Below are 57671 nucleotides of genomic sequence, written 5' to 3' on the forward strand. Positions count from 1 at the left end.
TGCCAAGCACTCGCAATGATTGGAGCTTCATGGTGTTGACTTTTGCTTTGCTTCCGGACCGTTGCCCCGGGTCAACATGTCTATGGGTCTTTCTGCCAGCCCCGACAAACCCACTTGCCACCGTCTGCCTCTCTTGGTTCCCTTTGCCTTTTTCCGATTTCACACGCCACATTTATTCAGTCCCTCAGTCCCTACGAATCATGTCCGCAGAAAACACCGCCGAGAACACCAGCGCCGCGCCCACCGATTTCATCCGCGATATCGTCGCCGAGGATGTCGCGCAAAAACGCTACCCCAAAATCATCACCCGGTTTCCGCCCGAGCCCAACGGCTACCTCCATCTCGGCCACGCCAAGTCCATCTGCCTGAACTTCGGCATCGCCCTCGAAAACGGCGGCGTTTGCAACCTCCGCATGGACGACACCAACCCCGCCAAGGAGGAGGTCGAATACGTCGAGGCCATCACCGACGACATCAATTGGCTCATCTCCGGCTGGGCCGACAAACAAATCGGCCTCACCACCCCGCACGCCCATCCCGCGTCCGCCACGATCGACGGCAAGCTCGACTACCACCTCCCCGCGGCCAATGCCGCGGAAATTCCAAATTCCAATACTCAAATTCCAACAACTGCCGGTTCCGACCAATCGAAAATCCATTCCCCGTTCTTTGCCTCCGACTACTTTGACGCCCTCTACGCCTACGCCGAGCAACTCATCCTCAAGGGCAAGGCCTACGTTTGCGATCTCACTCCCGAGCAAACCGACGAGTATCGCGGCGCGCCCGACAAACCCGGCAAGCCCAGCCCCTGGCGCGACCGCACCATTGAGGAGTCGCTCGACCTCTTCCGCCGCATGAAGGCGGGCGAGTTTCCCGACGGCGCGCGCACGCTCCGCGCCCGCATCGACATGGCCTCGCCCAACGTCTGGTTGCGCGACCCGCTCCTCTACCGCATCCGCCACACCGCCCATCATCACGCCGGCGACAAATGGTGCGTGTATCCGCTCTACGACTACGCGCATTGCGTTTCCGACTACATCGAGGGCATCACCCACTCCATCTGCACGCTCGAGTTTGTTGTCCACCGCCCGCTCTACGACTGGATCCTTGAGGCGCTCGACCTTCCCCGGCCGCTTCCGCACCAATACGAATTTGCCAAGCTCAACCTCGCCTACACCCTTTTCAGCAAGCGCCGGCTCATGCGCCTCGTTAAGGAAAATGTTGTCAACGGTTGGGACGATCCGCGCATGCCCACCATTGCCGGTATTCGACGCCGGGGCATCCCCGCCGCCGCCATCCGCAATTTCGCCTACAACATCGGCGTCACCAAATACGACTCCCTCACCGAACTTGCCGTTTACGAAAACGCCATCCGCGACGAACTCAACGCCACCGCGCACCGCCGCATGGCCGTCTTGAAACCGATCAAAATTGTCCTCACCAACATCGCCCCCGGCGAAACCATCGAGTGCCGCGCCACCAACCACCCCGGCAACCCCGATCTCGGCACGCGCCCCGTCGCGCTCACCCGCGAAGTGTTTATCGAGGCCGATGATTTTGCCGAGGTGCCGCCGCCGAAATACTTCCGACTGAAACCCGGCGGCGAAGTCCGCCTCAAATACGCCTGCATCATCAAGCTCGACGAAATCATCAAGGACGCCGACGGACGCCTCGTCGAGCTCCGCTGCACCGCCGACCTCACCACCCGCGCCGGCCAGCCCAACGTGAACCGCAAGGTCAAGGGCACGATTCACTGGGTCAGCGCGGCCAGCGCCATCGACGCCGAAGTGCGCCTCTACGACCGACTCTTCACCGTCCCCGAACCCGGCGCGGACGACAACTACCTCGACCATCTCAACCCGAACTCCGTCGAAACCGTCACCGCCAAACTCGAGCCCTCCCTTGCCGACGCCGCGCCCGATGCGCGCTACCAATTCGAACGCCTCGGCTATTTCACCATTGATGGCAAGGACAGCAAGCCCGGCGCCCTCGTCTTCAACCGCACCATCACGCTCAAATCAAAGTAGCGGAAATTGGACATTTTTGTCGCGGGAGCGAAATCCCCGCAAAACACGCGCTTTTTCAATAAAGTTGCAATATCAAGGCGTGTAGATACTTACGTATTGACTATTTTTCATGTAATTTCCACTACGTGCATTATTCAGTATATATAAAATACGTCAACGCGTGATGGCTTCGGCGGTTTCAAGGCTCTCTGAAAAACACCTCGGCCATCTGCTTTTTGCACAAAAACAGTGAATACGTTTCAAGTCTCAAACTCCTTTTTCCGAACAATCCTTGTTATTATCGCGAGCCTCGCGTTCATCACAACCACCGCGCTCATCATCATCAATTTTGACCAGGCGCCCGCGTCGGTCATCGTTCGCATCATGATCGCCGGGTTGCTTTTTGTGCCCGGCATCTCTGCGATTTTCGGGTTCGTCTGGCTGCCGGTCTTCATCATTTCCCGCCTTTTTCTGCGCCACAGGTTCGAGCGCCGAAAAGTCCCCCTCTTCCCGCTTCCCGCAATCATCCCGCCCGCGTGTTTTTTTGTGGCCGCCCTGGCGTTATCTTCCCTCCTTCTGGTCCGTTACAACAACAACCACCGCCTTCGCGAAACCGTGGCCCAAGCCCTTCGCGCCCCGGCGCCGAACGCCGCCACATGGACCGCGATACCCGCTGACAACGACAAGGTGCCGGCCCAAGTGGAACGCTGGCTCGGCGAAAGTTTTGGCGTGCACGAACCCAAGCTCATTGAACTTGCGGAAAATTTCCCCGGCAACATTCCCATTGCGCAAAAAATCGTCGACCAAATTAGCGCGTCCACCCGCGTGCTCAACATCCTCTGGACAAACCACCGGTCGGAGGCCTCCGGCTTTCACGATGCGTCGCGAAACGAGCCGCTGCGCCGCTTGCTCGTGAGCATCGCCACCCACCCCGAGGCAAACGAGACCCTGGCCTGCGACATCGTCCGGCACACCAATGATCCCGCCGTGCGCGTCGCGATCGGCCAGCACTATGGAAACTCGGTCGCCTTCCGCCAAAAGTATCTCGACATCCTTCTTGCCGACTCGTCGCCGCAAAGCCGTCGCATCGCCGCCGGCATCGTCAATATTTCCTACCCGCAGATGGCCAGCCTCGCCAGCGATCCCGACCCCGCGGTTCGCGCGCGCCTCGCGAGCAACCCCTACCTGCCCGACAACCTGCTCCGGCAACTCGACACAGATAACAATATCGAGGTTCGCCGCAATCTCATGCTCAACCCCAACGTCCCCGCCGAGTGGCGCAATGCGTATTACCGCGAAGCCATCATGCACGAGGACCCCGGGTTTCGCGGACGCCTCGTGCGTGAAAACCCCGACTGCCCCGAATTTGTGCTGCGCAACCTCGCCAACGATGAGAGCGCGGAGGTTCGCGCCGAAGTGGTCAACCACTCCAAAACCCCGATGGATGTGATCGGGCGGCTCGTCAATGACAAGGCCGCGCCGGTGCGCACACAGGCAAAAATGCGCATGCGCGACGATCTCGGTCCGGCGACTTACTGACAAAAACCAACCCCGACACGGTCGCAAGCGTCTCCCCGGTCAGCACCAACAATGCCGGTGCGACAAACGCCTTCGTTCCCGGCGAGGGGTGAGGAATATTATTTTTCGTCCTCAATCGGTTTTAGCTGATTGAGCGGCGGGACGGTGCGGATGGCGGGGAGCGAGAGGGCGACGCTGACCACGACCATGATCGTGCAGACGCCGCCGAAGGTCGCCGCGGCCACGGGGCCGAAACGCGCCGCCATCAGGCCGCCGCGGAACTCGGAGATTTCGTTGGAGCAGCCGATGAAGAGCTGGTTGACCGACGTTACGCGTCCGCGCAGGTAATCGGGCGTGAGCATTTGCACGAGCGTATGGCGAATCACGACGCTGACGTTGTCGCAAATGCCTGTGAGGAAAAGCGCGAAGAGCGAGAGGAAGATGTTGCGCGAGAGCGCGAAGATCACGATCGCCGCGCCGAAGCACACGACCGACCAGAGCAGCGTGATGCCGGGGCGCTTGAAGGGCCGCGAGTGCGCCACGAAAACCGCCATCATGATCGCGCCGACCGAGGGCGCGGCGCGCATGCAGCCCGCCCAGAACTCGTAGTTTTCAAAGTGAAAAATGTTTTTCGCGTAGAGCGGATACATCGCCGTGAGCCCGCCGAGGAGCACGGCGAACAAATCGAGCGTGATGGCGGCGAGCACGGGTTTTTGTCTCCAGATAAAAGTCGCGCCGGCGGAGGCCTTGGGCACGGGCAGCGAGGCGTCGCGCGGCTTGCGCGGCTGGAGCGCGATGCCAACGAGCGAGACGGCGAGCACGATGGAGAACACGGCGTCCGCCGCATACACCGCCGTGTAGCTCCACACGGCGACAAACCCGCCGAGCACCGGGCCGAGCACCGCGGAGAGTTCAAACGTGCTGGAGTTCCATGTGAGGGCGTTGGTGAGTTGCGACGGCGGCACGAGGACGGGAATGATCGAGCCGCGCGCCGGCGCGCCGACCACGCGCACCGTGGCGTGCAAGAGTTGCAGCAGGTAAACGATGGGCAGCGCGGGGTTGTCGAAATGGATCGCGCCGAGATTGTCCTTGCTGGTGAAAAAGTGAGCGACTGTTTCAATGAGGCGATTCGCCCCGCGCAGCACGCCGACGTAGGGGATGCTGTCGTGAAAATGCGTGACCATGACGAGCATGATCGAGAGCGCGCACGAAGCGCTCATGGTGAGGGTGATGATTTTGCGGCGGTCGTATTTGTCGGCGAGCACGCCGGAGGGCAGGACGAGAAAGATGAGCGGGATGACGTTGACCAGGCCGATGAAACCGATGGCGGCGGCGGAGTTTGTCCAATGCAGCACCTGGAGCGCGATGGTGATGCTCATCGCCTGGCGCCCGAGGTTGAACGCAAAATTGCTCAGCAGAAAGCGGCGGAATCCCGCGTTGCGGAACGCGACATACGGGTCGGGCTTGGCTTCTTCTGGCTGGCTGGCGTTCATTGCGTGCTAAAATTGGAAAAACGTGAAGTGTTTGAAAATCGCGGCGCGCACGCAAGCATCGCGTGGGCGGCGCCCGTTGTTGTGTATTCGGAAAACGGATACGCCGCCTGGCGCCGGCGCGTCACGGCCCGATCCGTATTATGTAAAGGCCGGGTGCGAGTTCGAGGCGGGAGCCGACGCGCAGGTTTTTATCGAGATAATTGGAGAGATATTGCGCGACCGCGGGTGCGCCGGCGCCTTTTATGAGCGTTGGCGGGGCGGCGAGGCCGGTGACGTCGATTGCGGCCAGAAATTCGAGCGGAGACCAGTCGCCTGTCGCGAGCGCGTCCGGCATGTCGGCGGGCCGGGTCGCGGGCCGGGGGACGGGGAGTTCGAGCACGACCCGCCCGGTTCCGGCGTGAACCACCTCGACGCTGGCCTGGCGCGCGGGGAGCGGCGCGAGTGGAAACTCGGCGCGCCCGAGGGTCGCGTAGGGAGTCAGCGTGTGCCCGTAGCCCAGCGCCTCGACGGGGCGCGCGGGGATTTGAACAGGGTCGGGATACCGGATCGTGAAGGCGTCGTCGGAGTAGGCGTAGCTCGGCGGAAAGGCGCGGAACGCCTGTTCCGGCTCCCTGTGCGTGGTGCTCACGAGGTCGGCCTGCGTGTAATTGTGCGCCGTGGGCAGGAAGAGCGGCGCGGGATCGAGCAGGAGCGCCTCCTCGTCGAGAAGGCGGTTGCGCTGCTTGTCCCCCATGTGCGCGATGCTTAGCGTGGCGGGATCGGCGGAGGTCGCTCGCGGAACGGCGACCGGCAGGCGCACGACCCCCACAAGCACGGAAATGCCCGCCACCAGCGCGACAAGCGCCACGACCATCAAAGCCAACATGCGGCGATTTTCAGCGCGCGAGCTCCATTGAAACAGGCCGGCCTTGATTTTCATGGGCAATCATTCTCCCGCCTGCGGGCCGGAGGGGCGAAACGAGGGGGAGGTTGTTTTCTCGGGGGTGGCGAGTATTGAAACCTTGAAGCCGATTTCGCCGGCAAGGTCGGCGATGCGCGACACCTCCTCGATTGTCACGGCGGAGTCGGCGCGAACAAGAAGCGACGCGTCGGGCGAATTTTTTATTTTTTCAGCAAGCCAGGCCTCAAGTTGCGCATGGCTGACAATGCCCGTGTCGGCGAAGATTTGCCCGTTGGCCTTGATGCTGACGACGGTCGTGCCGGGCACGTATGAAACCCTGCCGGCCGGTCGCGAGGGCAGTTGAAAATCGCTGCTCTCCACGACGATGGCCGGCGAAAGAATGAAGCGTGAGCCGAAAAACAAAAAGAACATCGCGATGAGCGTGAGGTTCGCAAAATGCACCCAGTCGTAGCTGCGCGGAGGCGGGCTCAGCTTGGAATTGAGATCGAGCGGGCGGATAATCATCGAGCTAAAGAATGGTGAATGGCGAAGAGTGAGTGGTGAAGGCCGGGTGTCCTTTTATTTTCACGCCTTGCCCTTTGCTGTCCTGCCCTTCGGCGCCGGCGCGCCGCCGTCAATGCCCTCGCCTTCGTATTCATTAATCAAATACTCCATGATTTCATTGGCGGCCCACTCCATGTCGCGGGTAAGCGCGCGCACGCGGCCCCGGAGAAAATGGTGCCCGAGGTGCACGGGGATCGCGAGCAGGAGGCTGGCGGCGGTGACTGTGAGCGCCTGCCAGAGGCCGTTGGAGAGGGCGGTGGCGGTGGCAAACTCGGCGCCTTGCATGAAGGCGTGAAACGTCATGATCATGCCGAAGAGCGTGCCGAGCAATCCGACGAGCGGCGCGACCTGGCCGATGGCGGCAAACGCGCCGAGGCGGCGTTCGAGCGAGGGGATTTCCACGATGGCCGCCTCCTGCACGGCGTAGCGAAGTTTTTCCGGCGGCTTTCCGGCGTGCATGAGCGCGGCCTTCACAATCGAGGCCACGGGGCCGGGCGTTTCCTCGCAAATGGTAGCGGCCTCGACGAGGCGGCGGTTGTTGAGCGTGTTTTTGATGCCGTCGAGAAACGCCTTGGACTTGATTTGTCCGCGATGAAGATAGAGCGCGCGCTCTATGAACAGCACGATGGCGACCGCCGCCATGAAGACGATGACCAGCATCATCGGGCCGCCTTTTGAGAAGAGACTGAAATCGAATCCGGACATTCCGAGTATTAGCATTTAGTGGATGCGCACAGATTTGCAACGCGACATCCGCGGCGGCGAGGAGAAAAACGCCCCCGCGCGCAAACAGACGCTGAAAGATGCCTCCGGGTTCGCGAAACGATTTTTCTTCCCATTCCGCATTCTCCGCCTCGAAATCCGCGTTCCTTCGCATGGCTCTCGTAAACTTACTCGACATCAACCTCGCCTTTGGCGGTCCGGCGGTTCTGGAAAACGTCAATTTCCAGATCGACCCCGGCGAGCGCGTCTGCCTGGTCGGGCGCAACGGCTCGGGCAAGACCACGCTCATGCGCGTGATCGCGGGCGAGATGCAGGCCGACACCGGCGTCGTCTCGCGCCAGCCCGGGGCGCGGTTTGCGCGGCTCACGCAAGAAATCCCGGCGGATGTGCGCGGCATTGTTCACGATATCGTTTCGTCGGGACTCGCGGAGGTCGCGCACGAGGAATCGTGGGAGCGCGAGCTGCGTCTCGAAAAACTCCTCGAACGCATGGCGATCAACCCGCGGGCTGATTTCGCCGCGCTCTCCGGCGGCTTGAAACGCCGCGTGCTGCTTGCCCGCGCGCTCGCCTCGCAACCCGACCTGCTCCTCCTTGACGAGCCGACCAACCACCTCGACCTCGAGTCAATCCTGTGGCTGGAAAATTTTCTCCTTAACGAAAAAATCTCGCTCTTCTTCGTGACGCACGACCGCGCGTTCCTGCGCCGGCTCGCCACGCGCATTGTCGAGCTCGACCGCGGCATCATCACAAACTGGGACTGCCCCTACGACACCTACCTCGCGCGCCGCCAGGAACGCCTTGAGGCCGAGGAGCGCCAGATGGCCGCCGCCGACAAAAAACTCGCGCAAGAGGAGGAGTGGGCGCGTCGCAAACCCAGCGCGCAGCGCAAGCGCTCCGGCGCCCGCCTCGAAGCGCTCGCCGCCATGCGCGCCGAACGCCTCGCCCGCCGCGAGCGCACCGGCAATGCCAGCATGCGCCTCGCCGAGGCCGACCGCTCCGGCGTGAAGGTTGTGGAGGCGGAGGAGATGTCGTTCGCGTATCCAAACGGCAAATGCATCATCCGCGATCTCACAACCACGATCACTCGCGGTGACAAAATCGGCGTCATCGGTCCGAACGGCTCCGGCAAGACCACGCTCATAAAACTCCTGCTCGGCGAACTCGCGCCAGCCGCCGGCACGATCAAGCACGGCACAAACCTTGAGGTTGTTTATTTTGACCAGTTCCGCGCGCAAATCGACGACGACAAAACCGTGGCCGACAATATCGCCGACGGAAACACAACCGTCACCATCGACGGACGCCAGCGCCACGTGATCACCTACCTCCAGGATTTTCTTTTCTCGTCGCAACGCGCCCGCACACCCGCGCGCGTGCTTTCCGGAGGCGAGCGCAACCGCCTGCTTCTCGCGCGTCTCTTCACAAAACCCGCCAACGTCCTTGTGCTCGACGAGCCCACCAACGACCTCGACGCCGAGACGCTCGACCTCCTCGAAAACCTGCTCGTTGAATACCAGGGCACGCTGCTTCTCGTGAGCCACGACCGCGACTTTCTCGACAACGTCGTCACGGGCACGATGGTCATGGAGGGCGATGGGCGCGTTGCCGAATACGTCGGCGGTTACGCCGATTACATCCGCCAGCGCGCCGCGCTCGACTCAGCGGCGGCATTGCGCGCGCAACAAGCCTCGCCGGCCCTTGGCAAAAAAACACCGTCCACGCCCGCCAAGTCCGCCCGCCCCCGAAAGCTCACCAACAAGGAAAACCGCGAGCTCGACGAACTTCCCGCCAAAATCGAGGCGCTCGAAGCCGAGCAAGCCGGGCTCACGGCCAAGCTTTCCGATCCCGATTTCTACAAAAGTGATTCCGCCGCCGCCCCGGTCGTTCGCGCCCGTCTTGAGGAATTGGAGTCAACTCTCGCCGCCGCCTACGCGCGCTGGGAGGAGTTGGAGACGATTCGGAACGCCACTTGATTAAGCGTTTCCCCGCATGATGCGGTTCTGGGCGAGGGTGGCTCCGGGGAGGTTTTTGGTGATGATGAGCTGGTAGGCCTCGCGGGCTTGGGTGAATTTGGACTGCTGCTCGAGCATTTCGCCAAGGCGGAGCAGGGTGCGCGACATCCAGTAGCGACCCTTGGAGCCGAGCTTGGCGGCTTGGGTGTCGTCGAGGAGGAAGTCGTTTATCATCTGCCACCAGATGGTTTCAAGCCGGGCGGGGGTGTTGCGCGCAATGAGGTTGAGACCGAACTTGTAACCGGCCTCGACGCGAAGATCCACCGGCGCGGCGGGAAGATCGAGGAGGCGTTCATAAATGGCGGCGGCGCTTTCGGCGCGGGAGGCGTCCGAACTGGCGATGGCGGCGTAGCAGTCGGCGAGGGCGAGCTCGGCGATCAGGGCGTCGCGGAACTCGGGGAATTTGTAGCGGTTGATGAGGTCGCGATAGGTTTCGATGGCGTGTCCGTATTCATTGATGGTGCGAAGGAGGTTGCCCTGCCTGAGGCGCGCGTAAAAGACGAGCTCGCCATGCGCGCCGGGGTTGGTGTTTTCCTCGTTCAACACAAGGTCCTCGAGAAGGCGGTAGGCTTCGCGGTAATACTGGTCCTGCGCGCGGCTTTCGGCGTAGATGGCGGCCTGGTAAAGCGCGTAGGAGGCGTAGGGGGTGCCTTTGTAATCGTCGGCGAGTTTGCGGAGAAGTCCCTGCGCCTCGACGATCTGGCCGCGCCTGGCGGCTTGGTCGGCCTCGATAATGTAGGAGCGGATGGCGGCGGCGGTTTTCGGGTATTCGCCGCGGAGCAGGCGGAGGGTCGAGGCGATCTTGTCGGAGGGCGACTGCCCGGGTTGGGCGAGGGCGTAGCCGGCCTCGACTTCGAGGAGGAGCGCCATGCTGATGATGTCGGCGCGCAATTTAGGGGCCACGTCATCGAGGGAGGTTTTGATTTTTTCGGCGTGGGCGATTGCCTGCTCGTAGTTGCCGGAATCGTGGGCAAGGCGCATTTGGAGCCATGCCATGCGGGCGCGAAGTCCGGCGGGCAATGTTCCGTCGCCCGCCGGTTCGGCGAGCAGTCGGCTGACGCGGGCGTAGGCTTGCGCGGTTTCGCCGGCGGTTTGAAGCGCGCGGGATAGATTCCACTCGGCCTGCCAGCGATTGACTGGGTCGAAGCGCTCGTCGCTGGAATAATCGTCGAGAACTTTTTGCGCGGCGGCGAGGGGACCGCCATTGGAGTGGGCGTGGATTTCGGAGAGCACCCGTTGGAACATGAGCATGCCGGGCGCGACTCCCTCGGGGACGTCTGCGAGGGCGTAGCCGTAGGCGCCGGAGGCGTTGCGGAAATCCTTGGCGCGAAAATAAGCCTCGGCAATGAGCACGCCGAGCCGGGCGTGGACGGGGCCGGATTTCAACTCGGCGCGCGCGCGCGCAGCCCAGTCGGCGGCGGCGCGATAGCGGCCTTGTTCCCATGCGATGGCGGTTTGCACGCCGAGCGCGGCGGCGCGAAGCGGCGAGCCGGGAAACTCGGCGAGGAGCCGGCTGGCGTCGGCTTCCGCGGAGTCGAAGTCCTTGCCGGTTTGTCCGGCGAGGGCGAGTTGGGCTCGGAAAAGGAGCAGGTCGTCGAGGATCGGATGGGGCGGGGTGGCCGCGATGAATTGGTTGAGCCAGTTGTGAAACTCGGTGGCGCGCTCCTTGGTTTGGGATGCGTTGGCGAGGAGGCGGAGGGCGGCGCGTTGTTTGTCGTGGTCGCCGGAATCGGCGAGGAGTTTGCGCAAGGCGTCGCGTCCGGAGTTGTCGTCGGCCCCGGCGATGAGCCCCAGGAGGAGCCGCCACTCATCGCGAATCGCGGTTTCCTGCTGGGGGAGAAACTGAAGTTGCGTCTGGAGAAGGGTGACGGCCTCGCTGCGGCGGTTGGCGGCGTTGAGCGCGACGGCGAGCTGGCTGATGGCACCGTAGCTGTCGCGGCGTCCGGGGTTGCGGTCGATTGTCTGGCGGAGGCTGGCGATGGTGTTTTCGCCGGCCTGGCCGAGGAAGAGCTGAACGCGCCTGCGCGAGAGCATGAACCAGGAGCGCTGCGCATCGGTGGCGGTCGAGGTTTCGGCTTGCTGGTATTGCTGGGAGGCCTGCGTGTAGTCGCCCGCTTCCTCCGCGAGCATGCCGCGCATGAAAAAGAGCCACGGGCGGTCCGATTGGGGCAGGTCTTCCGGCTGGAGCGAGGCAATGGCGGCGCGGGCCTCTTCGAAACGGCGCGCGCGCGCGTCGATCAATGCCCGCCGGAGAATAACCGCGGGAGTAGGCGCGCCGGAGAATTGTTGCAGGGCTCCGGCCGCTTCCTCGATGCGATCGTCCTCAATCAGCGCGGTGGCGAAGGCGAGAGTGACGCGGTTGTGTGTTTGCGGGGTGGCGGTGTTTGCGGGGGCGTCAAGAAGCTGTCGGTAGATTTCGGCGGCGATGGAGGGCAGGCCGGTTTCGAGGGCGCGTTGCGCGGCGAGCTCGGTGAGCACGCCGGGGCCGGGTGCGACGGTCGGGGTTTGTTCGGCGGGGAAGGGCACCGGCGGCGCCAGCGATTCCTGCGCGCGCGCTGTGCCGGTCGCGTTTGCGACCATCAGGAATGCGGCGAGGGCGAAGACCAATGTCTTGGGCGGAATCATGAATGCGGGCGAATTTGCGCGGAATGGCGGCTCGTGGCAAGGGCGGGCGCGGCATAAATCGACATAATTCGGCCTGAGTCGATTTGAATCGATTTGAAAAGCGGGAGCGGGCAAGTTTGCGCGAAACACCATGAGCAATTTTCAAGAGCTTACCGAGTTTCGCGATTTTATGATCGAGCTGGCGCGGCGCAGCGGTGAATTCATCACGCCGCGCTTCGGCAATCCGGGGCTGGCGGTCGAAATGAAGGGCGACGCGTCGCCCGTGACGGCGGCGGATCGCGGCGCGGAGGAATTGATGCGCGATATGATCTCGAAAAAATTTCCCGCGCACGGAATCGTCGGCGAGGAATTTGGCAGCGAGCGCGCGGACGCGGAATGGGTCTGGGTGCTCGACCCGATCGACGGCACGAAGTCGTTCATCACGGGTGTGCCGTTGTGGGGGACTTTGATCGCGCTGAAGCATTGCGGCGAGCCGGTGCTGGGTGCGATTCACCAGCCGGTGCTCGGACAATTGATGCTGGGCGACGGCGTCGAGACGACGCTCAACGGCCGCGCGGTGCGTGTGCGCGAGTGCGCGCGCATCGAGGAGGCGACGGTGTTGACGAGCGACCCGTTGAACGTGAGCAAATATCAAAACGGCCCGGCATACGATGCGCTGCTTGCGAAGGCGCGGCTCGCGCGGACATGGGGCGATTGTTACGGCTACCTGTTGCTCGCGGGCGGATGGGCGGACGTGATGCTCGACCCGATCATGAACCCGTGGGACATCCAGGCGTTGATTCCGGTGGTGCGCGGCGCGGGCGGCGTGATCACGGACTGGCGCGGCGGCGACCCGGTGAACGCGGATTCGATCATCGCCGCGGGGCCGGGGCTGCACGCGCGGGTTGTCGCGATGCTCAACGGAGAACCGTGAGTGTGGCGTGGCCCAAAAAAATGGGGCGCGGGCGGTTTTCCGGCTTTCACTTCTTGGGCTTCGCGATTCATCATTGGTTTCGTGCATAATACCATCATTCAGGATCTCGGGATTCTTTTGCTTGCGGCGGGGGTCGCGGGCATTGTGTGCAAGCGGTTTGGTCTGTCGGTGATTGTCGGGTATTTGATAGCGGGTATTATCATCGGGCCGCACACCTCGCCGGTTGTGTTCATTCATGACGAGGCGCGCATCAAGGAACTCTCGGAGCTGGGCCTCGTGTTCGTGATGTTTTCGATCGGGCTTGAGTTGAGTTTGTCGAAGATCGGCAGGATGGGGTTTGCGACGCTTGCGGCGACCGCGCTGGGGGCGTTTTTTATGCTGCAATTCACGCTGCTGCTCGGGTGGTTTTTGAACTGGTCGACGATGATGAGCCTGTTCGTGGCGGCGATGTTGATGGTGTCGAGCTCGGCGGTGATTTCCAAGATCATGCAGGAGCTGAAACTCCACCACGATCGCGCGGCGCAAATGGCGCTGGCCATCACGGTCGTGGAGGACGTGGTCGCGGTGATCATGCTGACGGTGCTCAGTGCGAGTGTGACTTCCGGCGACGGCGGGAGCGGCGGCGGGGTGGGCATGGTGCTCGGGGTGATGGGCGCGTTTGTGGTGCTGCTGATCATGGCGGGGCTGCTGCTCATGCCGCGCGTGCTGCGAAAGCTGGAAAAGAAAAACGATCCCGAGATCCAGACGATCATCGTCGTGGGGCTGCTGCTTTTGTGCGCGTTCCTGACTGTGAAGGCGGGCTACTCGATGGCGATGGGCGCGTTTTTGTTCGGCGCGGTCGTGGCGGAGATCAAGCAGAAGATCGCGATCGAGAAAGATTTCGGGGGAATCAAATATATTTTCAGCAGCGTGTTTTTTGTGTCGATCGGCATGTTGATCGATTTGCGGATGCTCGGCGAGGTGTGGCTGACGGTGGTGCTGTTGGGCGCGTTTTCGCTGTTTGTGCGTCCGATCGCGTGCGGGTTCGCGCTGGTGATCGTGGGCATTCCGCCAAGGCAGGCGCGGCGCGGCGGGCTGCTGCTCACGCCGCTGGGCGAGTTCACGTTTATCATTGCGCAGGCGGGCGTGACGGCGGCGATTTTGCCGGCGTCGTTTTACCCGGTGGCCGTGGGGCTTTCGATTTTGACCGTGCTGGCGACGCCGATTCTCAACCGTTTCGCGGACCCGATTTTAAATTTCGTGGACAAGGTGGAGCCGCGTTTCGTGACGCGCGCCATCGCCGCGTATCACGGCTGGTTGCAGGACATCCAGACGCGCCGTTCGGGCAGGCCGATGTTTCAGTTGATTCGCGGACGCCTGCCCACGCTGGTCATCGAAATTTTGCTGGTGAGCGGGCTGCTGATTTTTTCAGGACGGATATTGACCGAGATCGAGGCGTCGTTTGCCGACACGATAAGCCCCGAGACGCTGGGTTACATTTTCTGGTGCGTGGTGGGCGTGCTGGTGCTGATTCCGCTTGTGGCGGTGTGGCGCAATCTCTCGGCAATCGCCATGATCATCGGCGAGGGGCTCGGGGGCAGTCCCGACACGCCCGCGCGGCTGCAATCGCGCGCGCTCACCGGCGTGCTCAAGGCGACGGCGGCGGTCGGCGTGGCGTATTGGCTGTATGCGCTGCTGCCGCTCAAGACGCTGCCGGGCTGGGGCTGGGCGATCATCGGCGTCGGCGCGGTCGCGGTGATGGTCGTTTTTTCCAACAAGCTCATTTATTGGTATAGCTCTTGGGAAAGCTCCGTGCAGGAGGTGCTCGCGGAGGATTCGCGCGCGCCTTCGCAAGTGCGTGAGGAGGCGCGCGTGGCGCTCGACCGCAGCCTCGGGGAATGGGATGTGGGCCTCGACGATTGCGTGGTGCCGCGTGGCGCCGAATACACCGGCAGGACGCTCGCCGAGCTCGCGATTCCCACGCGTTTCGGCTGCTCGATTCTGGAGGTGGAGCGCAACGGCCATGTGATCACCGCGACGGACTCGGGGCTGCGCCTTTACCCGGGCGACAAGCTCCTTCTTCTCGGCCAGCAGGAGCAAATCGACAATGCGCGCGCGTTTTTCGAGCGTGTCGCCGAGGCGCAAGGCCGGTCCGTCGAGGATTCGCCGGAGGACAGCGCGGAGACCGAAGGTGTGTTTGGAGGCTCGGTGCTGGAGACGTTTGTGATGCCGGAGTGCGAGCGAGCCGGCCGGACGCTGGCGGACTTGCGCATTTCGCAGGCGACGGGCGTGCGCGTGGCGGGCATCCGCCGCGGCGCGGAGCAGATCGTGAACCCGGGCGGCGGCACGCGGTTGCTCGCGGGCGACTGCCTGCTGGTCGTCGGCACGATTGTGGAGCTGCGCGTGTTTCGCAACTGGATCGTCAGCGCCGGCGCATGAGCGGGGGCGCGTTCACACGGGCGCGCTTTTTGTCAAAAAAACTGAAATCACCACCGCCCAAACGCGGCAAATGGCGTGATCGCTTGTCTTGGCACAACACGCACGCCAGCCTGTCTGTCTCCACATCATGAAAACAAAATTACTGATCCCTTTCGTTCTCAGTTTTCTATTTGCCGCCTGCACCACGCCGTCCGAAAAAACGCAAGCCGCCGCCGACGCGAACAAGACCGTGAACGTCGTTTTTAACAACCCCGGAAAGTTTACGGACGTAAAAACCTCGTCCATGGACTCGGAAAAGGACCGGGATTTCCTTCTCGAGCAAATCAAGGAATACATTCAGGGACGCGCCCCCCGGCACATGGCCGACGGGCAGACGTTAAGCATCACTATCAACGACTTCGACATGGCGGGCGACTATGAGCCGTGGCACGGCCCGCGCGTGCAGGACATCCGCATCATCAAGGATATCTACCCGCCCCGCATCGACTTGGAGTTCAAGCTCACAGACGCGGGCGGCAACGTGCTGAGCGAAGGCACTCGTCAGTTGCGCGACCTGAACTTCATGATGATCACGCCCGGAATTTCCCCGAACGACACGTTGAGGCATGAAAAAAACCTGATCAATAACTGGCTCGGCACGGAGTTTTCGGCGATCAACAAAAAGCAATCCCGATAGTAATTTGCTGGAGTTAAGGATATTCCGCGCTTCGCTAAAAAAAGGGCAAAATCTTGGGGCAATTTTTGAGCGCAATCAGGGGCGTCGCGTCTATCTCAGCATAGTCAGCATCGTTCGGACAGGAACGATACTAGTTTGTAGTTCTTACGGTTTGCTTGGTGTTAGGTCATGAAGGCCGCCCTTAAATGGGCGGCCTTTATGCTTTTTATGCGACGCTAAATGCCTGCGCTACCATGAACACATCACGCCCGCGCACCACTGGCGGCGCGCGGCGGGCACGGCGGGCACTTCCTCGAAACCGCAATTCCACACATTGGTCGCCTGCGTGAAAAAACGCAGCCCGCGCCAGCCCGCGATTGACGGCGCGAAAAACACGCCCGCCGAGGTGAGCAACGCGTCGTCGCGCGAGTTGCGGAGCGCGTTTTCGGTTTGCAGCCGCGCCTCGTTGTCGAGGCGAATTTCCCAGCCCCGCCATGGCCGCGCGACCACCGCCACCGTAAGCCGGTGCTTCGCGTAGTTGAGCGCGTAAAAGCTCGCGTCAACCATTCCCGCCGCGTCGCCATAATCCGAATCCTTTGTCAGTGCCGTGTATCCAAAAACCAAGGCGCCCCAGCTTGCCGAGAGGCGCGCGGTCAACTCGAAGCCGAGCGTGTCCACGTCAACGGGACTTGCCGCGCGCGCGTTCGGCAGGCTTGTGCTGTAAACCCAGTCAACCAAGTCCTTGTCGCGCCGGTAAAACACCGCCGTTTCAAACGTCCACGCGCCCAGCGCGGCGCGAGCGCCAATTTCAAAGTTGTCCGCGCGCTCGCGCCCGAGCCCGGCGTTGCCGCGAAACAATCCGGCGGAGGGATTCGAATTGAGCGCGGTGTAGTTCGGCACCTGCGACGACGCGGCCCATGACGCATAAAGCCGCTCGACGAGCCTTCCGATTCCGCGAAACTCGACCGCGACCACCGGCGACCACGCCGCCCCGTCACGGTTGGTGTCGTCAAACGCCGCGCCGGCGCTAACCGTCAGCGCGCGCGAATCACCGAGCTCCCAAGTGCGCTCCGGCGCGAGCGTCAGCTTGTAATAACTGCGCGAGTTGAAACGCCCGAATGTCAGCGAGGTTGAGTCGATCTCGTCCGCGACGAACTCCGCCGCCGCGCGCCAGCGTATCCTGTTTGTGGATACAAGCGCCTCGGCGCCCGCGCTCCATGTTTCCGCCGTGTGCCAGGCGGGGCCGGTGGCGAAGACGGGATTGTGCGCGCCGGCGTCGGCGCGATTAAAAACGTAATGGTCCTCGTTTCGCCGCCACGCGCCGCCGAGCGCGAGATGGTCGCCGCCGTCGCCGATTTTTTCAACGTGGTTGAGCGCGATGAGCGTGGTTCGCAGGTCGTCAGTTTCAAAAACATTCGCGTAGGGCGTGTAGAGGTTGGGCCAGCCGATGAACTTGTCCTGTCGGCCGAAAAACAAATCCGTCTGCCCGCGCTCGCCGGCAAGCTGCGCGCGCGCGTTGTAACGCGTGAAGCGCGACTCGCCCCACGGACGCGATCCGTCCGATTCGGCCCGCGCGGCGGACACGTCGAATGCGAGCCTCCGCGCGCGCGCGCCCGTGGTTTCCGGCGCGACCCAGCCTTGATAGATTTCGCCGCGCACGGTGTCGTAATTGCCGGCGGCGAAACCCGCCATGCCGGAGGTTGTGATGCGCCGCCATTGATACGCCACGGTGCCGGCGTTCGCGTTCCAGCCGCCGAGGGCGTTTTCGGCGCCGGTCAGCACGGCGGGCGCGGTGAGCATCGCGGGCGCGATGGGGATTTCGGCGGAGTAGTGCCCGGTTTGCGGATCATGGAGCGGCGCGGCCCCGGCGCGGTAGCCGGTGTTTTCAAAAATGCCGCCGCGAATCGTCACGTCGGCCTGCGACTCGCCCATGTTGCGCGCATGCGCGTCCACCAGCGGCTCGAACGAAAGCGCCGACACGGGCATGGCAAACGCGCCCGCCGACGGCTCCTGCAACGCCACGCGCTGCGAGTAGACCGCCATGCGCGGAAGCGTGAGCACATCGTCATGCGTTCGCGGTTCTTGCGCGGACAACATCGGCGCGGAAGACGCGACAATCAAAGTGAGGATTATGTGAGATGTTTTTGATTTCACAAAACGAGCTTAACAATCAACGCGCCTGAAAAATCAAATACTAAGTGAAAAAAAGAATGTGTTCGCGCCTGTGATGGCACCGCGCTCAATGCGCGTCCGGCGCGTCACTGGGAGCCGGTTCCTTTGCGGCGGGCGGCGCTGGTAGCAGCAAAATTGACGGCACGGTCATGAACAAGCCCACCAGCAGCACCAGCGACGCCGCGCGCACGGTTGTCGGGTCCTGCACGAGCACGCCCGCGGCCAGCGCGGTGATGGTCAAGTTGGGGCACAGCAGCAGAAACGCGTTCATCCGCTCGCCCCGCTTTCCTCCCACGGGCAGTATCCAGCGTTGAATCGCCCAGCGCATTGCCAGGATGAGCGTCGCCGACCCCAGCGCGATCAACCCGGCCCACGAAACCAAATACTCCGCCGGAATCTGCAATCCCAGCGCGAAGAAAAATATCGGGATCAAAAACCGCTGGCTCACCGGCGCGATGTATGCCTCCAGCGACTGTCCTTCGTGCTCGATCCGGCTCAGGAACAAGCCGAGGAAAAACGCCGTTTTGATCGCCGACAATCCGAGCCGCTCGCCCACCGCGCACACAAGCAGCACGAACAGCACGATCAAATGCACGCGCCAGTGCATCGCCTGCTTGAGCAGATGCTCAAGGATCAACTTGATGCGGCGCGCGAACATGCTGATCAACACCAGCACCAGCACAATCCCGCCCAGTTTCAACGCCACCTCCCAAGTCGGCGCTCGCTCGTAGAAAGTCGTCTCGACCGAGAGCAGCACGATCGCGAAAATTTCCAGCGCGATCATCATCATCAGGATTTTTCGCCGCTCCTGAAAATCCAGCCCCGGATATTGTTTCCATCCCGGATGCCCCATGCCCACCGAGCACCCCGTGAACGCCGCGCAGGCGATCAGGCAGCCGATCCAGTTCAAGCCCGCCAGCCAGCCCAGCGCGAAAATCACCGGATATTGCAGCAGCGCCCACCCGAACGCCTTCGCCAGCGGGCCGCGAAACTCGCGAAACCTCGGCAGTTCGATTTCCATTCCCACTTCAAACAGCAGCAGCAGAAAGCCCACCTGGCCCGCCTGCACGAGCATCGTCTTCACCGGCCCGTCCACCAGCGGCGCGATCAACAATCCGAATACGACAAAAACCGGATACACGAGCGCCGGCCGCTTGAGCCACCGGCACAAGTCCGGCACGCCCATGAACAGCAGCAGCAGGCAAATGATGATTTCTATTTCGTTCATGCAAAAATGAGCCCCACATATTTCGGACACAGTCCGCGCATGCCAGCGGAAAGAGACGCGGCCAAAAAAGAAAAACGCAAACGCGCCCCCATGTTTTCATTGCGCCGCCGCGGCGTTGCGCGAAACACTTGCCGCCAATTCCGAAATCCGCATGCCAAACCTGAAAGACCTCATGCTTCAAAAGCGGCTCACGCTCGCCGTCGCCGAAAGCCTCACCTGCGGACATCTTCAAGCGCGCATCGGCGCGATCCCCGGAGCCTCGCGGTTTTTTCTCGGCGGGCTCACCGCCTACACGCTCGAGGAAAAGGCAAAGCTCCTTGGCGTGCCGCGCGAACTCGCCGGGCCGGTCGATTGTGTCTCAGGGGCCGTTGCTGTCGCGATGGCGCAAGGCGCGCGCTCTCTCTTCGGCGCCGGCATCGCCATCGCGACCACCGGCTATGCCGAACCCGCGCCCGCCGCCCCCGTTCCCTACGCGTGGATCGCAGTCGGGGACGGAGTCAATTTCATCTCCCGCCGCGTGGACTGTCCCGGCCTCGCGCGTGTCGCCGTGCAGGAACACATTGCCAAAATCGCCCGCGATATCTTGGTCGATTTTCTTCAATCATCCCGTTAATCCTGTCCAAAAAGTCATCCCGTCCAAAATGAAAAGTGCCTACGAACTCGCCATGGAACGCCTTGCGCAATCAGAGCCGTCAACGGCTCCGTTGAGCGACGGGCAAAAAAAACGCCTTGCTGAAATCGACAAGGTTTACGCGGGCAAAATCGCCGAGCGTGAAATCTTCCTCAAGCAAAGCCTCGCCTCCGCGCAAGCCGGGCAGAATTACGAGGAAATCGAAAAGATTCAAACGCAACTTGCCGCCGAGCGCGTCCGCCTCGAGGAGGAGCGCGAAGCCGAAAAAGACCGAGTCCGCCGCTCGTAGCGCAACGCGAGGGTTTCGCCCGGCCGGCGCCGCGAAAGCGCGCCCAATAACACGCTGTTTTTTCCAGATAGTTTGTGTATGCTCGCCGACAACTGATTCGACCAATGACCGCCACCAACATTCATCCACAATACTCGCCTGGGGAGGAACTCGCCAACATTATCACCGGCGGGCTCGGCCTGCTGCTCAGCGTGGCGGGGTTCGTCGTGCTCGTCACACTCGCCGCGGTGTATGCGGACGCGTGGGCCGTCACGGCATCGGCCATTTACGGCACGACGCTGGTGCTCGGTTACGCGTCATCGACGATTTACCACGCGGTTAAAAATCCGCGGCGCAAGCATGTGCTGCGCAAGGTCGATCACGCGGCGATTTTCACACTCATAGCGGGCACTTACACGCCGTTCATGCTCGTCAACCTGCGCGGCCCGTGGGGGTGGACGTTTTTTGGCATTGTGTGGGGGCTGGCGCTCGCGGGCATCATAATGAAATTTTGGTTCACCGGGCGGTTTATAAAACTTTCGACGGCGATCTACATTGCGATGGGCTGGCTCATCGTGATCGCCGCCAAGCCGATGATATCCGGGGTGCCGGCGGTTTCGCTCTGGCTGCTTCTGGCGGGCGGACTTTGCTACACCGGTGGCGCGCTTTTTTATATTCAGAAAAAACTGCGGTTTCACCACGCCATCTGGCATGGTTTTATACTGGCGGGCAGCATCACCCACTACCTCGCGATTTTATACGCGATGGTGTGAGCGGGCGCTTGCGCGGGCGACGACCCCGCCCGGCTACCACGCGCGGCGGTAGCCGAGGTGGATGGACCAGGGGCGCTCGTAGAGCGCGGCCTTGGCGTATTCATAATCCAAATACACCTGGCTTTTCGCGTCGATTTCATAGGCCGCGCCAATGCCGAACTCGACGCGCCAGCCGTCGTAGTCCACTTTCATGCGCCTGCCGCCGGCGGTGATTTCGCCGCCGCCGCTCGCCGTGTAAACCGCGCCGGCTTTTGCGTAGGGGTGCAGGCCGGGGGCGCGGGCGATGTCGCCGCCGAAGCGGACTTGCGCGCGGCTTTGCGAGGAGGTGAGGCTGTCAACGGCCACGCGGATCGGCTCCGCGCCGGGCGAGGTGGCGTCGTAGTCGGCGTCGCCGATGTGCACGATGGCAAATTGCGCCGAGGGTTCGACCCACCAGCCGTTGGTCGCGCGGGTGAGGCGGCGGCCAAACTCGACCGACGCGCCTTCGGAGATCGTGGTGTATTTTCCGCGCGTGATGTGGTTGTCGATGGAGCGGGCGTTGAACTCGTTTTGACGGCGGTCGAAGCGCGCGATGATGTCGGCGAACCAGCCGTCTTTGTGGAGCCATGTTGCGTAGGCGCCGCCGCCGATGGCGTTGGTGTCGCCGTCGCCGCCGCTGGAGTCGAACGAGCGGTCAATGTAGTTGATGCTGGCGAAGCCGCCGAGATACCACGCGGAGGCGCCGGTGTTTGCGGCGAGGGCCTTGTCGGCGCCGAAGGCCAGGCCGTGGGCGTATTGGTGGAAGGAGCGTCCGGTGAGTTCGAGCGCGCCGTTGAGGCGGTGAGAGCTGGCGCGGAGCCAGATGTTGCCGGAGCCGGCGGCGTCCGGGGCGGCGCGGAGGTCGCCCATGCGTTTGTGGAGCGAGTCGAGTTCGTAGTGCCAGTCCTGCCCGGCGGCGGCGGCGGTGGCGAGGATGCCGTCAACGGCGCGGCTGGGGCGGTTGCCGCTTCCGAGATACCAGGTGTTGGTCGAGGGCATGATGGCGCCGCCGTCGCCTTGCTGCACGGTGAGGGTGTAAATGCCGGACTCGGTGGTGCCGCTAAAGGTCGCGCCGGCCTGGTTCATGATGACGAGGGGGATCGCGGTGTCGGGCTGGATTTCGGAGCCGTTGGCGTTGTCGATTTCGATGCGGTGCGCGCCGGCGCTTGCTCCGACGATGGTGATTTTGTCACCGGCGGCGGCGGCGAGGTCGGTGCGCATTTCGAAGACGGCGCCGTCTCCGGCGAGGCTGTCGAGGGCGAGGACGCGGTGGTTTGCGCCGGTGGTGTTGAAGGCAATGCGCGCGTCCGGGGCGGCGGCGAGTGTTTTGAGTGTTTGGTCGAGGCCGGCGAGGTCGAGGCGGGTTTCCGATGCGAGCGAGATGGTGGCGCTTTGCGCGAGGGCGTTGGCGACGGCGAGGCGGAGCGTGCCGGCTTGGATGTCGGTGGCGCCGGAGAAGGTGTTGGCGGCGGCGAGGACGAGGTCGCCCGTGCCGGTTTTTGTGATCGCGCCGGTGGAGCCGCTGATGACGGCGGCGTGCGTGTAGTCGCCGGCGTTCTCGAAGTTGAGCGCGCCGTCGGCGGTGATTGCGGCGAGGGTGCCGCCATGGAAGACGAGCGTGCCCGCGGGCGCGATGGTGGCGGCCCCGATGACAGCGCCGCCGTTGTTGGCGAATGTGCCGCCGTTCACGACGAGCGTGGTTGCGAGGGTGCCGTCGGTTTCGTTGATGAGAAGTCCGGCGGATTGCGTGACGGCTCCGGTGACGAGTCCGGCGTTTGCCCCGAGGCCGGCGTTGAGGGTTAGCGCTGCGAGGGTGCCGGTGTTGAGGAGGGTGCCGCTGTCGATGGTGGTCGCGCCGGTGATGGCGCCGGTGTTGGCGAGGATGCCGGCGGCGGCGATGATGTCGTTGGCGATGTCGCCGGAGGTGGTGATGGTTCCCTCGCCGGTTTTGATTGTGGTGCCGGTGCCGGCGATGACTTGCGCGAGGCGGCCGCCTTCGGCGTCGGTGGCGATGTCGAGGATGAGGAACGCGGTGTTGTCGATGTCGCCCGTGCCGAGGGCGCGCGCGTTTTTGGCGACGAGGGTGCCGGCGGTGATGCGTGTGCCGCCGGAGTAGGTGTTGGTGTTGGAGAGCGCGAGGGTGCCGGTGCTTTCCATGAGGAGGCTGGCCGGGGCGTCGGGGTTGGCGTCGGCGATGCCCGCGCCGGCGAAGCTCCAACTGCCGGTGCCGGTGACGCGCATGGCGGGGTTGGCGCCGACGGGGGCGATGTAGATGGTGTCGGCGAGCGTGATGTTGTTCGCGTTGGCGGCGGCGGTGTCGTCGAAGAGGACGGCGTCGCCGTTGAGGAACTGGTCGTAGTCGGTGCCGTTGTAATTGAGATGCCAGTTGCGGTCGGCGTTGTTCCAGCCGGAGCCGCTGGAGCCGGTCCAGGTGACGAGGTGGTTGCCGGTGCTGTGGTAGTGGAAGTCGAGTTTGCCGGTGTCGGTGCTTTGGAGTTGGTGAACGTCGAGGCGGTTGTTGTCCAGGGTTTCGGTGTCGATGCCGTTGATGTGGAGGCTGAAGGTTTTCGGGTCGAATGTGCCGGTGACGCCTGTGACGCCGGCGGCGTCGAGGAGCGTGACGGTTTGGTTGCCGGCGGCGAAGCTGGTGACGGTGAGGTCAATGTTGACGCGGTCGCCGATGGCGAGGGTGCTGCCGGCGAGGGTGAGCGTGGAGGCCGAGGCGGTGTCGTCGGCGGTGACGGGCGTGCCGTCGATCGGGTGCGCGCCGGTGCCTGTGATGCTGGCGGCGTCGGCTCCGCTGAAGAGTTTCAACGTGCAGCCGGCGGCGAGCGTGATGTCGTCGGCCCGGATGGTGGCGCCGGCATAGGAGACGCCGGTGTCGTCGGGGCTCGTGCCGGTGAGGACGGCGAGGGTGGCGCCGGTGGCGAGTGCGAAGGCGTCCACCGCATCGGCGGCGGCGGGGGGCGTGCCTTGGTTGTCGAGCGTGAGCGACGCGCCGGCGTAGAGAGCGAGCGCGCCTTCGTCCACGCGGAAGATGTTGCCGGTGGTGCCGGTGAGGGTGCTTACGCCGCCGAGGCGCATTTCGCCGGCGCCGGTCTTGGTGGCGGAGATTTGCAGGGCGTTGTAGAGGTCGCTGACGGCCATGGGGTCGCGCATGTCGAGGAGCCCGTCGGCGGCGATGTTAAAGTCGATGTTGACGGCGCATGCGTCGATGGCGGCGAAGCTGAGGCCGCTGGCCGCGCCGGCGGCGGTGTTGCCCGCGTAGGTGCTGGTGTTGCCGGCGGAGACGTTGATGTAGAGGTTGGTGGTGTGGCCGGTGATGTTGGCGGCGTTGATGTGCGCGGCTCCGCCGTAGCCGCCCGCGGTGTTGTCGATGAAAGAGACGTCGGTGAGGGTAATGTTGGGAGAATTCCAGATGGTGAGCGCACCGCCGTTGCGCGCGGCGGTGTTGCCGGTGAAGAGTGTGTCGGCGATGGTGACGGAGGAGCCGCTGATACCGCTGTTGTAAACATAAACCGCGCCGCCGTGGTAGGCGCTCGTGTTGCCGGAGAAGGTGCCGGAGGTGATGTTAAGGATGGTGCGGTCGGCGGCAAAGATCGCGCCGCCGCCAGCTCCGGTGCCGGCGCTGGTGGCGGTGTTGCTGGTGAAGAGCGCGTTGGTGATGTTGATGATGTTGTCGTTTGTCGCGGCGATCGCGCCGCCTTGTTGCGCGCTGTTTTCGGAGAAGGCGATCACCGCGCCGCCGGTCGTGGTGGCGGTGAAAGTGGCGCCGGAGCCAGCTTGCATGACGCCGCCGTTGCCCGTCGCGAGCGCGGGCGCGGTGAAGGTGGTGCTGCCGGAGTGGGTTCCGGTGGTGTTGAGGGCGACGAGCGAAAACTCGCCGTCGGCGGGAGCGGCGAAGCGGGCGGAGACAGTGAGGTTTTTTCTGTCGGCAACCTCGAAGGTGCGCGATCCGGTGAGCTCGAGGGGGCCGGATTTTTGGTCGAGGACGAGCCTTGCTGTGGCGTCGGCAGTGACGCGCGCATTGCCGTAGTTGAGCGTGGTGGCCGTGAGCACGAGGCTGCTTCCGATGTTGATGGCGGAGTTGTCGGCGAGCGTGATGGTGTCGGCGCGGATGGTGCCGGTGGCGGTGACCGGGGCCGCCGCGCCGGTCGTGGTGACGCCGAGGGTGGAGAGCGTGGTGTTTGCCGCGAGCGTGAAGGTGTCCTCGACGGCGGCGGAGTCGGACGTGCTGCCCTGATTGTTGAGCGTTATGCTTGCGCCGGCGTAGAGGGCGAGCCCGCCTTCATCGACGGCAAAGTCGTTGCCGACGGTGCCGGTGAGGATGGTCGCGCCGCCGAGCCGCCAGACGCCGGAGCCGGTTTTTGTGACACCCATATAAATGCTGTCATATTTGTTGAAAAGATTGGGGCGTATCCGCATCGGGTCTTGCATGTCGAGCATGCCGCCGGCGCCGACGGTCGCCGTGAGATAAACCTTGTGGTTGCCCCAGCCGCCAAAGGCGATGCTGTTGGCGGTGCTGCCGAAGGCGTTGCCGAAATAGGTGGATGTCCTCCCCGGTGAAACTCCCACGGTGACATTGCTGACGTGGTTGCTGCGATTGGCGGCGTTGATATAGACGGCCCCCGCGGTCACGCCCAATCCGCTGGCTTTGTTGTTGGTGAAATCGACGTCGACGAGGATGGTGGTGGACGAGTTCCAAACGGTGAGCGCGCCGCCGTTGCGACCCGTGGCGCGGTTGCTCTCAAAGAGCGTGTCGCGGATCGAAACGGTGGTGTTTTCCGTGAAAATCGCGCCGCCGTTGCTGGAGGTCGTGTTTTGGAGAAAGGTGCTAGATACAATGGTCAGCGGGGTGCCTAAAGCATAGATGGCTCCGCCGCCTGTGCCGTCGACCGAGCCGCTGGTGTTATTGTTTGTGAAAACGGCGCCGGTGACATCGAGGCGCCCTTCGCTGCGGGCAAAAATGGCTCCGCCACCCTGGTATCTGGATGTGGCCCCGGCGGTGTTGTTGGCAAAGAGGCCGCCGTTGACGCTAACCGTGCCGCCTGTCGAGGCGATGGCGGCGCCGCCGAGCGATGCCTTGTTGTCGGCGAAGACGAGCCTTGCGGAATCGGTGCTGTTGACGGTGAGCGTCGCACCCATGTTCACCAGCACCGCGCCGCCGTTGCCCGTGAACGAGCCGGTGGTGACCGTGACGGTGGAGCCGGCGAGCGCGCGGAGCGTGACGGCCCGGCCGGCGTCGATACTCATGCGCTGGGTGACGGTGCGCGTGTCGAAGGCGAGGTCGGTGTCGCCCGCAAAGCGGATTGAGCCGCCGATGATGCCGGCTCCTGTGAACGCCCATGTGCCGCCGTTAAAAATGACGCCCGCGTTCGTGCCGCTTGCGCCGAGCGTCACGGCGTTTGCGATGGCGATAGTGCCGGTGGTGATCGCCGCGCCGGAGCCCGCGCGTCCGAAGACGGCCGCGTCGCCGTCCGCGAAGGCGGCCGTGGCGGCGTTGCCGGCGTGCCACCAATTAGCGTTCACGCCGGAGCCGAGCCATGTGTTTGAGTTGTCGGTGTTGTTCCAGACAAGCTCGTCCGCGCGGAGCTGCGCTTGAAGCGTGAATGCGGCGCATGCGAGAAACAGCAGTGCCCGAAGCAACCCTGTTGTGTTGAAACGATCGTGATAGTTCATTTGATTTTTCATGGTAGGGTTTTGAACATTTGCCTTGAGGGCTGTGTTTCTGCGTTAGGCGGGGACGGAAAATTGCCCTGGGTGCGTCCGGCGGCGGTCGTGAGAAAAGCCGCTGATGGCGCGTGTCATGAATGTTTAACGCGGTCTATGCATGGCGGCAAACGCGCGGCTTTTGGCGAGTCTTTAAAGAACATCCGGGAAAATACAGAAATCGCGTGTGCTGACCAGTGAATCCCGCGCCATCATCTTTGGGGTGGCCTCCGCGAACAGTATCAAATGTCGTGTTACTAAATATAAAGCAGAATATTATGAATGGATTTAATAAAGCGCCGCCGCGTTTGCATTTTTGTTTTTTATATATTTTTTGAATTTGAGGGAGGCGTCTTGGCGGGATTTTTCGGGGGCGATGCGCGCGAAAAATGAGACGTTGCGGCGCAGGTTTAGGATGCCAGCCCGGGGCGCGCCGTGAGAACGGGCGTGAGCAACCGCAGGGGTGGGCAAATGCGCGGGCTTCAGGAAACCGGACATCCTGTTGTCCCGCTCGCGTTTTGAATCGCATCGCACCCGGCATTTTGGGTTGCCTGCAAATTTCAAGTTCCCTACTGGTTTCACACTCAGTCGTGGCGCTCCCGATTCTTGGGGCGCCTTTAATTATAGAACCCGGTCCATTAAATTATAACAAACCTGCCAGCATGAAAGCAGAAGCATTCCTTGCCCAGATTCTGCGTGGTGTGATCCTCGGAAGGACACAGCGCCCCGCCAGCGTTTCGCTTGTCGTGGGCGGCATTGAGAGCCGGCCCCGCGCAATCGACATCCTGGGGGAGGATGCCGGGACAATCGCCCGCGAGATTAATGAAGCGCTGGCCGGGGAGCCCGTTCCCGTTACGCTGACACTTCGCCACCGCCAGCAGAGCTACACCTACAAAACCACGAGCGAAATTTTTGCCGAAAGCCGCGCGACGGTCGTGAAAAACCGCGTTGCCGTGGTCACGGGCGGCGCGCAGGGTTTTGGCGCGGAGATCGCGCGCGGGCTCGTCGCCGACGGCGCCATTGTTTACATCGCCGACATGAATTACGACGGCGCGTGCAAACGGGCCGAAATATTAAACAAAGAGTATAATAATGGCGGTCCGGTGGCGTTTGCCGTCGGGGTGAATGTGAGCGATGAGGACTCCGTTGCGAAGATGTGCGAGACGATCGCCCTTCAAAGCGGGGGCGTTGACCTCTGCATCAGCAACGCCGGCATCGTCAAGTCCGTGGGCAGTATAATGGAGCAGGATGTCGCCGATTTCAGGCTCGTCGCCGACGTCAATTATATCGCCTTCGCCATTGTTACAAAACACGTGGCAGGCATGATGAAAACCCAGCACGTCGCCTCCCGGGTCGCGCGAAATGATTCTCCCTGGGCGGCGGATATTATACAAATCAACTCGAAGTCCGGGCTTGAGGGCTCGAATAGAAACGCCTCTTACGCGGGGAGTAAATTCGGCGGTATTGGCTTGGTGCAGAGCTTTGCGAAGGAGCTTGTCGAATGGGGAATCAAGGTGAATGCGATTTGCCCCGGCAATTTTTTCGACACGCCGCTTTGGTCCGATCCCGAGAGGGGGCTTTTTGTGCAATATCTGCGCGCCGGCAAGGTGCCCGGCGCCAAGGGGGTCGCCGATGTGAGGGCGTTTTATGAGGCGAAGGTTCCGATGGGGCGCGGCTGCACCGGCCCCGATGTTATCCGCGCGGTCTATTATCTCGTTGAGCAACTTTACGAAACTGGACAGGCCCTGCCCGTCACCGGCGGGCAGGTTATGATAAATTGACGGTGTTTTATATAAAAAATAATAAATTCGATTAATAAAAATGAAAATCACGCGCCAAGACCCGACCGCGCCCGCCCTGGAAATTCTTTTGGACTCGGCAAACATTTCCGAGATCAGAAAATGCAATGATCTGTTTGAACTGGCGGGGGTGACCTCCAATCCCTTGATTATAAAAAACGAGGGGAAGATAAACTTTTACCCGCACTTTTCAAGGATCCGAAAAATCATCGGCAAAAACAAAACCCTGCACATCCAGACACTGGCGTCCACGGCGGACGGGATGATCGCGGAGGCGCGGGCGATCCTGGATAAAATCGACGACCGGGTTTATATAAAAATTCCGGTGACCGAGCAGGGCTTGAAGGCGATGAAACAGTTGGCCCGCGAGGGCGCGCGCATTACGGCAACGTGCATTTACACGCGCATGCAGGCATATTTGGCCATTGCCGCGGGCGCTGATTATCTGGCCCCCTATTGCAACCGGATGGAGCAGATGGGAATCGATTTCAGGGCAATCATTGCCGAGATATCCGATGTGCTGGCGCGCACCGCCTCGCCGGCAAAAATTGTCGCCGCGAGTTTTAAAAACATAACCCAGGCGACCGACGCCCTCGCCGCCGGGGCGAACACAGTCACGGTGACGTCCGACATCCTGCATTCCGCCTGTGCGTTTCCCCCGATTGACCTCGCCGTGAAGGAGTTTCATGAGGCTTGGATTTCCTCCCAAGGAAAAAATTCCAAGCTCACAACCCCGTAACAGAGAAAAAGCGTTCACTGATTGCGCGTTTCCAGCCCGGTTTGGCCAAAAATCCAAGGGGGTTGTTTATTTCCACTCCACCTCGGCGCCGAGGGTTTGGAGGTTTTCGACGAAACGCGGGTGGGCGCGACGGATGGTGTCGGCGTTTTTCACCATGCTGCGCCCCGGAATGCTCGCGGCGACCATGTAGAGCGCGATTGTGGCGCGGATGATGTAGGGGGCGTCAACAATCGCCGGACGCAGGGGTTTGCTGCCGAAGAGTGTGATGCGGTGCGGGTCGCTCACGAGGATGTGCGCGCCGAATTTCGCGAGCTCGGGGATCCACGAGAATCCGTTTTCATAGACCTTGTTCCAAAAGTGAATCGTGCCGCGGGCGCGCGTGGCGAGGGCGACCATGAGGGGGAGCAGGTCGACGGAAAAATACGGCCAGGGCGCGGCTTCGATTTTGGCGAGGAGGTTGGTGGTGTAGGGCTCCTCGATGACGAGCGACTGGTTGCGGCGGACGATGGCGGTCGTGCCTTCGTGCTCAATGGTGACGCCGAGCTTGGCAAAGGCGCGGGTGATGAGGTCGAAGTGTTGCGGCAGGGATTTTTCGACGCGGATTTCGCCGCCGGTGATCGCGCCGAGCGCGAGGAATGTGACGATTTCGTGGTAGTCGCTCGATATGCGGGCGGTGCATCCATTGAGTTTTTTGACGCCGCGCACGCGGAGCATGCTCGTGCCCGCGCCTTCGATTTGCGCGCCCATGAGGGTGAGCGCGGCGCAGAGATCCTGCACGTGGGGTTCGCTGGCGGCGTTGATGAGCGTGGACTCGCCGTCGGCGAGCGCGGCGGCCATGAGAAAGTTTTCCGTGACGGTGACGGACATGTAATCGCCCCAGTGGCGCGCGGCGCGGAAGCCGTCGGGCAGGGCGATGACGAGCGGTTCGCTTTCATCGATCACGGCGCCGAGCTTGGCGAGGATTTCGAGGTGGGGGTCGATTTCGCGGACGCCGAGCGAGCAGCCGGTGGCGTTGGCGGGGATGACGATTTTTTTGACGCGGCGCAGGAGGGCGGGGTAGAGGAGCACGGTGGAGCGCATGTCCTGCGGAAGCTCGTGGTTGACGAGTTCGTTTTTGAACGCGCCGTGGTCGAGGCGCATGGTGCCGGCGGCCTTGTCCCAGTCGATGCGCGAGCCCTGGCGCGTCATGAAGGCGACGATTTTGGCAATGTCGGTGATGTCGGGGACGTTGTGGAGCGTGACGGGTTCGTCGGTCAGCAGCGTGGCGCAGACGAGGGGGAGCGCGGAGTTTTTGTTGCCCGAGGGGATGATGGTGCCGGAGAGCGGTTTGCCGCCGTTGACGATGAGATCCATGGTGAAATTTTGGATTTTCGATTTTGGGTTTTGGATTGGGAGCTGCGGCTCCAAATTCATTTTCGCGCGGAAGCGCGCAATCGAAAATCCAAAATCGAAAATCCAAAATAAAAAAGGCGTCCGAAATGGACGCCTTTGCAAGGTTTTGTTTGCCGTTGTGGAATTATGACGAGGGGCCGGCGTTGTTGTCGCGGTTGCCTCCCCGGTTGCGGTTGCGTCCGCCGCGGCGGCGGTTGCGGTCACCGCGGTCTCCACGATCACCGCGGTCGAAACGGCGCTCGCCGTTGCTGTCGCGGTTTTCGTTGCCGCGATATTCGCCGCGAGGGTTGCGGTTGCGTCCGCCGCGATGACGGCGTCCGCCTTCGCGGTTGCGGCGTCCGTTGCGTTCGCCTTCAGTCTGGGCGGGCTGGCCGGTGGGTTCGTCGGAGGAGCCTCCGAAGAGTCCCTTGATCCATCCGAAGAAGCCGGTGGATTTTTTCTTTTCAGGAGCGGGCGCCGGCGCGGGTTGTGTCGCGGGGCGTTCGCTGACGGAGTCGCGCCGTTCACGGCGGCGTCCGCGTTCGCGATCACCGCGGTCCGCGCGGGGCTGGAAGGTCGGGCGTTCCTTTTGCTCGGGGGCGAAGGAATCGCTCTGCCAGCTTTGGGCGCGCCTTTGTTTTTGCTCGGGAGGGAGGATGTTGAGCTCGGCCTTGGCCTCGGGTTCGCCGGTTTCCGCGGTGGCGGGTTCGGGCGTTGTTTCCGGAGCCGCTACGGCTTGCGTTTCGGCGGGAGCCTCGGCGGTTGGCGTGGTGGTTTCCGCGGGTTGCTCGGGAGCTTGCGCGGCGGTCGGCTCGACGGGTGCCGGGTTGGCGTCCGTCGTTTCCTGTGCGGGTTCTTGCGCCGCTTCGGGGGCGGCGGGTTGTTCCTCCTCGGGGGCGAACGGGTTTTTGTATTCGCGGGCGGTGGTTACGATTTGGATCGCGGTGGGTTTGTATTCACCGGCGGTTTCGCCGGTTGCGGTGGCGGTGTGGGTTGCGCGTTTGCCGCGGGCCAGGCCGGAGCCCCGGCTGCTGCCGAAGGCGGGGGCTTGTGCTGTGGCGGCAGCCTGCTCGGTTGCGGGCTGGGCGGGTGCGGGTGTTGCGCTAACTGTCGCGGCGGTTGCCACCGTGGCGTTGTCGCCGGACGTTGCTGGTTCTGACATGTGGTGTGTGTTTGTTGTGTTGTTAAGGCGCTCTCCATTAGCGGGTGCGCCGGGTTTTGTGTGAGGCGACCGGAGCGCGGTTAATGGGTGCGCTCAACAGTCGAAGCTGAAAAGTGTCATGATGCTGATCGGGTTGCGCAACTGCAAAAACATGGGGTTATTGCGGGCGGGGGTTCGCCGAAAAACAAAAAAGCGACGCGGGCGTCGCTTCGGTTTTTCACAAGTTGTTTGTTTTCCGATTGTTAAAACTTGATCGTCAGGGAGTCGCCAGTGGTGGCGATGCGGCTGATCGAATCGGAAAGGGCCTTGTCGTCGAAGCGGCTTGTGACGCGTTCGCGGAGGCGCGCAACACGCGGATTGTCCGTCGCGGCGTTTGCGACGGGAATGGTGTTGTCGGCATAGGTGAGGAGGCGCGCGCGGCGCGGGTCGGCGGTTTCCTGCGAAACGGATGCTGCGGGCTCGGCGTTTGCGGTTGCGTATTCGACGGTTGCGTGGAGCAGCTCGCCGGTGATCGCGACGGGTGTTGAGAAGAACGCGGCGGAAGAGGCGGTCTTGGTTGTTTGCGACTTTGCGCCGAAGAGCGTGAACCGGGCCGGCGAGTCGTCGTTGGGAAGGGGGGCTGCGTTTGCGGTGAAAACGGTGCGCGCGGTTTCGAGGTGTTCGGGCGCGACGGGTTTTTCGACGGCGGCCTCGGCGGCGGTTTGCCGGGCGGGTTTTTGCGGTTGCGCGGTTACGACGACGGGTTGGTGCGTCACTTTCGCCTGCCGGATCGCGGGCGCTTTTTTGACGGGGGCGAGTGTCGCGATGGCGGGCGCGGCGACTTTTGCCTCGGGAAGGGTTTGCTCGGCGGTGACGGCGGGCGCGGCGGCCGGGGGGGCGTTGCGCCAGACGATGAAGCCGATTGCGATGGCGGCGGTGGCCCCGGCGGGAATCGCGATGGCGATGCGCGGAAGCGCGTGCCACCAAGATTGCTTTTCCTGGATGGCGGCTGCGATCTGGCGTTGTTTTAGCTGATGGCTAAAGTCCGCCCAAAATTCGGGCGATGGTTGTTCGGCGCGTTTTTTGAATTGCAGCAAGTCCTCGACGGTAACCGTGCTTTCCGTGCGCGGTTGGGCGGGCGGGGTGGTGTTGCGTTTGCGTCGAAACATTATGCGCGAGTGTAGGCCTGAAGCTCGGCTTGGAGGAGTTGTTTCGCGTAGTGCAAACGCGAACGCACGGTGCCCACCGAGCATTCCATAATCTCGGCGATCTCCTCGTGACTCAGGTTGTCGATTTCAAATAAAGTTACCACGGTGCGATGCTTGATAGACAATTTTTGCAACGCTTCGTTCAATTTTGTCTGGAGTTCCTTCACGTAGAGCTCGCGATCGGCCCCGTGTTTATCCGTCAGTTTGGAAATGAGTTCCGCGTTTTGGCCCTCGTCGTGAATTTTCTCGAAGCTGAAGAAGGAGCGGAGGCGGTTTTTGCGCAGGTGGGTGAGGGTGGAGTTGACCGCGATGCGGTAAAGCCAGGTGAAGAAGGACGACTGGCCTTGGAAGCGGTTGATGGATTGGAAGGCCTTGATAAAAGTGTCCTGGGCGAGATCCGCGGCGTCCTCGCGGTTTGAGGTCATGTTGTAGATGACGCCGAGCACGCGTTCGCGGTATTTGAGGACGAGGCGATCGAAGGCGGTGACTTCGCCTGATTGGACGCGCTGGACGAGCTGCCAGTCGGAGTCGGCTTCCATCTGGCGGTCGGGCGAGGCTACCAGTGTTTTTCCGATGGTTTGTGCGCCGATGTTCATGGTGTGACGTGGTTGATCTGACAGGTGCAGAGTATGTGCGCACACTGCGGGCATGCAAATGAAATGTCGCTTTATGACATAAATGTAATGTTCGGTTTACGGAGGGGAAAGAGCTTGGCGGGAGGCGGAATGAACAGTGCGACTATTGAGGATTTAAATGTGCATTCAGCCATTCGAGCGCGCCGGCTTCGTCGGTGAACGAGCCTTCGAGTTGCGCCTCGAAGGCGGCGGTGAGGATGGATTTGAATTGTTTGCCGGGAGCCATGCCGGCGGCGATCAGGTGGCGGCCTTGCAAGATGGGGCGCGGGGCGGAGTCGGCGATTTCGAGGCGGTGCGCGGTTTCGCGCAGGAGTTCGATAAGGTCGAGCGTTTCGGGCGAGTGCTTTGGCGGGCGTCCGTCGTGGTCGGCGCGCATCACGAGGCAAAGGTCGTCGATTGTCGCCGGGAGCAGGCGGCGCGCGAGGCGGCGCACGGCGGTGTCGGAGAAAATGGCGCCGTTGCCGCTTTGGCCGTTGTGGTGCGCGAGGTGGTTGAGCACGAGGGGGACGATGCGATCAATCGTCTCGCGGGGCGCGCCGATGCGCTGGAGAAATGTTTCCGCCGGCGGGCCGCCCGCGGCTTCGTGGCCGGGACTGATCCAGCGGAGCTTGCCGCGACGCTCGGCGTATTGCGTGGTGGAGGGCTTGCCAAAATCGTGCGCGAGCACGGCGAGGAGAAGCGCCCGGCGGCGGGGCGGGGCGGCGGCGCGCCAGTCGTCGAGGCGCGTGAGGGCGTCGCAGCAATGCGCGGTGTGCGTGAAGACGTCGCCTTCGGGATGCCAGCTCGGGTCCTGCGGGGTGCCGCGCAGCGCGGCGAGTTCGGGGAAGTGCGCGAGCCAGCCGGTTTGCTCGAGCACTTCGAGGCCACGCGACGGTTTCTCGGATTTTTCGGCCCACTTCTGCCATTCGCCCCAGATGCGCTCGACGGGAAGCTCGGCGAAGGCGGGCGCGATGGCGCGGCAGAGCGCGGCGGTTTCGGGGGCGAGCGTGAAGTCGAAGCGCGCGGCGAGCTGGAAGGCGCGCAGGACGCGCAGCGGGTCCTCGGTGAACGCGGCGCTTGTGTGGCGGAGCACGCGGTCGCGCAGGTCGCGCTCGCCGTGATGCGGGTCGATGAGGCCGGCGCGGGCATCGTTTTTTTCGGCGGCGGCGAAGGGATCGTAGGCGATGGCGTTGACGGTGAAGTCGCGGCGCGCGGCGGCGTCGGCATCGCTGAGGTTGGGTTCGGGGGCGACGGCGAAACCGCGATGTCCCGCGCCGGTTTTTGATTCGCGGCGGGGCAGGGAGAAATCGTATTCGACGCCGTCGATGCGGAGTTTGATCACGCCGAAGCTGCGGCCGACGATGTCGGTCGATCCGAAGGGCGCGAGGATGGCGTGCATTTGCTCGAAGGTTGCGCCGGGCACTTCGATATCGAAATCCTTTGGCTCGATCCCGAGCAGCCAGTCGCGCACGCAGCCGCCGACGAGGCGCGGGCGTCCGACGGCGCGGAGCGCTTGCATGACTGCGAGAAGTTTTTGCGGAATGCGCATCATCGGATTACGGGCGTTTCTGCTTGCGGGTGGATTGATGAAAACTGGCTTGTAAATGGCGCCGGGAAAAAACCGTCGCGCGGGGCGGAACGATTGCGGCGATGCTGTGTCGGATATTTCGCACGCAGAGTCAAACGGGTCGATTAAATAAAGACTTGTGTTGCCATGTGTGCATATCTTTCTATCAACGAAAACCCGCACAGGCGGACTGCTCCACTTAACTACAGACAATCAAGACAATGAAAAAAATTGCCATCCTTATCACCATGCTCGCGGGTATTGCCGGGCTTACGGCTTCCGCGCAACAGTCAGCGACCTCGTATAAAGTTACGACGGATTTTAGCTATACATCCCAGTATGTGTTTCGCGGTTTGAAGGCCGCGAGCGACGCGTTCACACCATCGGTCGAAGTCGCGGTCGATGATTTTTACGCCGGCTTGTGGACGATGCAGCCCGTCTCCGACTGGCGCGGTGAAAGGCCCCAAAACGAGGTCGATATTTACGCCGGTTACAAGCACAACCTGACCGAGACGATTTCCCTCGAGGGAGTCGCGACCTACTACTGGTATCCCGATGCCACCGGAGATGAAACCTCGAAGACGTATGAGCTCGGTGTTGGCGCGACATGGTCAAAGAACCGCCTGTCGGCGAGCGCCTACTATTATTACGACTTCCGCAAGGAGGCCAGCACGCTGGTCGGCTCCGTCGGCTACAGCTTCCCGATCGAGAAGCTGGGCACGTCGGTTGACGTTGCGTTCTATCTCGGCACGGTTGGCGCCCACGACTGGGCTCCCGACTCGATTGGTGCCAGCCAGAAGAATTCCTACAACTACTACGGCTTCGACGTGAGCATTCCCTATCGCATCCGCGACAATGCGACCGTCACGCTCGGTCTGCACTACGCGAACAACGAAAACACGCCTCTTAACACGCCGGACAACCGTTTCTGGGTCACCCTCGGCCTGTCGATTGGCTTCTAATCCGGACCGGAGCGCCGCTAGCGCAAAATCAATCTCAAGCGAACCCGCCCCTTATGAAGGGCGGGTTTTTTTGCGGCCGGTCGCGGCGTGCGGAGCTTTCGCAAATTAGCCTTTGATTAATCGCCGCGGATTCGCGAGCCTGCGCCTTTTCCACAAACGAAACCAATCAATGCCGTTTCCATTTTTCCAGAAATCGAAGAAGCCCATTCTCGCGCGATGTCATGACGACCAGGTCACTAAAATGCGCCTGAAATACGATCCCTATTATCACGCCATGCAGTCGCAGCGTGGCACCGAAATCACCATCGACGGGCGCCCCGCGATCATGCTCGCGAGCAACGACTACCTCGGGCTCTCCTTTCACCCCAAGGTCATCGAGGCCGCCTGCGCCGCGACGCGCAAATGGGGAACCAGTTCCACCGGCGCGCGCATTTCCAACGGCTCGCGCGCATACCACCTGGAGCTCGAGGAAAAACTCGCGGCGTTTCTCGGTCGCGAGGCCTGCCATGTGCACGCCGCCGGTTATCTTTCCTGCGTGAGCGCAGTCGCCTGTTTTGCGCAAAAAGGGGACATCATTCTCGCCGACAAAAACAACCACTCGAGCCTCTGGGACGGAACTCGTCTCTCGCACGCGCAAGTGGAGCGCTTTTCGCACAACAACACCGCCGATCTCGCCGACCTTGCGGAATCGCTTCCGCCCGCGACGCCAAAAATGTTTGTCGCCGAGGGCGTTTATTCGATGGAGGGCCACATCGCGGCGCTCCCCGAGCTTCTCGACGTCGCGGACCGCTATAACACGTTCAACGTGATCGATGATGCGCACGGCTTCGGCGTGCTTGGGCGGCAGGGGCGCGGCACGGTCGATCATTTTGGCCTCAATGACCGCGTCGATGTTCTCTGCGGCAGCCTTTCGAAATCGCTCTCGAGCACGGGCGGTTTTATCGCCGGCAGCCGCGCGGTGATCGAGTATCTCCGCACCCATTCCAAGCAGACTATTTTCAGCGCCGCGCTCAGTCCCGGCCAAGCCGCCGCCGCGCAAGCCGCGCTCGAAGTCCTGCAAATCGAGCCGCAGCATCACGAGCGACTCTGGCAAAATACCAGGCGCTATCGCGACATGCTCCACTCGCTCAAACTCGACACATGGGGCAGCGAGGCGCCCGCCATCCCCGTTGTGCTTGGCTCGAAGGAGCGCGTTTACCGTTTCTGGCAGGCGCTTCTCGAAAAGGGCGTCTTCACTGTTATGTCGATCGCGCCGGCGGTGCCGCCCGGCAAGGACTTGATCCGCACCGCGATTTCGGCCTGGCACACCGACGAGCAGCTCGAGCGCATCGCCGACGCGATGGCTTACGCCGTCAAAAAATTATAGGTTCAGCCGGCGCATCCTGGCGCGACATAAATCGACTCAATTCGATTTGAGTCGGGTCACGACGAGTTAAGTCGAACTGTTCGCAACAGCACCGCGCAACGAATCGCGCAGCAGTTGCGCAATGTGCATCGTTTTCGCCGGACGCCCGCCCTTTGCGGCAAGGCCGCCGAGACTCATCAGGCAGCTTTGGTCGATGGAGACAATCATGTCGGGATTGCCGGCGAGCAGATGGTCGAGCTTGAGTTCGCCCATCGATTTTGAAATGTGCGGAAACGTGACGGAGAACGTGCCGCCAAAACCGCAGCATTGCTCGGACTCGTCGAACTCAAGCACGCGCAAACCCTCAATGGATCGCAGAAGCGTGAGCGCGGCCGCGCCGGTCGCCGTGCCGCGCGAGTGACATGAACGGTGAAAAACAACGGAGGCGGGCGCGTCCACGCGTCCCGGCCACTTGGAGACTCCGAGTCCGTTCACAATGTAATCGACAAGCTCCCATGTGCGCCCGGCGAGTTTCCGCGCGGCGGGAAGCGTTTGCGGCTCCTTCTCGAAGGCGAGCAGCGCGCCGTGGCGAATCATCGCGGCGCACGAGGCCGAGGGGATGATCAACGGGGCGTCGCCGGTGAACGTGTCGAGCACATGGCGGAGCACTTTGCGCGAGGCGTTCCAGTCGCCGCTGTTGAACGCCGGCTGGCCGCAGCAGGTTTGCGCCTCGGGAAAATCAATCGAGCAGCCGAGGTGCTCGAGTATCTCGACAGTGGCCGCGCCCACATCGTCGAAAAGCGCGTCGCACAGGCAGGTGGCCATGAGCTGGATGTGTTTGCCGGTCGGCCGGTCGGGACATTCGTGGTCGCTGGTCATGAGAAAAACAAAATCGTGGGCGAAAATGTGCGCATCTTTATGAGCGAAGTCGAGCAAATGGAACAACAACCCAACCCCCCCCCCCCCCCCCGGGGGGCCGCCCCCCCCCCCCCCCCCCCCCCCCCCCCCCCCCCCACCCCACCCCCCCCCGCCGGCCCCCCCCCCCCCCGCTCCCGGGACGCAATCGCGTTTTTTGAAATTTTGGGATTTGGAAATTTTTCGCGCACTTGTTTGCATTCAGAAACTTTCCCGATGAAAACCCGACACGTTGCGACCGCCGCCCTGTTCTGCCTTTCCCTTCTCCTTTGCCGAGCCTTGTCCGGCGCGCCGGCAATCGACTGGACCAAGGCGGAGGACATCCGACCCGGAATCAAATTGCTCAAGCTGGATACCGACCAGCCCCGGCTTTTGAAAATCAACCTGATGCGCATCGACCTGCGGACGCCGGGGCTCAAGTTCACCGGCACGCCCCGCGACGCCGACTGGGGAAAGCCCATGCCCGACTACGAAAAAATGGTGATTCGCACCAAGCGCGTTCGCACCCGCGATTTCCTCCTCAACGCCCGCACGCCAAAAAGCGAGGGCGGACTCGGGCTCGACATGGTCGCCGCCGCCAACGCCGCCCCGTGGAAACCCTGGGTCAAGCCATACACCCACAAATACGGGCATCCCCACGGGCTCTGCATCACCGACGGCGAGATCATTTGCGACACCAAGCCCCACCGCGCGCAATTCGTCGTCTATGCGGACGGCCGCGCGGACATTGTCACATCCGTTTCCGAGGCGGACTACAAAAAGATCGGCATGACCGTGGCCGGTTTCGCCATCATCCTCCGCAAAGGAGAACTCCAAGGGCAGGAAGGCCCCGTCGGAACCTCGCTGCACCCGCGCATCGCCTACGGCCTTTCGCAGGATCGCAATTATTTCTACATTATAACCATCGACGGACGCCAGAAAGGCTGGAGCCTCGGTGCGAACACACACGAAACCGCCCGCTTCCTCAAGGCCGCCGGCAGCTCCGACGCGATCAACATGGACGGCGGCGGCTCAACCACCCTCTGCTACTGGGACGCAAATCAGCAAAAAGCCCTCCTCGCCAACCGCCCCACCGCCAAATCCCACGAACGCTCCGTCGGCTCCAACATCGGCATTTACCTGACCGCGCAAACCAAGACGCGCTAACGCATTTAGTGAGACAGGGCGCGACTTTGACGCGACCGGTGACCTGATGATCACCGTCCTGTCGTTGGGCCAGGGCGACGCGGGAACTCCGGTCACGCCGGATTTGAATAACGCTAAGGAAACGGCTTGTTTGATACAAAAAAAGACGACCGGGCGGGTCGTCTTTCGCTGAAAAGAGAATGTGAAAATAATAGGGTCAGTTCGAACCGTTGGTTTTGACGCTGTCGTCGGCTTTTTTCTTTACCGTTTTCTTGGCCTCGGGTTCGTCGTCCTCATCCTCGTCCTTATCGTTTTCAGCGGAGGCCTTTTTGAACTCGCGGATGGACTGGCCAAGACCCTTGGCGAGGGAGGGGAGCTTCGCGCCGCCGAAGAGGAGGAGTAATACGGCGAAGATAATTACCAGCTCGGTGGCGCCGAGGCCGAAGACGGCGAGGATCAAACTTGGGTCGCTATTCATGGTGGTTTTCGGGGAAGGTGTTGTTTATTGGATGATGAGTAAAGGGCGAAAAAGGGTTTCGCCCTTTGTTTTTGTGTTTGTCAGGAAGGGCTTACCTTTTTCCAAAGGGGTTGAAGGCGCTTTGGATTCCGGAGGGCGGGATGATCGACTCGCCGGCTTTTTTCTCGCGGGCAACTTGCTGGAGAAGGTTTTGCGCGTTGTCGATTTGCTCGGCGTCGAAGAAGCCGTGGAGCTGGCGGATGCGCGTGGGATGGCGCATTTTGCGCAGTGCCTTGGCCTCGATCTGGCGGATGCGCTCGCGGGTGACGCGGAATTGCTTGCCGACTTCCTCAAGTGTGCGGCTGTAGCCGTCGATGAGGCCGAAGCGCAGCGAAAGCACGCGGCGTTCGCGCTCGGTGAGCGAATCCAGAACGTCGATGATTTTTTCGCGGAGGAGCGAGAAGGCCGTCATGTCGTAGGGATTTTCGGCGGACTTGTCCTCGATGAAATCACCGAAGCTGGTGTCGTCGCCGTCGCCGACGGGCGACTGGAGCGAGATGGGTTGCTGGGCCATCTTCATGATTTGCTGCACGCGCTCGACGGGGAGGTTCATTTCGTCGGCAACTTCATCCGGGGTCGGTTCGTGTCCGAACTCCTGAAGGAGTTGTTTCTGGACCTGCATGACCTTGTTGAGCGTCTCGATCATGTGGACCGGGATGCGGATGGTGCGGGCCTGGTCGGCGATGGAGCGGGTGATGGCCTGGCGGATCCACCAGGTGGCGTAGGTTGAGAACTTGTAGCCGCGGCGGTATTCGAATTTCTCGACGGCCTTCATGAGCCCCATGTTGCCCTCCTGGATGAGGTCGAGGAAGGAGAGGCCGCGGTTGGTGTATTTTTTCGCGATGGAGATGACGAGGCGCAAGTTGGCCTCGACCATTTCGGTTTTTGCCTTGTGGGCCTCGCGAACGTGGACGTTGGTTTGCTTGATGACCTCGAGGAAGCGCGCGGGGTTGATGCGCCATTCCTGCTCGATTTGTTTCAGGCGGGCGTTGATGGGCTTGGTGTCGATGCCGGCGTCTTTTTTGGTCTTGGGTTTTTTGGCGCGGTCGAGTTTGGCGTAGAGCTCCTCGATTTCGGCGAAGACGGCCTTCCTGCTCTCAAGGTATTCCTCGTAAACTTTGAGTTTGAAGAAGTATTTGCTGAAATTGGCGCGGAGGGTGTTTTCGCGTTTTTTGTATTTGGTGCCGACGCGTTTTTTGTCGGCCTCGGTTTTGGCCTTCCTGAGCTCCTCCCAGCCTTGGGCGACGGACTCCTCGTTTTTCTGCGTGGTCTCGACGAGCTTGGGGAGGTGCTTGAAGTAGGATTCGCGGCTCTCGATTTTTTTATCGATGACGATGCGGTCGAAGCGCTCCTCGCGTGTGATGAGCTTGGCGCCGAGTTCGGCGATGTGGCGGCCGATGATGGCGACCTCGAAGAGGACGTTTTGCGCCTTGAGCTCGGCGGTTTCGATGCGCTTGGAAATTTCGACCTCCTGCTCGCGGGTGAGCAGGGGAACCTGGCCCATCTGCTTTAGATACATGCGGACGGGATCGTCGAGGATGTCGTTGTTCGAGGTGCGCGATTCCTCCTCCTCGGCGTCTTCCTTTTGCTGTTTGTATTCCTCGACCTGGTCGGGGTCGATGACCTCGATCTCAAGGTTGCCGAGGATGTTGAGGACGTTTTCATATTCCTCCTGGCCCTCGTGGGTGTCGGGAAGCGCTTCGCCGATGTCCTCCGTGGTGAGATAGCCCTGTTCCTTGGCCTGGCGGATGAGCGCGCGAATTTTCTCATTGGCGCCGGGGTTTGAGGAATGCTCGGCGGCGGCGGCCTCGGCGCGCTCAATGGCGGATTCGACTGCGTCGGAGTGGACGGATGAGGTGGCGGTTTTTTTCTTGGCTTTGCGCGGCATGGTGTGTGATGCGAGTAAAATAAACTAGTCAACGGCAGGCAGCCCGAATGGCTGGCGCAGTTGACGTTGGATGTCGGTGCGTTGTTTGATCAGAGAAATTGCGTCAACTTCACTGTTCGCCTGAAGGGTTGAGAGCGCAAGTTCTATTTGACGAAGTTGCGGCTCCAGCGCGCGGTTACGGATGGCGGTGAGGGCTTGGTTGGCAATGCGGCGCGGGTCGTCGTGTTCGCAGGTTTCGGCGAGGATGGCGGCGGCAAGGGCGCGTTGTTCGTCGTTTTCGGCGATTTCGTCGAGGTGGTCGCGCCCGGGCCAGTCGTTTTGCTCGAAGTGGCTGAGGGCGGTGTTGAGGAGCTGGCCGACGGGGTGGGTTTGGTCGATCCAGCCGATGCGCTCGTCGGTGAGCAGGTGCGCGATGGGCACACCGAGGGATTCGTGGTTAAGGCAGAGGAGGAGGAGGTGATACTCGGGCGTTGTGTTTTGGGCGGGAAGGGTTTGCGCGACGGCGGGCGTTTCGGGCTGCGTCGTGTAAGAGGCTCGGGTTTGAGCCTGGGCGCGATAGGCCTCGAAATCGCGGGATAGGGCGTTGATGGGGATGCGAAGGCGGGAGGCGATTTCGTTGAGATACTCGGCGCGCGTGATCTCGGAATCGGTTGCGAGGATGATATCAAAAAGGGCTCGGGCGGTGGCGTGTTTTTGCTCGGCGGAGGCCGCGGCGGGGTCGGGGAGGTGACTGCGACAGGCGAAGGTCATCGCGCTCTGGGCGTGTCGCTTGAGCTCGGCGTAGGCGGCGATGCCGCGTTCGCGAAAAAGGTCGTCGGGGTCGATTTTTTCGTCGCCCGCGAGGGCGAGGAAGCGCGTCTCGAGGCCGGCTTTGAGCGCGAGGGGCAGATACCGGAGCGCGGCGTTTTGGCCCGCGGAATCGCCGTCGAAGAGACATTCGACTTGCGGGTGATAGCGGCGGAGGAGCGTGAGCTGGCTTTCGGTGATCGCGGTGCCCTGCGGGGCGATGGCGGTTTTGAGGCCGACGGACCAGCAGCGGAGCGCGTCGAGCTGGCCCTCGACGAGGACGAAGGGCGCGTCGGGGCCGACGGCGGTGCGGGCGCGGTCGAGATTAAAGAGGAGGTGGCCTTTGGTGAAGATGGGGGTCTCGGGCGAGTTGACGTATTTGGCCTCGCGCGCGGGATCGTCCTGCGGAGTGAGATCGGTCTGGCGCGCGGTGAACGCGACCACGCGGCCCTGATGGTCGCGAATGGGAATCATGAGGCGGCCGCGGAAGCGGGACTTGACCGAGTGGAGGTTGACCGGGGCGTTTTCGTTGATAAAAAAAAGTCCGCAGCGGCGAAACGCCTCCTCGGAGAAACGCTCCTTGTGCAGGCGCGAGAAAAGCGCGCTGCCGTCGGGCGCGACGGCGCCGATCTTGAACTCCTCGGCAAGATCGGGCGTGAAGCGGCGTTTGTTTTTCCAATACTCGCGCATCCACTCGCCGGTGGTGTTTTTCGTGTCGGCGATTTTGAAAACCTGGTGGAAATGGTCGGCGGCGATTTCGTGGATGGCGAAGAGTTCCTGGCGCAGCGAGCGCTCCTCGCGCGTGGGGCCGGAGCCTTCCTCGTATTCGATGGCGACGTTGTAGCGGCGGCCGAGCGTCTCAATGGCCTCGGTGAAATCGAGCCCCTCGGTCTCGCGCACGAATTGGATGATGTCGCCAGCCTTGTCGCAGCCGAAGCACTTGTAGAAACCCTTGTCGGGATCGACGGTGAATGAGGGCGTTTTTTCGTTGTGGAAAGGACACAGCCCCTTGAAACGCGAACCAGCGCGCTTGAGCGTCGCCACGCGACCCACCACATCCACGATGTTCACGCGAAATTTCAGGTCGCGCAGGCATGTGGGTTTGACGATGGGCATGGTGGAAGAAAAAGGCTGAAGGACTGAAGAGCTGAAGGCTGAAGCGGAACGCGGATTCCGGGACGCGGAACGGATAAGAGCGAGCGGAAAATAATCGGCGGGCGGCAGTTGACGCGTGTTAGAACGGAATGGTTACAAGAAGTTGCGGGGATGCAAAAAATTTCCGACGGGGCCGCGTTGCACGGTGCGTGTGCGCGCCGGCGAACATGTCGGGATGTGCAAATGCGAGGGCTTGGCGGCGATTCATCGCCGCGCTTGGAAACGAACCGCCGGCGCGAATCGGCACTCCTTCTTACGAGGTTTTTGTTTGCGGCCTCGGAAACAGGATCGCCGACTCGGCGACTTTGTTGCCGGTCAGGCGGGCGCCCCAGACGAGTTCGTCGCGCCAGTTGGGCTCGGTTTTGGCGCCGATCACATCGCGGATTTTTGCCGTGGCGCCGGGGATCACCGCGTAGAGGAGCGCGTTGGCGAGGCGCAGGGACTCGGCCATTGTGGCAAGCGAGGTTTTTAACGCGGCCCGGTCGGCGGGCTCCGCCGATTTGCCGAGTTTCCACGGGGCGCGTTTTTCAATGTAGGCGTTGGTCGCGGTGACGAAGGAGAAGGTGCGCTCGAGCGCGATGTGGAACTGGAAGCCTTCGTTGAGCGTGATGACTTCGTCGCGCGTTTTTTCCCAGAGGGTTTTCAACTCGGTTTCGAGTTCGCCGCTCGCGCCCGCGTCGGCCTCGGGGATGACGCCGCCGGCGAAGCGGTTGGTCATGTTGAGCGTGCGGTTGACGAGGTTGCCGAGGTTGTTGGCGAGGTCGGCGTTGTAGCGGGCGAGGAATTGCGTTTGCGAAAAATCGCTGTCCTGGCCGACGCTCATTTCGCGGATCACGAAGTAGCGCAGCGCGTCGGCGCCGTATTGGTCGGCGAAGGCGACGGGGTCGACGAAGTTGCCGGTGCTCTTGGACATTTTGCTGCCGTTGATCGACCACCAGCCGTGCACGAGCAGCGAGCGCGGGGGCTCGATGCCGGCGGCCTTGAGCATGATGGGCCAGTAGACGGCGTGCGGCGGCACGAGGATGTCTTTGCCGATGACGTGAAAGTTGGCGGGCCAGAAACCGGGCTTTTCGGTGACGGCGGTGTAGTAGTTGGTGAGCGCGTCGAACCAGACGTAGGTGACGAAGTTTTCGTCGAAGGGCAGGGGGATGCCCCACTCGAGGCGTTCCTTGGGGCGCGAGATGCAGAGGTCGTTGAGCGGTTCCTTGAGGAATTCGATGACTTGTTTCTGGCGGTAGCGGGGGAAGACAAAATCCTCGTGCGTCTTGAGGTGCTCGATGAGCCAGTCCTGATACTGGCGGAGTTTGAAGAAGTAATTGCTTTCGGTGATTTCGGTGACTTCGCCGAAGATTTCCGGCCAGGTGCCGTCGGGGTTGCGGTCCTTGTCCTGGAGAAATTGCTCCTGGCGCGTGGAGTAGAAGCCCTTGTATTCGGCTTTGTAGATTTCGCCCTTGTCGTAGAGTTTCTGGAGGATTTCGCAGACGACTTTTTTGTGGCGGGGCTCGGTGGTGCGGATGAAGTCGTCGTTGGAGATTTCGAGCTTGGCGCAGAGGTCGCGGAATTCCTGCGAAACTTCGTCGCAGAATTGTTGCGGGGCGATGCCCTTGGCGCGGGCGGATTGCTGGACTTTCTGGCCGTGCTCGTCCACGCCGGTGAGGAAGAACACCTTGTCGCCCATCTGGCGGCGGAAGCGGGCGATGACGTCGGTCAGCACTTTTTCGTAAGCGTGGCCGAGGTGCGGGGAGCCGTTCACGTAGTCGATGGCGGTGGTGATGTAGAAGTTGCGGGTGCTCATTATTTGTAAGGAGCGGAGGAAAAGGGTGAGCGGGGTGATTGTCGAAGAGGAAAATGCGGGGCGATTACAACAAATGTTTCAGCGCGGTTTCGAGGTCGGGGTGGCGGAAGTCGTAGCCGCTGTCGCGCAGCTTGGCGGGGATGGCGCGGGTGCTGGCGAGCATGGTTTCGTTGGCAAAATCGATTCCGTGGCGCAGGCGCAACAGCCAGCGGGGTGTGCGCGAGCGGCGTTTTTTGCCGAGCGCGGCGGCAAGCGTGTCAACCAATTCGGCGTTGGGCACGGGGTTGGGCGCGGTGATGTTGACGGGGCCGGCGCAGGCGTGCGTAAGGATGGAATGGTAGATGGCGGCGATGGCGTCGTCGATGCTGATCCAGCTGATCCACTGGCGTCCGTGGCCGAGCATGGCGCCGAGTTTTTTTTCAAAGTAGGGGAGCCGGGTTGCGAATGCGTCGCCATCGGGCGTGAGCACCGTGCCGAAGCGCAGGCAGGCGACGCGCATGCCGAACTCGGCGGCGGCGTTCGCCTCGTATTCCCACCCGTGGCAGACGTCCGCGAGAAATCCGTCGCCTCGCGGGGCGTTTTCGTCGAGGAGCTTGTCGCCCTGTGAACCGTAGTAGCCGGTGGCGGAGGCGTTGAGGAGGGCGAAGGGACGCTGCTTGAGCGTGGCGAGCGCGGCGACGAGGGCGCGGGTCGCGCCGGCGCGGCTTTCCCAGATGAGGTCGCGTTGCGTCTGGTCCCATTTTGCGGCGGCGAGGCTCGCGCCGGCGAGGTTGATGACGGCGTCGATGCCGGTGAGCGCTTGCGCCAGTTGGTCGGGATTGAATCCGCCCGTCTTGGGGTCGCGCGCGAGGGGAATGACCTCGTGGTTTTGTGCCTGGAGAAAAGGTGCGAGCGCGCGGCCGATCACGCCCGAGGCGCCGGCGACGGCAATGCGCAGCCGGCGGACGGCTCCGTAGGCGGCGGTTTGCTCAATGTCGTTGCGCAGCGTGGCATGGCGGCAGGCGAGGTAGTGTTCGATTGTGGCGGGGGCGAGTTCGAGCGATTCGGGCGGGCGCAGCTCCTCGGTTACGGTGCAGGAGGAGGTGTCGAGCGATTTGATTGCGGTTGAAAAAATTTTCAGGGGTGTGTTCGCGGCGGCCCAGTGGGGCGTGAGGCGTGTTTCCGCGCCCGGACGCGCAAGCCATGCGGTGACTTCCTCGGCGGGTCGTTCGATGCGGGTGGTGAGTGTGTGCGTGGTCATGCTTGTGGCGTTGGCGCCGTGAGGGCGCGCCTTGCGCGCATCCGTGTGTGCGAAAAATTATTGATGTGCGTGTTCATAAAGCGAACGGAAACCAAGGCACGCAAGGCGCGTTCTTACAACAATTCCGTGTAGAGGCGTTCGTAGGCGCGGGCGGCGTTGTCCCAACTGTTGTCGGTCGCCATGCCGCGAGCCTGCACGGCCGCGTAGCGGGGTTTGTCGGCGAAGAGTTTGAGCGAGCGTTGCAGGCCTTCGCGCAGCGCGTCGGCGTCGGGCGCGAAGGTGATGCCGGTGCCCGCGTCGGGCGACGCGTCGGCGTCAGTCACCGTGTCGTGGAGTCCGCCGACTTGCGTGACGAGCGGCGGCGTGCCGTAGGCGAGCGAATACATTTGGTTGAGGCCGCAGGGCTCGAAGAGCGAGGGCATCAGGAAGAAGTCGCTGCCGGCCTCGATGAGATGGCTCATGCTTTCGTCGAGGCGCATGGCGAGGCCGATCTTGCGCGGGGCGGCGGCGGCGAGGTCGCGCACGGCTTGCTCAAGGCGCTTGTCGCCGGAGCCGAGGATGACGAGGCGGCAGTCGTGGTTGAGGAAAAAATCGCGGTTGGCGAGGAGGAGCTGCACGCCCTTTTGCTCGGTCAGGCGGCAGACCATTCCGTAAACGGGAACATCGGCGGGCGCGGGATCGAGCTCCATTTTTTTCAGGAGCTCGGCGCGGCAGGTTGCTTTGCCGGAAAGGTCGGACGCGGTGTAGCTGGCGGGGATGTGCGCGTCGGTGGCGGGGTTCCAGACGGTGGTGTCGATGCCGTTGATGAGGCCGACAAGATCCTCGGCGCGCGTGGCGATGACGCCGTCGAGCCCGCAGCCGAACTCGGGCGTTTGGATTTCTTGCGCGTAACGCGGACTGACCGTGGTTACCTGGTCGGCGAAGAGGATGCCGCCCTTGAGAAAATTCATTTGCCCGTAGTATTCGAGGCCGTCCACGCCCTTGAGTTCGTCGGGGAGGTTTGTGCGGTAGAACGAGCGCATCGGGTAGAGCCCCTGGAATGCGATGTTGTGAATGGTGAAGACGGTTTTGAGCGCGAGGGCGGTGGCGGTGCGGCGCTCGGTGTAGCGGAGGAGGAGCGGGAGCATCGCGGCCTGCCAGTCGTGCGCGTGGACGATGTCGGCCTGGAGGTTGAGCTGGCGGAGTGTCTCGACGACGCCCTTGCAGAAGAAAATATAGCGGTGGTAATTGTCCTCGTAGTCGCGCTCGCCGTTGCCGTAAACGCCCTTGCGGTCGAAGAGTTCGTCGCGGCAAATGAGGTAGATTTTTTGATTTGGCCGTGGCGAGAAAACGCGCACCTCGCCGCTCATGAAAACGTCGCCCATTTCGATTTTGAGGCGCAGGAGCCGTTCCGCGCCGGAGGCGTCGGGGTGATCGAGCACCGCGCGGTAGCCGGGAAGAAACACGCACACTTGGTGGCCGTGCTTTGCGAGCGTGGCGGACAGCGAGCCCGCGGCATCGGCGAGGCCGCCCGTTTTGACGTATGGAAAGAGTTCGCTCGCAACTTGAACGATTTTCATGGCCGCAAAAGCTAGGCGAGGTCCCGGGGTGTTTCCAACATCAAAAGAGTTACGCGGCGAACGAATTGATATTTTGAAGAGTGTTTTGCAAATCGCGGGAGCCCGTTGGCTCCGGTGGCGGCGCCGGCATCTTTGCTCGCACCGGGATGTTCGCTTGCGCGTTCTTCTACTTTGACGTTGCGGCGACTTCCGGCGAGATTGCGAGCCAGTTCATGCAAGCCGTAGCGACACACATCCACGTAAAAGGCGCCCGCGAGCACAACCTCAAGAATGTCGAGGTGCGCATCCCGCGCGGCAAACTCGTCGTGATCACGGGCATGAGCGGCTCGGGAAAATCGTCGCTCGCGTTCGACACTATTTACGCCGAGGGCTACCGCAAATACATGGAGTCGCTCTCGACGCAGGCACGGCAGGTGCTCGAGCAATTGAAACGGCCCGACGTCGATTTCATTCACGGCCTCTCGCCGGTGCTCGCCATCGAGCAGCGCACGGGCGGCGGCTCGCCGCGCAGCACCATCGCCACCGTCACGGAGATCGCCGACTACGCGCGGCTGTTGTGGGCGTTGCACGGCGAACAAATTTGCCCGAAGGACGGCGGGCGCGTCACGCAACGCTCGCTCGACGACAACGTGGCGCGCGTGCTCGCGCTCGCGCCGGGCGAGCGGATCATACTGCTCGCGCCGCTCATGCGCGCGAAGCCGAGCGTGCTGCGCGAGGAATTGCCGCGCTTGCGCCAGCGCGGATTCCAGCGCGTGCGGCTCGATGGTGAAATAAAAAACCTCGACGACGCGCGCATCGTGCCGACGGGCGCGAAGGAAATCGCCGTCGATTTGGTGATCGACCGCCTGGTCGCGAACGAGGACCAGCGCAGCCGCCTGGCGGACTCGCTGGAGCTGGCGTTTCGCGAGGGCGGCGATCGCGCCATCGTGCTCGCGCAAAAAACCGCCGACGCGCCGTGGCGCGAAATCAACCTGAGCCAGTCGCTCGCATGCGAGATTTGCGGCGATGTTTTTGAGAAACTTACGCCGCGGCACTTTTCGTTCAACCACACCGAGGGCGCGTGCCCGGAGTGCGGCGGATTGGGGCGCAAGATGCGTTTCGTGCCGGAACTGATCGTGCCGGACCCGGAAAAATCCGTGCGCGGCGGCGCGATCAAACCGTGGCGCATCGGCGGAAAAAATTTAATCATCAAGCACAACGCGCTGTTGAAACAACTCGCCGAGCAACTGCCGTTCGACGCCGACGCGCCGTGGAAGGACCTGTCGGAGGAAACGCGCGATGTGATTCTGAACGGCGCGGGCGAGCGTTTGTTTGCGTTCAAGTTGAAACGCATGCGCGAGCCGCGCGCGATGCCATTCCCCGGCGTGATCGCCGACCTGGACGAAAGCTGGCGCGGCACCGACAGCGACGGCTTTCGCGCGCGCCTGACGACGTTCATGGTGAGCGGCGAGTGCCCCGCCTGCCACGGCGGCCGGCTGAACGCGAGGAGCAGCGCGGTGCGGATTAAGGTAGCACAGACATTCTTGTCTGTGCCCTCTGATGAGAATGCGAAGGACAAATCCCAAACGGCACAGACAGGAATGTCTGTGCTACCTTGGCTGACCTTCCCCGAATTTCTCACACTCGACGTCAACGCCGCGCACGCCGTGGCGCGCGAACTTTGCGACGCGCTGGCGGGCAACGAGGCGTTGCGCGAAATCGTGACGGGCATCGAGCAACGGCTGCATTTTCTCGCGCACACCGGACTCGGTTACCTGACGCTCGACCGCGATTACGACACGCTCTCCGGCGGCGAGGCGCAGCGCGTGCGGCTCGCCACGCAACTCGGCATGGGCCTGATGGGCGTCATCTATGTGCTCGACGAGCCGAGCATCGGCCTGCATCCCGCGGACAACGAGCGGCTGCTCTCGCAACTGCGCGAGCTGCGCGACCGCGGCAACACCGTGCTCGTGGTCGAGCACGACGAGGAGACGATGCGCATCGCCGACGAAATCATCGAGCTCGGCCCCGAGGCGGGCGTCGAGGGCGGGCGGATTTTGTTTCAGGGGACACCGGCGCAGTGCGTCGCGCTGCCGGAGCGCGTGTCGCTCACCGGCGCGTATTTGTCGCGGAGGCGTTTTGTCGAGAAGGACGCTAAGACAAAAACACCCGCGTCCGGCCCCGGCGCGTGGCTGACCGTGCGCGGCGCAAGCGAGCACAACCTGCGCAACATCGACGCGAAGTTCCCCGCCGGCCTGCTCACGTGCGTGACGGGCGTTTCGGGCTCGGGCAAGAGCACGCTGGTGAACGACATCCTCGCCGCGGCCGCCGCGCGCAAGCTGAACGGCGCGACAAAAATTTTCCCCGGCAGGCACAAGGGTATCGAAAATCTGGATACATTTGAAAAACTCGTGCAAGTGGACCAGGAGCCGATCGGGCGCAGCCCGCGCTCGAACCCCGCCACCTACACGAAGCTGCTGGATTCGCTGCGCGACCTGTTTGCGCAGGTGCCGCTCGCCAAGGTGCGCGGCTACAGGGCGAGCCGTTTCTCGTTCAACGTGCGCGGCGGGCGTTGCGAGCGCTGCCAGGGCGACGGCGTGATCAAGCTCGACATGCAGTTCATGGCCGACGCCTACGCGCCGTGCCCGAGCTGCGGCGGGCGGCGCTTCAATCGCGAGACGCTGGAAATTTTGTTTCACGGAAAATCAATCGCCGATGTGCTCGGCATGACGGTGCGCGAGGCGATGGCGCTGTTCAAAAACATCCCGCGCATCATGGACAAGCTGGAGACGCTCAACGCCGTGGGGCTCGGTTACCTGACGCTCGGGCAATCGGCCACGACGCTCTCCGGCGGCGAGGCGCAGCGCATAAAATTGTCACTCGAGTTGAGCCGCCGCCAGCAGGGCGACACGCTGTATATTCTCGACGAGCCGACGACGGGCCTGCACTGGGCGGACATCCAGAACCTGATGGACCTGCTCTTCAAGCTGCGCGACGCGGGCAACACAATCATCGTGATCGAGCACAACCTCGACGTGATCAATCTCGCCGACTGGATTATCGACCTCGGCCCCGGAGGAGGCTCCGCGGGCGGCGAGATCGTCTTCGCGGGCGCGCGCAGTGAAATCGAAAAACCGGAAAACACCGCGCGCTCATTAACCGGCGCCGCGCTGAAACGGTGGCGCAACGCGGGCGCGATTAAATCGTAGGGACGCTCCAGGCGCGCCCCGCGCGTTCAGCTTGCGCTGCGGGCGGCGCGTTCTTGTTTGCGGCGTTCGAGGGCGCTGAGGATTTTTTTGCGGATGCGCAGGGTTTTCGGCGTCACCTCCACGAATTCGTCGGGCGCGATGTATTCGATGGCGCGCTCCAGCGAGAGGCGCACCGGCGGCGTGAGCTGGATGCCCTTGCCTTCGCCTTGGGAGCGGAAATTGGTGAGCTGCTTGGCCTTGGTCGCGTTGACAGGGATGTCCTCCTGGCGCGGGTTTTCGCCGACGATCATGCCTTCGTAAACTTCCTCGCCGGGGCCGACGAAGAGGCGTCCGCGCTCCTGGATCGAGTCGAGCGCGTAGGCGGTCGTGGTGCCGGCCTCGGTGGCGACGAGCGTGCCGGTGAGGCGCGTGGTGAGCTCGCCCGCCCAGGGGCCGTATTCCTTGAAAAGGTGGCTCATCACGCCGCGTCCGCTGGTGGCGTTGACGAGGTCGATTTCCAAGCCGATGAGTCCGCGCGTGGTGATGTTCGCCTCGATCAGCGTATAGTGCGGATGCTTTTCCATGTTCGTGATCTGGCCCTTGCGGTTGGCGAGGTTTTGCATGATCGCGCCGACGCATTCCTCGGGAATTTCGATCCAGACGTTTTCGTAGGGTTCGAGGCGCTGGCCGTTTTCATGGCGCTCGATCACGGTGGGGCGGGAGACGAGAACCTCGTAACCTTCGCGGCGCATCGTCTCGACGAGCACGGCGATTTGCATGGCGCCACGGGCCTTGATGTTGAAGACGCCCGCGGCGTCGGCATCGCTGACTTGGATGGAGATGTTTGTCTTGGCCTCCTTGTAGAGGCGGTCGCGGATTTGGCGCGAGGTGACGAGTTTGCCGTCGCGTCCGACAAGCGGGCCGTCGTTGACGGCGAGCTGCATTTCGAGCGTGGGCGGGTCGATGTCGGTGAAGGGCAGGGCGTGCGCGTCCTCGAGCGCGGCGAGCGTGTCGCCGATATCAACATCCTCGAAACCGGAGAGGCCGACGATGTCGCCCGCGGCGGCCGCGGTGGCGTCCTCGGTGCCGAGGCCGGCGTATTCGAAGAGCTTGGTGATTTTGGCGCGGGTGCGCTGTTTGCTTTGGCTGCGAATGACCCAGACATTGTCGCCGACGGCGATTTTGCCGGCGAGGATTTTGCCGACGGCAATGCGGCCCACGTAGTCGCTCCAGTCGATGTTGGAGACGAGCATTTGGAAGGGCTGGTTGGGGCGGGCGAAGGGCGGCGGGATGTGGTCGAGGATGACGTCGAAGAGGGGCGTCATGTCCTTGCTCTCGTCGGTGAGCTTGCGCTTCATGTAGCCGTCGCGGGCGGAGCCGTAAACGACGGGCGCGTTGAATTGCTCCTCGTTGGCGTCGAGCTCGAGGAGGAGTTCGAGCACCTGGTCGTAGATTTTTTTCGGGTCGGCGTTTTCGCGGTCAATTTTGTTGATGACGATGACGACCTTGAGTCCGTGCTGGAGGGCCTTGCGGAGGACGAAGCGCGTCTGCGCCTGCGTGCCCTCGTAGGCGTCGACGAGGAGGAGCACGCCGTCAACCATGCGCAGGGCGCGCTCGACTTCGCCGCCGAAATCGGCGTGGCCGGGAGTGTCGACGATGTTGATGGTCTTGCCCTGCCATTTGACGGCGGTGTTCTTGGCCTTGATAGTGATGCCTTTTTCGCGTTCGAGGTCCATCGAATCCATGGCGCGTTCGGCGACCTGCTGGTTGGCGCGGAAGGTGCCGCCGGTTTGAAGGAGCTTGTCAACGAGCGTGGTCTTGCCGTGGTCGACGTGCGCGATGATCGCGATGTTTCGGATGTTTTGATTCATTATCGATGAGCCTGTTTTTGCTGAAAAAGAGGACAACCATGCGACGCGCGGAGGGCGGATGCAAGGATGAAGCCCCGGGGGAAAAAGATGATTCGCATTGGGTGTGGCGCAATGCGCAAGAAACTTAGGCTTCCGTTTTGCCTGAGTTTTTTGGATGTTCGACGCATTCATGGCACGCGAACCGATCCAGTTTTACAACCGACACACAAAACAGCTTGAGACCGAAAAAATCTACAAGGAGGGCTGGCTGCGCTTCACGTATGAGAATCCCGTGGGGCGTTTTTTTCTGTGGGCGTTTGTGAAGCGGAAGTTTTTTTCGTGGCACTACGGCTGGAAAATGAACTGGCGCAGCAGCGCGCGGTATGTGCTGCCCTTTGTGATCGACTACGGGCTGGAGGAGCAGCAGGGGGAGTTTGCGAGGTCGGTTTTTGATTTCAGGACGTTCAACGAGTTTTTCATGCGCGCGCTGAAACGCGAGGCGCGACCGATCGCGCCGGGCGACGACACTGCGGTGTTTCCGGCGGACGGGCGGCACTTGGTGTTTCCCGATGTGGACAAGGCCGGCGGGTTCTATGTGAAGGGCAGCAAGTTTGCGCTGGAGGATTTGCTGGGCGAGGGGCATTTGCCGGAGGCGCGGCGCGAGCTGACGCGGAAATTTGCCGGGGGCGCGATGGTGATTTCGCGATTGTGCCCCGTGGATTACCACCGGTTTCATTTCGCGGCGGCGGGCAAGGCGGGCAAGGCGCGGCTGATCAAGGGCGCGTTGTATTCGGTGCATCCGATCGCGCTGCGCCGGCGCATTGAATACCTCGTGCAAAACAAGCGCATGATCACGCTGGTCGAGACGGATGCGTTTGGCACGATGGCGAGCATCGAGGTGGGCGCGACGAATGTCGGCTCGATTATTCAAACTTACCCGGAGGATTTTTCCGTGAAGAAGGGCGAGGAAAAGGGGCTGTTCAAATTCGGCGGCTCGTGCGTGATCACGCTTTTCGAAAAAGGCCGAATCAAGTTTGACGACGACCTGGTCGCGCAAAGCGAGTCGTGCGTGGAGACATTCGCAAAGATGGGCGACCGGCTGGGCGTGCGCGCCTGAAATGCGCTTGGTGCGCGCGGCGAAATCACTGCTGCCCGCCCATCGGGTTTTTGTATTGGTCGTAGGCCTCGATTATTTTTTGCACAAGCGGGTGGCGCACCACGTCGGCGCCGCTGAAATAGTGGAAGTCGATTCCCTCGATTCCCTCCAGGATGCGCGACACTTCCACCAAACCGGATTGTTTCACGCGGGGCAGGTCGATCTGGGTTACGTCGCCGGTCACGATCATGCGCGAGTTTTCGCCGAGGCGCGTCAGGAACATCATCATCTGCTCCGGCGTCGTGTTTTGCGCCTCGTCGAGAACGACAAACGCATTGCTCAGCGTGCGGCCGCGCATGTAGGCGAGCGGCGCGATTTCGATCACGCCCTTTTCCGTGAGGCTCGCCACATCGTCGTTGTCGAGCATGTCGTGCAGCGCGTCGTAGAGCGGGCGCAAATACGGCAGGATTTTTTCGCGCAAATCACCCGGCAAAAACCCGAGCGCCTCGCCCGCCTCCACCGCGGGGCGCGTCAGGATGATTCGCTCCACTTTGTTTTTCAGCAAGGCGGACACCGCCGCGGCCATCGCGAGATAAGTCTTGCCCGTGCCCGCCGGCCCGATGCCGAACACGACCGGGTTTTCCTGGATCGCCTGCAAGTATACTTTTTGCCCGAGCGTCTTCGGCACGATGCTTTTGCGGTTGGTGGAGATGACGAGCGGCTTTTCAAACAGGCCGCGCAACTGCTCGAGCTCGCCCCTCGCCACCGTGTCGACGAACCGGTGAAAATCCGGCGTGCGAATCACGAGCCCCTGCGCCCGCGCCTCATTGAGAAAACCGAACAGCGATTCCGTTTGCGCAACCGCCTCCGCCGACCCGCTGATCTTGAGCCAGTCCTCGCGCGAGACGAGCGTGACTTTCAGTTTTTGCTCGGCGTGGGTGAGATTGCCCTCTCGTCCGCCGAAAAGCTGGTGAAGATGCCGCGCCGATGGAAAATGCAAAGTCTGGGAAGCCACAATTCCCAACAACTCGCGCAAAAAATCCGCCGCCGCGAGCGTTTTTTATTTCTCATGGATTTCATGCGCGCTTCACACTCGCTTCACATCCCGAATCCACCCTCAACCGCACATGGACAAACTTCGCCGTATTATCGTTTTGCTTTTGCTTGCAGCATGCGCCCGCGCCGCGGCCGGGGCGGCGTGGACACACGATGCCTACATCTGGCAGCGCAAGCCGACGGCCCAAGTCGATGACGCGATCCGCGCGTCAAGCGGCCATCTCAACGGCTACTGTGTTCTGGCCTCGGAAATCTCGTGGGATAAGGCGTCCCCGAAAATTGTTCGTCCCCGTTTTGATTACGCCGGGCTCGCCGCGCTTGGAAAACCAGTCGGCCTCGCGCTCCGCATTGGCACGCGAGGCTCGGAAAAACAATTCGCGGACGCCCTGCCCCAAATTGTCGCCGAGGCCTCCGCGCTACTCGAATCCGCGCGCAACGCCGGACTCGCGCCGTCCGAGCTTCAAATCGACTTCGATTGCCCCGAGTCGAAACTCGGCCTTTACCGCGGTTGGCTCGCCGCGCTCAAAACCGCCGCGGGTGAAACTCCGCTTACCTTCACCGCATTGCCCTGCTGGCTCCAGCATGAGCGGGAGTTTGTCGACCTCGCGCGCGCGGCCGACGGCTTTGTGCTGCAAGTTCACTCCCTCGACAAACCCCGCGCAATCGACGACACATTCACGCTCTGCGAGCCTGGCGCGGCCCTGCACTGGTGCCGTGGCGCCGACGGGCTCGCGGCGCGCGCAGGCACCCGCTTTCGCGTCGCGCTGCCCACCTACGGCTACACGCTCGGGTTTGATGACAAGGGCCGCTTCATCGGGCTCGCCGCGGAAACCCCTCGCGACTGGCCGCCGGGCGCGCAACTGCGCACCGTGCGTTCCGATCCCCGCGCGATGCAGGCGCTCGCGCAAACACTCGCCGCGGAAAAACTGCCCCGCGCCACCGGCATCATCTGGTTTCGACTGCCCGCCGAAAACGACCGGCTCGCATGGACCGGGAAAACATTTTCCGCTGTCATTGAAGGCGGGGAGATAATCTCGCATCTCGCAGTTGAAATCCATCGCGCCAAACCCGGTCTTGCGGAAATCGTCATCATCAATCGCGGGCACACGACCGAGCCGCTTCCGCAGCGGGTGAAAATCACATGGAGCGGCGATGCCAGTCTGGAGTCGCGGGACGGGCTTGGCGGATATAGTTTTTATTATGACCGCGACGATCCCCGCGCGCTCGTCGGCATGAGATCGCTTGCGTCGACAGAAATCGCCCCCGGGCACAGTCGTGTCATTGGCTGGGTTCGCTTCGATTCTCCCGACAAAAAACCAATCACCAATATTTCCATCAATGCCACGATTCCTTGAGCAACACCATCGCATGCGGGCCGTCGTTATTGCCGCCGCCTGCTTCCTCATTCCGCACGCTCGCGCCTGCGGCCCCGACTTTCCAAACGCTTATCTCGCCGAGGGCAGCGTGAGCCTGCTGTCGGCGCCCGAGGGGTATTTTGCCGCGGAGATTGAGAAAATCGCGCCGCGTAAAAAAGACGCCGCCGCCGCCGATTCGGGCGCCGCCCTTGTCATTGCGGCCAACAAGGCCAAGCGCGAAAACGAGCTCACCGAAACCGGCGTTCTCCGCATGGAGCTTGCCAGGCGCGGTTATGCGCAAGAGCGCGTCGACGCGCTGGCCGGCAGGCTGGAGTCCGCGCGCGCGACCATTTTTGCGGAGGACTGGGCCAGCCCGCCGGTGTTCCCCGGCGACATGCCCGCGGAGTTTGCCCTCTATTTGAACGGAGCTTTCGCATATTGGAAAGGCGATCATGGAACCGCGGACAAATGTTGGAAAACACTGCTCGCGCTTCCCGCTGAAGAACGCCGCCACTACACGGTCAACGCCGCCTACATGCTTGGCCGTCTTCGCGTGCCCGACGCGCAAGGGGAAGGCCTTCCCGAGCGCCAGTCGATGTCCGTGGAGGCCATGCACGAAATGCTCCACGGCGTGAAGTGGTTCCAACAAACCCGCGATGCCGCCGAAGCCGGATTCGACGATATTTCGGATCTCGCTCAAGCGAGTCTCGGCTGGGAGGCGCGCGCGCATTTCTTCAACGGTTACAGCACCGAGGCCATTCACCTTTACCTGCGGCAGCACGCCGCGGGGGATCACCGCGGCGCCGTGCTTTCCC

General features: G+C 62.3%; 40 protein-coding genes (1 of these 40 running past the window's edge). 18 read left to right on the forward strand and 22 right to left on the reverse strand.

The genetic code is table 11. From position 1 onward, the window contains the following. Positions 1-200 precede the first annotated feature (200 nt). A complete protein-coding gene (gene glnS, locus M2447_RS10145; protein ID WP_277508657.1) occupies positions 201-2027 on the forward strand; it encodes a glutamine--tRNA ligase in 1827 nt (608 codons plus the stop codon). A gap of 228 nt (positions 2028-2255) precedes the next feature. Next, positions 2256-3545, forward strand: a complete 1290-nt coding sequence (locus tag M2447_RS10150; protein WP_277558522.1) for a hypothetical protein — start codon at positions 2256-2258, stop codon at positions 3543-3545. Positions 3546-3643: 98 nt separating this feature from the next. Here M2447_RS10150 and M2447_RS10155 read toward each other — a convergent pair whose 3' ends face one another. From M2447_RS10155 to M2447_RS10170, 4 genes are all read right to left on the reverse strand, one after another. Continuing rightward, complete coding sequence (locus M2447_RS10155) at positions 3644-5017, reverse strand: MFS transporter (RefSeq protein WP_277558523.1); 1374 nt, start codon at positions 5015-5017, stop codon at positions 3644-3646. Between the two features lie 121 nt (positions 5018-5138). Beyond that, positions 5139-5936, reverse strand: coding sequence for a hypothetical protein (locus M2447_RS10160; RefSeq protein ID WP_277558524.1), 798 nt, complete (start codon positions 5934-5936; stop codon positions 5139-5141). A 6-nt stretch (positions 5937-5942) separates the two neighbouring features. After that, entirely contained in the window at positions 5943-6422 is a 480-nt protein-coding gene (locus M2447_RS10165; RefSeq protein ID WP_277558525.1) for a biopolymer transporter ExbD, read from the reverse strand. Positions 6423-6482: 60 nt separating this feature from the next. Beyond that, positions 6483-7166, reverse strand: a complete 684-nt coding sequence (locus M2447_RS10170; RefSeq protein ID WP_277508648.1) for a MotA/TolQ/ExbB proton channel family protein — start codon at positions 7164-7166, stop codon at positions 6483-6485. 170 nt (positions 7167-7336) lie between these two features. Here M2447_RS10170 and M2447_RS10175 point away from each other — a divergent pair, with 170 nt between their 5' ends. Next, a complete protein-coding gene (locus M2447_RS10175; RefSeq protein ID WP_277558526.1) occupies positions 7337-9157 on the forward strand; it encodes an ATP-binding cassette domain-containing protein in 1821 nt (606 codons plus the stop codon). On the opposite strand, the gene M2447_RS10180 is transcribed toward M2447_RS10175, so the two are convergent. After that, positions 9158-11821 carry a hypothetical protein gene (locus tag M2447_RS10180; RefSeq protein ID WP_277558527.1) on the reverse strand — a complete coding sequence of 888 codons (2664 nt, stop codon included), beginning with the start codon at positions 11819-11821 and terminating at the stop codon, positions 9158-9160. A 130-nt stretch (positions 11822-11951) separates the two neighbouring features. Here M2447_RS10180 and hisN point away from each other — a divergent pair, with 130 nt between their 5' ends. The 3 genes from hisN (at position 11952) to M2447_RS10195 (ending at position 15828) form a co-directional block, all read left to right on the forward strand. Next, positions 11952-12734: a histidinol-phosphatase gene (gene hisN / locus M2447_RS10185; RefSeq protein ID WP_277508645.1), complete on the forward strand. Its 783-nt coding sequence runs from the start codon at positions 11952-11954 to the stop codon at positions 12732-12734. An 81-nt stretch (positions 12735-12815) separates the two neighbouring features. Then, positions 12816-15152: a cation:proton antiporter gene (locus M2447_RS10190; protein WP_277558528.1), complete on the forward strand. Its 2337-nt coding sequence runs from the start codon at positions 12816-12818 to the stop codon at positions 15150-15152. 127 nt (positions 15153-15279) lie between these two features. Continuing rightward, a complete protein-coding gene (locus tag M2447_RS10195; protein ID WP_277558529.1) occupies positions 15280-15828 on the forward strand; it encodes a DUF3016 domain-containing protein in 549 nt (182 codons plus the stop codon). Between the two features lie 228 nt (positions 15829-16056). Here M2447_RS10195 and M2447_RS10200 read toward each other — a convergent pair whose 3' ends face one another. After that, on the reverse strand, positions 16057-17904 hold the full coding sequence (locus tag M2447_RS10200) for a TonB-dependent receptor (protein ID WP_277558530.1): 1848 nt from the start codon (positions 17902-17904) through the stop codon (positions 16057-16059). Positions 17905-18046: 142 nt separating this feature from the next. After that, complete coding sequence (locus M2447_RS10205) at positions 18047-19207, reverse strand: cation:proton antiporter (protein ID WP_277508637.1); 1161 nt, start codon at positions 19205-19207, stop codon at positions 18047-18049. 151 nt (positions 19208-19358) lie between these two features. Here M2447_RS10205 and M2447_RS10210 point away from each other — a divergent pair, with 151 nt between their 5' ends. From M2447_RS10210 to M2447_RS10220, 3 genes are all read left to right on the forward strand, one after another. Then, positions 19359-19820 carry a nicotinamide-nucleotide amidohydrolase family protein gene (locus M2447_RS10210; RefSeq protein ID WP_277508636.1) on the forward strand — a complete coding sequence of 154 codons (462 nt, stop codon included), beginning with the start codon at positions 19359-19361 and terminating at the stop codon, positions 19818-19820. Positions 19821-19848: 28 nt separating this feature from the next. Further along, positions 19849-20127, forward strand: coding sequence for a hypothetical protein (locus M2447_RS10215; protein ID WP_277508635.1), 279 nt, complete (start codon positions 19849-19851; stop codon positions 20125-20127). A 104-nt stretch (positions 20128-20231) separates the two neighbouring features. Further along, positions 20232-20879, forward strand: a complete 648-nt coding sequence (locus tag M2447_RS10220; protein ID WP_277508634.1) for a hemolysin III family protein — start codon at positions 20232-20234, stop codon at positions 20877-20879. A gap of 33 nt (positions 20880-20912) precedes the next feature. Here M2447_RS10220 and M2447_RS10225 read toward each other — a convergent pair whose 3' ends face one another. Continuing rightward, positions 20913-26588 (reverse strand): autotransporter outer membrane beta-barrel domain-containing protein, encoded by a 5676-nt coding sequence (locus tag M2447_RS10225; RefSeq protein WP_277558531.1) that lies wholly within the window; start codon positions 26586-26588, stop codon positions 20913-20915. A 680-nt stretch (positions 26589-27268) separates the two neighbouring features. On the opposite strand from M2447_RS10225, the gene M2447_RS10230 reads away from it, so the two are divergent. Further along, positions 27269-28387, forward strand: coding sequence for an SDR family NAD(P)-dependent oxidoreductase (locus M2447_RS10230; RefSeq protein WP_277558532.1), 1119 nt, complete (start codon positions 27269-27271; stop codon positions 28385-28387). Between the two features lie 40 nt (positions 28388-28427). Then, positions 28428-29144 (forward strand): fructose-6-phosphate aldolase, encoded by a 717-nt coding sequence (locus M2447_RS10235; protein WP_277558533.1) that lies wholly within the window; start codon positions 28428-28430, stop codon positions 29142-29144. 66 nt (positions 29145-29210) lie between these two features. Here M2447_RS10235 and M2447_RS10240 read toward each other — a convergent pair whose 3' ends face one another. The 5 genes from M2447_RS10240 to M2447_RS10260 all read right to left on the reverse strand — a co-directional run bounded on the left by M2447_RS10240 (position 29211) and on the right by M2447_RS10260 (position 34997). Beyond that, on the reverse strand, positions 29211-30497 hold the full coding sequence (locus M2447_RS10240) for a UDP-N-acetylglucosamine 1-carboxyvinyltransferase (RefSeq protein WP_277558534.1): 1287 nt from the start codon (positions 30495-30497) through the stop codon (positions 29211-29213). A gap of 163 nt (positions 30498-30660) precedes the next feature. Next, positions 30661-31677 carry a hypothetical protein gene (locus tag M2447_RS10245; protein ID WP_277558535.1) on the reverse strand — a complete coding sequence of 339 codons (1017 nt, stop codon included), beginning with the start codon at positions 31675-31677 and terminating at the stop codon, positions 30661-30663. Between the two features lie 242 nt (positions 31678-31919). Beyond that, positions 31920-32825: a hypothetical protein gene (locus M2447_RS10250; protein ID WP_108824208.1), complete on the reverse strand. Its 906-nt coding sequence runs from the start codon at positions 32823-32825 to the stop codon at positions 31920-31922. Continuing rightward, on the reverse strand, positions 32825-33460 hold the full coding sequence (locus M2447_RS10255) for a sigma-70 family RNA polymerase sigma factor (RefSeq protein WP_108824207.1): 636 nt from the start codon (positions 33458-33460) through the stop codon (positions 32825-32827). The genes M2447_RS10250 and M2447_RS10255 overlap by 1 nt, the downstream gene beginning before the upstream one ends. A gap of 142 nt (positions 33461-33602) precedes the next feature. Beyond that, positions 33603-34997, reverse strand: coding sequence for a polynucleotide adenylyltransferase (locus tag M2447_RS10260; protein WP_277558536.1), 1395 nt, complete (start codon positions 34995-34997; stop codon positions 33603-33605). 269 nt (positions 34998-35266) lie between these two features. Between M2447_RS10260 and M2447_RS10265 the strand changes: the two genes are divergently transcribed. Further along, positions 35267-36007 carry a TorF family putative porin gene (locus M2447_RS10265; protein WP_277558537.1) on the forward strand — a complete coding sequence of 247 codons (741 nt, stop codon included), beginning with the start codon at positions 35267-35269 and terminating at the stop codon, positions 36005-36007. A gap of 169 nt (positions 36008-36176) precedes the next feature. Beyond that, complete coding sequence (locus M2447_RS10270) at positions 36177-37373, forward strand: pyridoxal phosphate-dependent aminotransferase family protein (protein ID WP_277558538.1); 1197 nt, start codon at positions 36177-36179, stop codon at positions 37371-37373. A gap of 66 nt (positions 37374-37439) precedes the next feature. Here M2447_RS10270 and M2447_RS10275 read toward each other — a convergent pair whose 3' ends face one another. Next, on the reverse strand, positions 37440-38231 hold the full coding sequence (locus M2447_RS10275; RefSeq protein ID WP_277558539.1) for a (Fe-S)-binding protein: 792 nt from the start codon (positions 38229-38231) through the stop codon (positions 37440-37442). A 252-nt stretch (positions 38232-38483) separates the two neighbouring features. Here M2447_RS10275 and M2447_RS10280 point away from each other — a divergent pair, with 252 nt between their 5' ends. Then, a complete protein-coding gene (locus M2447_RS10280) occupies positions 38484-39413 on the forward strand; it encodes a phosphodiester glycosidase family protein (protein ID WP_277508548.1) in 930 nt (309 codons plus the stop codon). 196 nt (positions 39414-39609) lie between these two features. On the opposite strand, the gene M2447_RS10285 is transcribed toward M2447_RS10280, so the two are convergent. The 6 genes from M2447_RS10285 to glgA all read right to left on the reverse strand — a co-directional run bounded on the left by M2447_RS10285 (position 39610) and on the right by glgA (position 48332). Next, complete coding sequence (locus tag M2447_RS10285) at positions 39610-39870, reverse strand: twin-arginine translocase TatA/TatE family subunit (RefSeq protein WP_277508547.1); 261 nt, start codon at positions 39868-39870, stop codon at positions 39610-39612. A gap of 91 nt (positions 39871-39961) precedes the next feature. Beyond that, positions 39962-41797 carry an RNA polymerase sigma factor RpoD gene (gene rpoD, locus M2447_RS13715; protein ID WP_343215393.1) on the reverse strand — a complete coding sequence of 612 codons (1836 nt, stop codon included), beginning with the start codon at positions 41795-41797 and terminating at the stop codon, positions 39962-39964. A 24-nt stretch (positions 41798-41821) separates the two neighbouring features. Then, positions 41822-43699 carry a DNA primase gene (gene dnaG / locus M2447_RS10300; protein WP_277508546.1) on the reverse strand — a complete coding sequence of 626 codons (1878 nt, stop codon included), beginning with the start codon at positions 43697-43699 and terminating at the stop codon, positions 41822-41824. Positions 43700-43991: 292 nt separating this feature from the next. After that, a complete protein-coding gene (gene metG / locus M2447_RS10305; RefSeq protein WP_277558540.1) occupies positions 43992-45533 on the reverse strand; it encodes a methionine--tRNA ligase in 1542 nt (513 codons plus the stop codon). Positions 45534-45597: 64 nt separating this feature from the next. Further along, positions 45598-46773 carry a TIGR01777 family oxidoreductase gene (locus M2447_RS10310; protein WP_277558541.1) on the reverse strand — a complete coding sequence of 392 codons (1176 nt, stop codon included), beginning with the start codon at positions 46771-46773 and terminating at the stop codon, positions 45598-45600. Between the two features lie 113 nt (positions 46774-46886). Continuing rightward, positions 46887-48332 (reverse strand): glycogen synthase GlgA, encoded by a 1446-nt coding sequence (gene glgA / locus M2447_RS10315; protein ID WP_277558542.1) that lies wholly within the window; start codon positions 48330-48332, stop codon positions 46887-46889. A 212-nt stretch (positions 48333-48544) separates the two neighbouring features. Here glgA and uvrA point away from each other — a divergent pair, with 212 nt between their 5' ends. Then, on the forward strand, positions 48545-51520 hold the full coding sequence (gene uvrA / locus M2447_RS10320) for an excinuclease ABC subunit UvrA (protein ID WP_277558543.1): 2976 nt from the start codon (positions 48545-48547) through the stop codon (positions 51518-51520). 26 nt (positions 51521-51546) lie between these two features. Here uvrA and typA read toward each other — a convergent pair whose 3' ends face one another. Continuing rightward, positions 51547-53370 (reverse strand): translational GTPase TypA, encoded by a 1824-nt coding sequence (typA, locus tag M2447_RS10325; RefSeq protein ID WP_277558544.1) that lies wholly within the window; start codon positions 53368-53370, stop codon positions 51547-51549. 169 nt (positions 53371-53539) lie between these two features. Here typA and asd point away from each other — a divergent pair, with 169 nt between their 5' ends. Beyond that, entirely contained in the window at positions 53540-54466 is a 927-nt protein-coding gene (gene asd, locus M2447_RS10330; protein ID WP_277558545.1) for an archaetidylserine decarboxylase, read from the forward strand. A 25-nt stretch (positions 54467-54491) separates the two neighbouring features. On the opposite strand, the gene M2447_RS10335 is transcribed toward asd, so the two are convergent. Further along, positions 54492-55460 (reverse strand): PhoH family protein, encoded by a 969-nt coding sequence (locus tag M2447_RS10335; RefSeq protein ID WP_277558546.1) that lies wholly within the window; start codon positions 55458-55460, stop codon positions 54492-54494. 112 nt (positions 55461-55572) lie between these two features. Between M2447_RS10335 and M2447_RS10340 the strand changes: the two genes are divergently transcribed. Continuing rightward, positions 55573-56856, forward strand: coding sequence for a DUF3142 domain-containing protein (locus M2447_RS10340; protein WP_277558547.1), 1284 nt, complete (start codon positions 55573-55575; stop codon positions 56854-56856). Then, positions 56840-57671, forward strand: partial view of a hypothetical protein gene (locus M2447_RS10345; protein WP_277558549.1) — the start only. It continues 1265 nt past the right edge of the window; the window shows 832 of its 2097 coding nt (coding positions 1-832); its start codon is at positions 56840-56842; its stop codon lies off the right edge, out of view. Before M2447_RS10340 ends, M2447_RS10345 begins: the two co-directional genes overlap by 17 nt.

Origin of the sequence: Ereboglobus sp. PH5-10 (assembly GCF_029504735.1) — a bacterium.
In the GTDB taxonomy this organism is placed as follows: domain Bacteria; phylum Verrucomicrobiota; class Verrucomicrobiia; order Opitutales; family Opitutaceae; genus Ereboglobus.

Coding starts and splice junctions, on each gene's coding strand:
- glnS (WP_277508657.1), top strand. CDS start 201: ATGTCCGCAGAAAACACCGCCGAGAACACCAGCGCCGCGCCCACCGAT.
- M2447_RS10155 (WP_277558523.1), bottom strand. CDS start 5,017: ATGAACGCCAGCCAGCCAGAAGAAGCCAAGCCCGACCCGTATGTCGCG.
- M2447_RS10160 (WP_277558524.1), bottom strand. CDS start 5,936: ATGAAAATCAAGGCCGGCCTGTTTCAATGGAGCTCGCGCGCTGAAAAT.
- M2447_RS10165 (WP_277558525.1), bottom strand. CDS start 6,422: ATGATTATCCGCCCGCTCGATCTCAATTCCAAGCTGAGCCCGCCTCCG.
- M2447_RS10170 (WP_277508648.1), bottom strand. CDS start 7,166: ATGTCCGGATTCGATTTCAGTCTCTTCTCAAAAGGCGGCCCGATGATG.
- M2447_RS10175 (WP_277558526.1), top strand. CDS start 7,337: ATGGCTCTCGTAAACTTACTCGACATCAACCTCGCCTTTGGCGGTCCG.
- M2447_RS10180 (WP_277558527.1), bottom strand. CDS start 11,821: ATGATTCCGCCCAAGACATTGGTCTTCGCCCTCGCCGCATTCCTGATG.
- hisN (WP_277508645.1), top strand. CDS start 11,952: ATGAGCAATTTTCAAGAGCTTACCGAGTTTCGCGATTTTATGATCGAG.
- M2447_RS10195 (WP_277558529.1), top strand. CDS start 15,280: ATGAAAACAAAATTACTGATCCCTTTCGTTCTCAGTTTTCTATTTGCC.
- M2447_RS10200 (WP_277558530.1), bottom strand. CDS start 17,904: ATGTTGTCCGCGCAAGAACCGCGAACGCATGACGATGTGCTCACGCTT.
- M2447_RS10205 (WP_277508637.1), bottom strand. CDS start 19,207: ATGAACGAAATAGAAATCATCATTTGCCTGCTGCTGCTGTTCATGGGC.
- M2447_RS10210 (WP_277508636.1), top strand. CDS start 19,359: ATGCCAAACCTGAAAGACCTCATGCTTCAAAAGCGGCTCACGCTCGCC.
- M2447_RS10215 (WP_277508635.1), top strand. CDS start 19,849: ATGAAAAGTGCCTACGAACTCGCCATGGAACGCCTTGCGCAATCAGAG.
- M2447_RS10220 (WP_277508634.1), top strand. CDS start 20,232: ATGACCGCCACCAACATTCATCCACAATACTCGCCTGGGGAGGAACTC.
- M2447_RS10225 (WP_277558531.1), bottom strand. CDS start 26,588: ATGAAAAATCAAATGAACTATCACGATCGTTTCAACACAACAGGGTTG.
- M2447_RS10230 (WP_277558532.1), top strand. CDS start 27,269: ATGAAAGCAGAAGCATTCCTTGCCCAGATTCTGCGTGGTGTGATCCTC.
- M2447_RS10235 (WP_277558533.1), top strand. CDS start 28,428: ATGAAAATCACGCGCCAAGACCCGACCGCGCCCGCCCTGGAAATTCTT.
- M2447_RS10240 (WP_277558534.1), bottom strand. CDS start 30,497: ATGGATCTCATCGTCAACGGCGGCAAACCGCTCTCCGGCACCATCATC.
- M2447_RS10245 (WP_277558535.1), bottom strand. CDS start 31,677: ATGTCAGAACCAGCAACGTCCGGCGACAACGCCACGGTGGCAACCGCC.
- M2447_RS10250 (WP_108824208.1), bottom strand. CDS start 32,825: ATGTTTCGACGCAAACGCAACACCACCCCGCCCGCCCAACCGCGCACG.
- M2447_RS10255 (WP_108824207.1), bottom strand. CDS start 33,460: ATGAACATCGGCGCACAAACCATCGGAAAAACACTGGTAGCCTCGCCC.
- M2447_RS10260 (WP_277558536.1), bottom strand. CDS start 34,997: ATGCAAGCGCTCCGCGCCGTCGGACGCCCGCGCCTCGTCGGCGGCTGC.
- M2447_RS10265 (WP_277558537.1), top strand. CDS start 35,267: ATGAAAAAAATTGCCATCCTTATCACCATGCTCGCGGGTATTGCCGGG.
- M2447_RS10270 (WP_277558538.1), top strand. CDS start 36,177: ATGCCGTTTCCATTTTTCCAGAAATCGAAGAAGCCCATTCTCGCGCGA.
- M2447_RS10275 (WP_277558539.1), bottom strand. CDS start 38,231: ATGACCAGCGACCACGAATGTCCCGACCGGCCGACCGGCAAACACATC.
- M2447_RS10280 (WP_277508548.1), top strand. CDS start 38,484: ATGAAAACCCGACACGTTGCGACCGCCGCCCTGTTCTGCCTTTCCCTT.
- M2447_RS10285 (WP_277508547.1), bottom strand. CDS start 39,870: ATGAATAGCGACCCAAGTTTGATCCTCGCCGTCTTCGGCCTCGGCGCC.
- rpoD (WP_343215393.1), bottom strand. CDS start 41,797: ATGCCGCGCAAAGCCAAGAAAAAAACCGCCACCTCATCCGTCCACTCC.
- dnaG (WP_277508546.1), bottom strand. CDS start 43,699: ATGCCCATCGTCAAACCCACATGCCTGCGCGACCTGAAATTTCGCGTG.
- metG (WP_277558540.1), bottom strand. CDS start 45,533: ATGAGCACCCGCAACTTCTACATCACCACCGCCATCGACTACGTGAAC.
- M2447_RS10310 (WP_277558541.1), bottom strand. CDS start 46,773: ATGACCACGCACACACTCACCACCCGCATCGAACGACCCGCCGAGGAA.
- glgA (WP_277558542.1), bottom strand. CDS start 48,332: ATGAAAATCGTTCAAGTTGCGAGCGAACTCTTTCCATACGTCAAAACG.
- uvrA (WP_277558543.1), top strand. CDS start 48,545: ATGCAAGCCGTAGCGACACACATCCACGTAAAAGGCGCCCGCGAGCAC.
- typA (WP_277558544.1), bottom strand. CDS start 53,370: ATGAATCAAAACATCCGAAACATCGCGATCATCGCGCACGTCGACCAC.
- asd (WP_277558545.1), top strand. CDS start 53,540: ATGGCACGCGAACCGATCCAGTTTTACAACCGACACACAAAACAGCTT.
- M2447_RS10340 (WP_277558547.1), top strand. CDS start 55,573: ATGGACAAACTTCGCCGTATTATCGTTTTGCTTTTGCTTGCAGCATGC.